The sequence below is a fragment of the Burkholderia sp. 9120 genome (genome assembly GCF_000745015.1).
Classification (GTDB): domain Bacteria; phylum Pseudomonadota; class Gammaproteobacteria; order Burkholderiales; family Burkholderiaceae; genus Paraburkholderia.
Genome location: NZ_JQNA01000002.1, coordinates 2,467,993 through 2,525,663 on the forward strand (window position 1 = coordinate 2,467,993; position 57,671 = coordinate 2,525,663).

At 62.4% G+C, this 57,671-nt stretch carries 49 protein-coding genes, 2 tRNA genes and 1 pseudogene (2 of these 52 only partly in view); 20 read left to right on the forward strand and 32 right to left on the reverse strand.

What is annotated here, in order from left to right:
* Together gatA and gatC are read right to left on the reverse strand one after the other, a co-directional pair.
* On the reverse strand, positions 1-595 hold the 5' portion of the coding sequence (gene gatA, locus FA94_RS19165) for an Asp-tRNA(Asn)/Glu-tRNA(Gln) amidotransferase subunit GatA (RefSeq protein WP_035554111.1). The gene continues 893 nt to the left of window position 1, outside the view; the window shows 595 of its 1,488 coding nt (coding positions 1-595); it begins with the start codon at positions 593-595; the stop codon falls past the left edge of the window.
* A gap of 72 nt (positions 596-667) precedes the next feature.
* Positions 668-967 carry an Asp-tRNA(Asn)/Glu-tRNA(Gln) amidotransferase subunit GatC gene (gene gatC, locus FA94_RS19170; RefSeq protein WP_035554113.1) on the reverse strand — a complete coding sequence of 100 codons (300 nt, stop codon included), beginning with the start codon at positions 965-967 and terminating at the stop codon, positions 668-670.
* A gap of 377 nt (positions 968-1,344) precedes the next feature.
* Here gatC and FA94_RS19175 point away from each other — a divergent pair, with 377 nt between their 5' ends.
* From FA94_RS19175 to rodA, 5 genes are all read left to right on the forward strand, one after another.
* Positions 1,345-2,388 carry a rod shape-determining protein gene (locus FA94_RS19175; RefSeq protein ID WP_004189550.1) on the forward strand — a complete coding sequence of 348 codons (1,044 nt, stop codon included), beginning with the start codon at positions 1,345-1,347 and terminating at the stop codon, positions 2,386-2,388.
* Between the two features lie 155 nt (positions 2,389-2,543).
* On the forward strand, positions 2,544-3,671 hold the full coding sequence (gene mreC, locus FA94_RS19180) for a rod shape-determining protein MreC (RefSeq protein WP_035554114.1): 1,128 nt from the start codon (positions 2,544-2,546) through the stop codon (positions 3,669-3,671).
* Positions 3,668-4,180, forward strand: a complete 513-nt coding sequence (mreD, locus tag FA94_RS19185) for a rod shape-determining protein MreD (RefSeq protein ID WP_035554115.1) — start codon at positions 3,668-3,670, stop codon at positions 4,178-4,180. The genes mreC and mreD overlap by 4 nt, the downstream gene beginning before the upstream one ends.
* Before the next feature lie 145 nt (positions 4,181-4,325).
* On the forward strand, positions 4,326-6,671 hold the full coding sequence (gene mrdA, locus FA94_RS19190; RefSeq protein WP_035554117.1) for a penicillin-binding protein 2: 2,346 nt from the start codon (positions 4,326-4,328) through the stop codon (positions 6,669-6,671).
* Positions 6,672-6,681: 10 nt separating this feature from the next.
* Positions 6,682-7,830 carry a rod shape-determining protein RodA gene (gene rodA / locus FA94_RS19195; protein ID WP_035554118.1) on the forward strand — a complete coding sequence of 383 codons (1,149 nt, stop codon included), beginning with the start codon at positions 6,682-6,684 and terminating at the stop codon, positions 7,828-7,830.
* 90 nt (positions 7,831-7,920) lie between these two features.
* Here rodA and FA94_RS19200 read toward each other — a convergent pair whose 3' ends face one another.
* From FA94_RS19200 to def, 14 genes are all read right to left on the reverse strand, one after another.
* On the reverse strand, positions 7,921-8,634 hold the full coding sequence (locus FA94_RS19200) for a tetratricopeptide repeat protein (RefSeq protein WP_035554119.1): 714 nt from the start codon (positions 8,632-8,634) through the stop codon (positions 7,921-7,923).
* Positions 8,631-9,413 (reverse strand): HpcH/HpaI aldolase family protein, encoded by a 783-nt coding sequence (locus FA94_RS19205; RefSeq protein WP_035554121.1) that lies wholly within the window; start codon positions 9,411-9,413, stop codon positions 8,631-8,633. The genes FA94_RS19200 and FA94_RS19205 overlap by 4 nt, the downstream gene beginning before the upstream one ends.
* A 254-nt stretch (positions 9,414-9,667) precedes the next feature.
* Positions 9,668-10,111: a 6-carboxytetrahydropterin synthase QueD gene (gene queD, locus FA94_RS19210; protein WP_105511731.1), complete on the reverse strand. Its 444-nt coding sequence runs from the start codon at positions 10,109-10,111 to the stop codon at positions 9,668-9,670.
* 9 nt (positions 10,112-10,120) lie between these two features.
* The gene (queE, locus tag FA94_RS19215; protein ID WP_035554123.1) at positions 10,121-10,753 is read right to left on the reverse strand and encodes a 7-carboxy-7-deazaguanine synthase; all 633 of its coding nucleotides are present in this window, start codon (positions 10,751-10,753) and stop codon (positions 10,121-10,123) included.
* A gap of 136 nt (positions 10,754-10,889) precedes the next feature.
* Complete coding sequence (queC, locus tag FA94_RS19220) at positions 10,890-11,624, reverse strand: 7-cyano-7-deazaguanine synthase QueC (protein WP_035554124.1); 735 nt, start codon at positions 11,622-11,624, stop codon at positions 10,890-10,892.
* Positions 11,625-12,017: 393 nt separating this feature from the next.
* Positions 12,018-12,093: transfer RNA gene (locus FA94_RS19225), tRNA-Phe, on the reverse strand.
* A 96-nt stretch (positions 12,094-12,189) separates the two neighbouring features.
* Positions 12,190-12,879, reverse strand: a complete 690-nt coding sequence (esaR, locus tag FA94_RS19230) for a response regulator transcription factor EsaR (protein ID WP_035554125.1) — start codon at positions 12,877-12,879, stop codon at positions 12,190-12,192.
* Positions 12,880-15,294 (reverse strand): sensor histidine kinase, encoded by a 2,415-nt coding sequence (locus FA94_RS19235; protein ID WP_035554127.1) that lies wholly within the window; start codon positions 15,292-15,294, stop codon positions 12,880-12,882.
* The gene (locus tag FA94_RS19240) at positions 15,284-15,883 is read right to left on the reverse strand and encodes a DUF4390 domain-containing protein (protein WP_035554128.1); all 600 of its coding nucleotides are present in this window, start codon (positions 15,881-15,883) and stop codon (positions 15,284-15,286) included. The genes FA94_RS19235 and FA94_RS19240 overlap by 11 nt, the downstream gene beginning before the upstream one ends.
* Complete coding sequence (gene rsmB, locus FA94_RS19245; protein ID WP_035554129.1) at positions 15,880-17,319, reverse strand: 16S rRNA (cytosine(967)-C(5))-methyltransferase RsmB; 1,440 nt, start codon at positions 17,317-17,319, stop codon at positions 15,880-15,882. Before rsmB ends, FA94_RS19240 begins: the two co-directional genes overlap by 4 nt.
* A 175-nt stretch (positions 17,320-17,494) precedes the next feature.
* Positions 17,495-18,352: a zinc metalloprotease HtpX gene (htpX, locus tag FA94_RS19250; RefSeq protein ID WP_035554131.1), complete on the reverse strand. Its 858-nt coding sequence runs from the start codon at positions 18,350-18,352 to the stop codon at positions 17,495-17,497.
* Between the two features lie 103 nt (positions 18,353-18,455).
* On the reverse strand, positions 18,456-19,097 hold the full coding sequence (locus FA94_RS19255) for a LysE family translocator (protein ID WP_035554132.1): 642 nt from the start codon (positions 19,095-19,097) through the stop codon (positions 18,456-18,458).
* Between the two features lie 113 nt (positions 19,098-19,210).
* Positions 19,211-20,206, reverse strand: a complete 996-nt coding sequence (fmt, locus tag FA94_RS19260; protein WP_035554134.1) for a methionyl-tRNA formyltransferase — start codon at positions 20,204-20,206, stop codon at positions 19,211-19,213.
* Positions 20,207-20,237: 31 nt separating this feature from the next.
* A complete protein-coding gene (gene def / locus FA94_RS19265; protein ID WP_035554135.1) occupies positions 20,238-20,741 on the reverse strand; it encodes a peptide deformylase in 504 nt (167 codons plus the stop codon).
* 243 nt (positions 20,742-20,984) lie between these two features.
* Between def and dprA the strand changes: the two genes are divergently transcribed.
* The 3 genes from dprA (at position 20,985) to FA94_RS19280 (ending at position 25,648) form a co-directional block, all read left to right on the forward strand.
* Positions 20,985-22,259 carry a DNA-processing protein DprA gene (gene dprA / locus FA94_RS19270; RefSeq protein ID WP_035554136.1) on the forward strand — a complete coding sequence of 425 codons (1,275 nt, stop codon included), beginning with the start codon at positions 20,985-20,987 and terminating at the stop codon, positions 22,257-22,259.
* Between the two features lie 67 nt (positions 22,260-22,326).
* On the forward strand, positions 22,327-22,704 hold the full coding sequence (locus tag FA94_RS19275; RefSeq protein ID WP_035554138.1) for a thioredoxin family protein: 378 nt from the start codon (positions 22,327-22,329) through the stop codon (positions 22,702-22,704).
* A 256-nt stretch (positions 22,705-22,960) separates the two neighbouring features.
* On the forward strand, positions 22,961-25,648 hold the full coding sequence (locus tag FA94_RS19280) for a DNA topoisomerase III (protein ID WP_035554140.1): 2,688 nt from the start codon (positions 22,961-22,963) through the stop codon (positions 25,646-25,648).
* 191 nt (positions 25,649-25,839) lie between these two features.
* Here FA94_RS19280 and FA94_RS19285 read toward each other — a convergent pair whose 3' ends face one another.
* Positions 25,840-26,943 (reverse strand): transcriptional regulator GvmR, encoded by a 1,104-nt coding sequence (locus FA94_RS19285; protein ID WP_035554141.1) that lies wholly within the window; start codon positions 26,941-26,943, stop codon positions 25,840-25,842.
* Between the two features lie 342 nt (positions 26,944-27,285).
* Positions 27,286-29,142 carry a phosphoenolpyruvate carboxykinase (GTP) gene (locus FA94_RS19290; RefSeq protein ID WP_035554142.1) on the reverse strand — a complete coding sequence of 619 codons (1,857 nt, stop codon included), beginning with the start codon at positions 29,140-29,142 and terminating at the stop codon, positions 27,286-27,288.
* A gap of 384 nt (positions 29,143-29,526) precedes the next feature.
* On the opposite strand from FA94_RS19290, the gene FA94_RS19295 reads away from it, so the two are divergent.
* Entirely contained in the window at positions 29,527-30,540 is a 1,014-nt protein-coding gene (locus tag FA94_RS19295) for a D-2-hydroxyacid dehydrogenase family protein (RefSeq protein WP_035562516.1), read from the forward strand.
* A 49-nt stretch (positions 30,541-30,589) separates the two neighbouring features.
* Here the strand turns inward: FA94_RS19295 and FA94_RS19300 are convergent, their stop codons facing one another.
* On the reverse strand, positions 30,590-31,465 hold the full coding sequence (locus FA94_RS19300) for a patatin-like phospholipase family protein (protein ID WP_035554144.1): 876 nt from the start codon (positions 31,463-31,465) through the stop codon (positions 30,590-30,592).
* 48 nt (positions 31,466-31,513) lie between these two features.
* Positions 31,514-31,918, reverse strand: coding sequence for a PaaI family thioesterase (locus tag FA94_RS19305; RefSeq protein ID WP_035554148.1), 405 nt, complete (start codon positions 31,916-31,918; stop codon positions 31,514-31,516).
* A gap of 202 nt (positions 31,919-32,120) precedes the next feature.
* On the opposite strand from FA94_RS19305, the gene FA94_RS19310 reads away from it, so the two are divergent.
* Both FA94_RS19310 and FA94_RS19315 read left to right on the forward strand, forming a co-directional pair.
* Positions 32,121-32,196: transfer RNA gene (locus FA94_RS19310), tRNA-Lys, on the forward strand.
* A 200-nt stretch (positions 32,197-32,396) separates the two neighbouring features.
* Positions 32,397-32,984 carry a LysE family translocator gene (locus tag FA94_RS19315; RefSeq protein ID WP_035554150.1) on the forward strand — a complete coding sequence of 196 codons (588 nt, stop codon included), beginning with the start codon at positions 32,397-32,399 and terminating at the stop codon, positions 32,982-32,984.
* 9 nt (positions 32,985-32,993) lie between these two features.
* Here the strand turns inward: FA94_RS19315 and FA94_RS19320 are convergent, their stop codons facing one another.
* The 6 genes from FA94_RS19320 to cadR all read right to left on the reverse strand — a co-directional run bounded on the left by FA94_RS19320 (position 32,994) and on the right by cadR (position 38,615).
* Positions 32,994-33,839 carry an AraC family transcriptional regulator gene (locus FA94_RS19320; RefSeq protein ID WP_035554152.1) on the reverse strand — a complete coding sequence of 282 codons (846 nt, stop codon included), beginning with the start codon at positions 33,837-33,839 and terminating at the stop codon, positions 32,994-32,996.
* 137 nt (positions 33,840-33,976) lie between these two features.
* On the reverse strand, positions 33,977-34,768 hold the full coding sequence (locus tag FA94_RS19325; protein ID WP_035554154.1) for an ABC transporter substrate-binding protein: 792 nt from the start codon (positions 34,766-34,768) through the stop codon (positions 33,977-33,979).
* Positions 34,769-34,900: 132 nt separating this feature from the next.
* Positions 34,901-36,055 carry a pyridoxal phosphate-dependent aminotransferase gene (locus tag FA94_RS19330; protein WP_035554156.1) on the reverse strand — a complete coding sequence of 385 codons (1,155 nt, stop codon included), beginning with the start codon at positions 36,053-36,055 and terminating at the stop codon, positions 34,901-34,903.
* Positions 36,056-36,427: 372 nt separating this feature from the next.
* Positions 36,428-37,831 (reverse strand): ATP-dependent RNA helicase DbpA, encoded by a 1,404-nt coding sequence (gene dbpA, locus FA94_RS19335; RefSeq protein ID WP_035554158.1) that lies wholly within the window; start codon positions 37,829-37,831, stop codon positions 36,428-36,430.
* A 33-nt stretch (positions 37,832-37,864) separates the two neighbouring features.
* Complete coding sequence (locus tag FA94_RS19340) at positions 37,865-38,065, reverse strand: hypothetical protein (protein ID WP_035562518.1); 201 nt, start codon at positions 38,063-38,065, stop codon at positions 37,865-37,867.
* 118 nt (positions 38,066-38,183) lie between these two features.
* Positions 38,184-38,615, reverse strand: coding sequence for a Cd(II)/Pb(II)-responsive transcriptional regulator (gene cadR / locus FA94_RS19345; protein ID WP_035554160.1), 432 nt, complete (start codon positions 38,613-38,615; stop codon positions 38,184-38,186).
* A gap of 79 nt (positions 38,616-38,694) precedes the next feature.
* Here cadR and FA94_RS19355 point away from each other — a divergent pair, with 79 nt between their 5' ends.
* The gene (locus tag FA94_RS19355) at positions 38,695-41,043 is read left to right on the forward strand and encodes a heavy metal translocating P-type ATPase (RefSeq protein WP_081936005.1); all 2,349 of its coding nucleotides are present in this window, start codon (positions 38,695-38,697) and stop codon (positions 41,041-41,043) included.
* A 29-nt stretch (positions 41,044-41,072) separates the two neighbouring features.
* Here FA94_RS19355 and FA94_RS19360 read toward each other — a convergent pair whose 3' ends face one another.
* Entirely contained in the window at positions 41,073-42,116 is a 1,044-nt protein-coding gene (locus FA94_RS19360; protein WP_035554164.1) for a helix-turn-helix domain-containing protein, read from the reverse strand.
* Positions 42,117-42,452: 336 nt separating this feature from the next.
* Here FA94_RS19360 and adh point away from each other — a divergent pair, with 336 nt between their 5' ends.
* Positions 42,453-43,973 (forward strand): aldehyde dehydrogenase, encoded by a 1,521-nt coding sequence (gene adh / locus FA94_RS19365; RefSeq protein WP_035554166.1) that lies wholly within the window; start codon positions 42,453-42,455, stop codon positions 43,971-43,973.
* Between the two features lie 64 nt (positions 43,974-44,037).
* Positions 44,038-44,433: a DUF779 domain-containing protein gene (locus FA94_RS19370; RefSeq protein ID WP_035554167.1), complete on the forward strand. Its 396-nt coding sequence runs from the start codon at positions 44,038-44,040 to the stop codon at positions 44,431-44,433.
* 5 nt (positions 44,434-44,438) lie between these two features.
* On the opposite strand, the gene eutC is transcribed toward FA94_RS19370, so the two are convergent.
* The 3 genes from eutC to eat are packed head-to-tail and all read right to left on the reverse strand — an operon-like array spanning position 44,439 to position 48,077.
* Positions 44,439-45,239 carry an ethanolamine ammonia-lyase subunit EutC gene (gene eutC / locus FA94_RS19375; protein WP_035554169.1) on the reverse strand — a complete coding sequence of 267 codons (801 nt, stop codon included), beginning with the start codon at positions 45,237-45,239 and terminating at the stop codon, positions 44,439-44,441.
* Complete coding sequence (locus FA94_RS19380; protein ID WP_035554171.1) at positions 45,236-46,630, reverse strand: ethanolamine ammonia-lyase subunit EutB; 1,395 nt, start codon at positions 46,628-46,630, stop codon at positions 45,236-45,238. The genes eutC and FA94_RS19380 overlap by 4 nt, the downstream gene beginning before the upstream one ends.
* A gap of 43 nt (positions 46,631-46,673) precedes the next feature.
* On the reverse strand, positions 46,674-48,077 hold the full coding sequence (eat, locus tag FA94_RS19385; RefSeq protein ID WP_035554173.1) for an ethanolamine permease: 1,404 nt from the start codon (positions 48,075-48,077) through the stop codon (positions 46,674-46,676).
* Between the two features lie 249 nt (positions 48,078-48,326).
* Between eat and FA94_RS19390 the strand changes: the two genes are divergently transcribed.
* The 4 genes from FA94_RS19390 to FA94_RS19405 all read left to right on the forward strand — a co-directional run bounded on the left by FA94_RS19390 (position 48,327) and on the right by FA94_RS19405 (position 52,490).
* Complete coding sequence (locus FA94_RS19390; RefSeq protein ID WP_035554174.1) at positions 48,327-49,193, forward strand: AraC family transcriptional regulator; 867 nt, start codon at positions 48,327-48,329, stop codon at positions 49,191-49,193.
* Positions 49,194-49,777: 584 nt separating this feature from the next.
* Complete coding sequence (locus tag FA94_RS19395) at positions 49,778-51,151, forward strand: reverse transcriptase family protein (RefSeq protein ID WP_035554177.1); 1,374 nt, start codon at positions 49,778-49,780, stop codon at positions 51,149-51,151.
* A 69-nt stretch (positions 51,152-51,220) separates the two neighbouring features.
* The gene (locus tag FA94_RS19400) at positions 51,221-51,781 is read left to right on the forward strand and encodes a YdcF family protein (protein WP_035554178.1); all 561 of its coding nucleotides are present in this window, start codon (positions 51,221-51,223) and stop codon (positions 51,779-51,781) included.
* A gap of 244 nt (positions 51,782-52,025) precedes the next feature.
* Positions 52,026-52,490 carry a DUF1311 domain-containing protein gene (locus FA94_RS19405; RefSeq protein WP_035554180.1) on the forward strand — a complete coding sequence of 155 codons (465 nt, stop codon included), beginning with the start codon at positions 52,026-52,028 and terminating at the stop codon, positions 52,488-52,490.
* Between the two features lie 95 nt (positions 52,491-52,585).
* Here FA94_RS19405 and FA94_RS19410 read toward each other — a convergent pair whose 3' ends face one another.
* Positions 52,586-53,746, reverse strand: coding sequence for a hypothetical protein (locus FA94_RS19410; RefSeq protein ID WP_156126674.1), 1,161 nt, complete (start codon positions 53,744-53,746; stop codon positions 52,586-52,588).
* 66 nt (positions 53,747-53,812) lie between these two features.
* Between FA94_RS19410 and istA the strand changes: the two genes are divergently transcribed.
* Entirely contained in the window at positions 53,813-55,330 is a 1,518-nt protein-coding gene (istA, locus tag FA94_RS19420; RefSeq protein ID WP_156126484.1) for an IS21 family transposase, read from the forward strand.
* Positions 55,320-56,096, forward strand: coding sequence for an IS21-like element helper ATPase IstB (istB, locus tag FA94_RS19425; RefSeq protein WP_035546074.1), 777 nt, complete (start codon positions 55,320-55,322; stop codon positions 56,094-56,096). Before istA ends, istB begins: the two co-directional genes overlap by 11 nt.
* 73 nt (positions 56,097-56,169) lie before the next feature.
* Here the strand turns inward: istB and FA94_RS19430 are convergent.
* A pseudogene (locus FA94_RS19430) lies at positions 56,170-57,671 on the reverse strand (type I restriction endonuclease subunit R); its annotated part runs 871 nt beyond the window's last position; the annotation flags it as partial.

Genomic DNA, 57,671 nt, shown 5'->3' on the forward strand with positions numbered 1-57,671 from the left:
TGCCGTAACGCGACACGCGGCCGTACGTCGGCTTGATGCCGGTAATGCCGGAGAACGACGCCGGCTGACGGATCGAGCCACCCGTGTCCGTGCCGGTTGCCGCGGGCGCGAGACGCGCGGCAACCGCCGCCGCCGAACCACCCGACGAACCGCCGGGCACGGCCTTAACATCCCACGGATTCTGCACGGGACCAAAGTACGAATTCTCGTTGGACGAGCCCATCGCGAACTCGTCCATATTGGTCTTGCCCACGCACACCATGCCGGCGTTCTGCAAACGCGCGACCACCGTTGCATCGAACGGGCTTTCGTAGTTCGACAGCATCTTCGAGCCGGCCGTGGAGCGCCAGCCCTTGGTCACGAACACGTCTTTATGCGCGATCGGCAGGCCGACCAGCGGGCCGGCGTGGCCGGTGTGCAGCAGCGCGTCGGCGGCTTTCGCCTGCGCGAGCGTCAGATCGGGATCGACCTGGATGAACGCGTTCAGGCTATTGGCCGCGTCGATCCGCTTCAGATACAACTGCGCCAGTTCGACTGCGGAGCATTCCTTGGCCGCCAGTGCGGCACGCAGTTCGGTCAGACTTTTTTCATGCATTGCGTTTTATCCTGAAGAGCGCGGCAGCGCAGTCGCGCTGCCGTGGAGGCATTCGAGCCCGCTGCGCGGGTCTTACTCGATCACCTTCGGCACGAGGTACAAGCCGTCTTGCACCGCCGGCGCCGGGCGCTGGAAAGCGTCGCGTTCGACCGTTTCGGTCACCGCGTCATTGCGCAGACGCAGCGCGACGTCTTCGATCTGCTCGATCGGATGGGCCAGCGGCGCGATGCCGGTGGTATCGACCGCCTGCATCTGCTCGACGAGGCCGAAAAAATCATTGAGCTGGACGAGCGTGTGCTCAGCGTCGGCATCAGCCAGTTCGAGCCGCGCAAGGTGCGCGATGCGTTTAACATCGGTCAGGGTCAGAGCCATGCAGTCACCGGAAAATGTGGTGGAACGCCGCCGCAAGGAAAAACAATGCTGCGACAGCGGGTTACGACGCTGGAGGAAGACCTCGAAAAAGGGGTCAGCGGCGGCAAAATGTGCCGTCCGTTTCCTTCAAAACATCCAAAATTATAAGGTATCATTACGCGTTCGACCCAAACCCGGACCGACTTACCAAGGCCTTTCGAACAATTCCCACAAGATCGTTCGGATTTCCAACCTGGCTTTGCAACGGCCTCCGGTAGACTCCCTCGCAGCTTCAAGTTCCTGTGGCGCCGCTTCCGCCCGGTTGAAGCTGTTATTTTTTCCGCTGCCGCCCTACGCATACGTTGCGAGGCCCGGCCCCAAGCGAGACAGGATTTTGAATGTTCGGTTTTCTGCGCAGCTACTTCTCCAACGATCTGGCGATTGACCTTGGCACTGCCAACACGCTCATCTACATGCGTGGCAAGGGTATCGTTCTCGACGAACCGTCGGTGGTTTCAATCCGCCAGGAAGGCGGTCCCAACGGTAAGAAAACTATTCAGGCAGTCGGTAAGGAAGCCAAGCAGATGCTTGGCAAGGTGCCGGGCAACATCGAGGCGATCCGCCCCATGAAAGACGGCGTGATCGCCGATTTCACGGTCACCGAGCAGATGATCAAGCAGTTCATCAAGACCGCTCACGAATCGCGTATGTTCTCGCCGTCGCCGCGCATCATCATCTGCGTGCCGTGCGGTTCGACCCAGGTCGAGCGTCGCGCGATTAAAGAAGCGGCGCACGGTGCAGGCGCTTCGCAGGTTTATCTGATCGAAGAACCCATGGCTGCCGCTATCGGCGCCGGCCTGCCGGTGTCGGAAGCGACCGGCTCGATGGTCGTCGACATTGGCGGCGGCACGACCGAAGTCGGCGTGATCTCGCTGGGCGGCATCGTGTACAAAGGCTCGGTGCGCGTTGGTGGCGACAAGTTCGACGAAGCTATCGTCAACTACATCCGCCGCAACTACGGCATGCTGATCGGCGAACAAACCGCTGAAGCGATCAAGAAGGAAATCGGCTCCGCCTTCCCGGGTTCCGAAGTCAAGGAAATGGAAGTAAAGGGCCGCAATCTGTCGGAAGGCATTCCGCGCAGCTTCACCATCTCCAGCAACGAAATTCTCGAAGCCCTCACCGATCCGCTGAACCAGATCGTGTCGTCGGTGAAGATCGCGCTCGAACAAACTCCGCCGGAACTGGGCGCGGACATCGCCGAACGCGGCATGATGCTCACGGGCGGTGGTGCACTGCTGCGCGACCTGGACCGCCTGCTCGCCGAAGAAACCGGCCTGCCGGTGCTCGTCGCCGAAGACCCGCTGACCTGCGTTGTGCGCGGCTCGGGCATGGCGCTCGAACGCATGGACAAGCTGGGCAGCATCTTCTCGTACGAGTAAGCGAGAGCCCGTCTCCATGTCAGTAGCGCGGATCTGGCACACGGCCCCTTGCGGGCCGGTTTGCCATTGGCTGGGTCACCCAGCCTCCGCGCGCTGAACGCGCGTTCCTCGCGCGCCGCCGTCTCACCCAACCGCTCACGCCCCCGGCGCCGACCATGGAATACAGTCCGCCGCCCCTGTTCAAGCAAGGCCCATCCGCCCTCGCCCGACTGGTGTTTTTCGTCGTGCTGGCGCTGGCCCTGCTGATCTCCGACGCACGCTTCAAAACGCTCGAAATCGTTCGCGGCGTGCTCGGCGCGGGTCTTTATCCGTTGCAACGCGCGGCGCTTGTGCCGCGTGACGTCTTCATGGGCGCCGCCGACCTGGCCGTGACCAGCGCCACACTGCGCAGCGAGAACGACAAGCTGCGCACCAAAGATCTGCAACTCTCGCAGCAAGCCAATACGGCCGCCGGACTGGCTGCCGAAAACGCCCATTTGCGCGCGCTGCTGCAACTGTCGCAGCGCTCGGCCACCGAATCGCTGCCCGCCGAAATCCAGTACGACACGCGCGACCCGTTCACGCAGAAAGTGGTGATCGGCCGTGGCGCGCAGCAAGGCATTCAGAACGGTTCACCGGTCGTCAACGAAGACGGCGTGATCGGTCAGGTCACCCGCGTGTTCCCGCTGCAAGCCGAAGTGACGCTGCTCACCGACAAGGATCAGGCCGTACCCGTGCAGATCGTGCGCACGGGTTTGCGTAGCGTGATCTACGGCACGCCGAAGGGCGACACGCTCGACCTGCGCTTCGTGCCGATCAGCGCCGACGTGCAAACCGGCGACGAACTCGTCACCAGCGGACTCGACGGCACGTATCCGCCGGGACTGCCGGTTGCCAAGGTGGTACGCGTCGACAAGCAGGCCGATACGGCGTTCGCGCGCGTGATCTGTCTGCCGATCGCACCGGTGCGCGGCGCGCGGCAACTGCTGGTGCTGCACTACCTGAACAATGTGCCGCCGCGTCCGGCTGAAGAACCCGATGCAGCCACCATCGCCAAAGACGCCAAGGCGAAGAAGGGCAGCAAACCGGCAGACGGCAAGACCGCAGCGGACAAATCGGCACCGGCCAAGTCGAGTGACAAACCCGCAGGCGAAAAAGCTGCGGCCGACAAACCGGCCGCTGCCAGGTCCGCTGAGAAAGCCCCGGCCAAATCCACCGCCGCGGAGAAAAAATCCGCCGCAGAAAAGAAGCCGGCGGCTGACAAGAACGCGAGGCCGCAAGCCACGCCGGGGGCGCAGCCATGAACCGTCCGCAATACATCCTGCAGCCGGTCAATCCGTACTTCATCTCCTTCAGCCTCGCCGCGGCGTTCCTGCTGAATCTGATGCCGTGGGGGCGCCTCATCGGCGTGCCGGATTTCGTCGCGCTCGTGCTGCTGTTCTGGAACGTGCACCAGCCGCGCAAGGTCGGCATGGGCATCGCGTTTTTCCTCGGTTTGCTGATGGACGTGCATAACGCCAGCCTGCTCGGCGAGCACGCGCTGGCGTATACGTTGTTGTCGTATGGGGCGATTACGATCCACCGCCGGGTGCTGTGGATGTCGCTCGGCGTGCAGACCTTCGCGGTCATGCCGTTGCTGGTGGTCGCGCAACTGGTGCCGTTCGTGATCCGTCTGCTGACGGGCGCGGCGTTTCCGGGTTGGGGTTATCTGATCGACGGTTTCGTCGAAGCCGCGCTGTGGCCCATCGCCAGCATGCTGCTGCTGATGCCGCAGCGTCGCCCGGCCGATCCGGACGACACCCGGCCGATTTGACCATGCTTCGAGCCTGCCGGCGGTTCCATTGGAATGGACCCCCACCGCCGGCCCGCTCGACGCGCATCGCTGTTCATGCCTCCCGGTTCCGGCCGGATCAGGCGCACACTCATGATGGCCGTCACCCGGCCTTTTGCAGAATCGCATGACCGAATTCAAGGACACTCAGCAACAGCTCTCGAAGTTCCGCCTGCGCGTCGCGGCGGCGGGCCTGTTCGTGTTCGTCTGCTTCGGGCTGATCGGCGTCCGCTTCCTGTACCTGCAGGTCTGGCACTACAGCAAATACTCGCTGCAGGCCGATGAAAACCGCATTTCCGTCGCGCCGATCGTGCCGAACCGCGGCATCATCACCGATCGTAACGGCGTGGTGCTGGCCAAGAACTACTCGGCCTACACGCTCGAACTGACGCCGTCGAAACTCAACGACTCGATCGAAAACGTGATCGACAACCTGGCTACGGTCGTTTCGATCGATGCCCGCGATCGCCGCCGCTTCAAGAAGCTGCAGGAAGACTCGAAGAACTTCGAGAGCCTGCCGATCCGCACCCGCCTGACCGACGACGAAGTCGCGCGCTTCACCGCGCAGCGTTTCCGCTTTCCAGGCGTGGAAGTGCGCGCGCGGCTGTTCCGCCAATATCCGCTCGGGCCGACCGCCGCGCACGTGATCGGCTACATCGGGCGGATTTCGCAGCGCGACCAGGATCGTATCGACGACGCCAGCGACCAGAACGACAGCGATCCGGACCACTACGATCCGCGTCTGGACGCGAACAACTACAAGGGCACCGACTACATCGGCAAGATCGGCGTCGAGCAGAGTTATGAAACCGAGCTGCACGGCCAGACCGGTTTCGAAGAAGTAGAAGTGACCGCCGGCGGCCGGCCGGTGCGCACCTTGTCGCGCACGCAGGCCACGCCCGGCAACAACCTCGAACTGTCGCTGGATATCGGCTTGCAGCAGGTCGCCGAGCAGGCGTTCGCGGGTCGCCGCGGCGCGCTGGTCGCGATCGAGCCGGCTACCGGCGACGTGCTCGCGTTCGTCTCGGCGCCGAGCTTCGATCCGAATTCGTTTGTCGACGGTATCGACCAGCAGACGTGGGACGACCTGAACAATTCGCCGGATCACCCGCTCCTGAACCGTCCGCTGCACGGTACTTATCCGCCGGGTTCGACGTATAAGCCGTTCATGGCGCTCGCCGCGCTGACGCTGCACAAGCGCACGACGGGCTGGGGCTTCCAGGATCCGGGTTCGTACACGTTCGGCGGCCATACGTTCCGCAACGACGTGCGCTCCGGTCAGGGCTGGGTCGACATGAACCGCGCGATCGTCGTGTCGAACGACACGTATTTCTACATGCTCGCGCACGACCTCGGCGTCAACAACATCGCCAACTTCATGAAGCCGTGGGGCTTCGGCCAGATCACCGGCATCGACATTTCCGGCGAAGCGCGCGGCATCCTGCCTTCAACGGACTGGAAGCGCAAGGCGTACCACAAGCCCGAGCAGCAGCGCTGGTACGAAGGCGAAACGATCAGTCTCGGCATCGGTCAGGGCTACAACTCGTTCACCATTCTGCAGCTCGCGCATGCCACGGCGACGCTCGCGAACAACGGCGTCGTGATGAAGCCACACCTCGTGCGCGACATCGAAAATCCGATCACCAAAGAGACTCGTGCCGTGGTGCGCGATCCGAGCGACAAGATCGCCGTCAAGCAGGCGGACATCGACTTCATCAAGCACGCCATGGCAGAAGTGGTCACCAACGGAACGGCGTCGAAACTGTTTATCGGCGCGCCGTATCAAGCAGCCGGCAAGACCGGCACGGCCCAGGTCTACTCGCTGCAAGGCGCGAACTACAAGGGGCACGCGATCGCCGAGCACCTGCGCGACCACGCGCTGTTCATCGCTTTCGCGCCGGTCGACAACCCCAAGATCGCGCTCGCGCTGATCGTCGAAAACGGTGGCTGGGGCGCGGAATCAGCCGGTCCGATCGCGCGCAAGGTGCTCGACTACTACCTCGTCGGCAAGAACAAGCCGGGCGCTCAGGCGGCGGCGATTGCCGCAGCGGCGTCGGCAACGCAGGATGCATCCGCGCCGGTCGTGGGTGGGGCACCGGCTTCCGAGGAACCCGCCGTGCAGCCGGTCAAGATCGCCGCGGGCTTTACGGCGTTGCCGATTCCCGGTGCGGCTTCGGCGGCGGCTGCTGCCTCGGCGGCTGAGGCGGCTTCCGCAGCGGCAGCGGCGTCGGCGCCTGCTGCTGGTGCTGGCGCTGGCGCTGGCGGTACAGCGACGGCCGCCAAGGGGGCTTCAGCTTCAGCCTCTACGTCCACCTCGACCGCCACAAAAAATCCGGCGCCGCGCAAGCCAAGCGCCCCGCATAAGCCCCGCCCCGCCAGCGAGCCGGCGCCGACCGCCGCCGCGCCGTCGCGGGATGACGGCATTGAAGCCACGTCGCCACGCCAGCCGGTTGCCGGCGGCATCGACGAGTAAGGAGAAAGGCATGCAATTCGACAAGCGCGCCTGGCTCGACCGCATCAAGCAGATGTTCGCGGGCTTCGACCGCCCGCTCGCGTTGATCGTGTTCCTGCTGCTGTGCGTCGGCATCGTGACGCTGTACAGCGCGAGCCTCGACGTCCCCGGTCGCGTGGAAGACCAGTTGCGCAACATCCTGCTGACGTTCGTGCTGATGTGGGGGCTCGCCAATGTGCCACCCACCACGCTGCTGCGCTTCGCGGTTCCGCTCTATACGTTCGGGATCGCGTTACTCGTTGCGGTCGCGATGTTCGGTCTCACGCGTAAAGGCGCGAAGCGCTGGATCAACGTCGGCGTAGTGATCCAGCCGTCGGAAATCCTCAAAATCGCGACACCGCTAATGCTCGCCTGGTACTACCAGCGCCGCGAAGGCGTGATGCGCTGGTACGACTACCTGGTCGGCTTCGTGATCCTCGCGGTGCCGGTCGGTCTGATCGCCAAGCAGCCCGACCTCGGCACCGCCGTGCTGGTGTTCGCGGCCGGTTTCTTCGTGATTTACTTCGCGGGCCTGAGTTTCAAGCTGATCGTGCCGGTGCTGGTGGCAGGGGTGATCGCGGTCGCCGCGATCGCGACGTTCCAGGACAAGATCTGTCAGCCCGAAGTGCAATGGCCGCTGATGCACGATTATCAGAAGCACCGCATCTGTACGCTGCTCGATCCGACTTCCGATCCGCTCGGCAAGGGCTTCCACACGATCCAGGCGGTGATTGCGATCGGCTCCGGCGGACCGCTCGGCAAAGGCTGGCTGAAGGGCACGCAGGCGCATCTGGAGTTCATCCCCGAGAAGCACACCGACTTTATCTTCGCGGTGTTTTCGGAGGAGTTCGGCCTGGCGGGCGGCGTCGTGCTGCTCACGCTTTACATGCTGCTGATAGCGCGCGGGCTGTATATCGCGGCCAATGGCGCGACGCTGTTCGGGCGATTACTCGCGGGCTCGCTGACCATGGCGTTCTTCACCTATGCGTTCGTCAATATCGGCATGGTCAGCGGTATCCTGCCGGTGGTCGGCGTGCCGTTGCCGTTCATGAGTTACGGCGGCACCGCACTGACCACGCTGGGGGTCGCGATCGGCCTCATCATGAGCATCGCGCGGCAGAAACGTTTGATGCAGAGTTAGCGGCGCTTTTTCAGGCGACGTCGATTGAGAAAACAGAAGGGGCGCAGTTCACATTGAACTGCGCCCCTTCTGTTTTTACCGCCTCAGTTGTTACTGCGGTTTCACTTCCTTCTGATCCCGCAACTGCGCGCTCAGCTGCTGATACTTGAGCCGCGCCGCCGGATCGCCTTGCGCCGCCGCCGCTGCGTAATACGCGCGCGCCACGTTCAGATTCTTCTCCACGCCATCGCCGCCGCGCTCATAGAACGAGCCGGCCACGTATTGCGCGGTCATGTCGCCCCCTTGCGCCGCCTTCTTGTACCAGACGAACGCCTGCTTGTTGTCGCGCTCGGTGCCGCGGCCATCGAGGAACTGGTTAGCCAGCGCCAGCTCCGCCTGCACGTGTCCCTGCTGCGCCGCTTTCAGGAACCAGCGGTGCGCTTCGACCGGATCGCGTCCGACGAACTCGCCATCGTCGTACATCTTGCCGTACACGTATTGCGCGTGCGACATGTTGGCGTCGGCGGCTTTGCGGAGCCATTTCTTGCCTTCATCGACATTGGCTGTGGTGCCTTCGCCGTTGAGCAGCATCATCGCGTAGTTGAATTCGGCGAGCCGGCTGCCGCGCTCCGCGGCCTTGCGGAACTCGGTCAGCGCCGCGCCGAGATTGCCGGCGTTGTAATCGGCCACCGCGGTCTGCGTCTCCGGATCGCTCGACTTCACGGCGCCGTCCGCCGCATAGGCCGTCACGCTCACCGCGCCACTCATGATCAACGCCGCGCTCACTGCCCATTTCACGACGACGCCTTGCACCTTCCCCTTCATGACCTCACCTCCTGCAGCGCCTGGCGAGTCGCGCGCAACATCCAGATGACGTCGGCGGCCAGAGCGATAAATCGAAAACCCGCATCGCGATGCTGCTTCGCACTCGCGACGTCCATAGAGAAAATACCGGTCGCAATGCCGGCTTTGTCCGCGGCGCTGACGATACGCGCCATCGCCGCTTGCACGTCGCCGTGCTTCGAATCGCCGAGATGACCGAGGCTCGCGGCCAGATCGGCCGGCCCGACGAACAGACAATCGACGCCCGGCGTCGCCGCGATCTTTTCCACTTCCTGCAAGCCGCGCGCCGACTCGATCTGCACGATGGTCGCGATCTGCGCGTTGGCCGTCTGCACGTAATCGCGACGCATGCCGTAGCCCGCCGCGCGCACCACGCCGGCGACGCCGCGCTGACCGTCGAGCGCATCGGCGGTCGGATATTGGGTGAGACGCACGGCGTGCGCGGCCTCGTCGGCGGATTCGATATTCGGGAACATGAGCGTGCGCGCGCCGGCATCCAGCACGCGTTTGACGAGCCATGCCTCGCTGGCGGGCACCCGCACCACCGGCTCGCTCGGCAGATGCGCGGCGGCGATCGCGCGCAATTGCGACGCGACGTCGCCGCTGTCGTTCGGCGAATGCTCCATGTCGATCAGCAACCAGTCGTAGCCGGCGTGCGCGAGCGCTTCGGCGGCGGCGTCGCTACCAAGCGACAGCCATAAGCCGAACAGCGGATCGGTTTCCTTCAGACGTTGCTTGAGGGGATTGGTGAAGGTGCTCATCGCCGTGCTCCATGGCGTCGACGGTGATCGGACACCTCGCCTGAAACGCGGGACGGCATGCTGGCCGTGTGGGCCAGAGAAAGACCGGGGCTTGCGTTCAGGCGCGGATGGCCTGCAAGCCTGTTGCGACGCAATGCGGTGACCGGCATGTCTCGCTCCGTGTGGTTATCGGAGCGATCATACCGTGACAATAACGGGAGGGTTGGGGCGTCCCTAATAGGGACTTCCTTCAGGACGAAGGCGCCCCGGCGCGATCAGTCGCGGACCACGTCGGCCCAGCAATTCGGCGTCTCGTACAGACGCAGCTTGTGCAGCCGCAGGTTCACGCCGTAGTGCGCGTCGTAGACGTTCGCAAGGATGTTAAACGCGACGGCGGCCAGATTTTCCACCGTGGGAATGCGGTCGAGCACCACGGTCTTATGACCGGCCATGGTTTCCAGAAAGCCGCGCACTTGCGTGTCGCCTTCGAAGACCAGGAACGCGTGGTCCCACTTGTCGACCAGATGCTCGTTGGCGAGCGACTTCACGTCGGCGAAGTCCATCACCATGCCGCGATCGGGCGCGCCTTCGGTGTCGACCAGATCGCCTTGCAGCGTGATTTCGAGCACATAGCGATGGCCGTGCAGATTACGGCACTGGCTGCGGTGGTCGGGGATGCGGTGACCCGCGTCGAATTCGAGTTTTCGTGTAATCGTCAGCACGGCAAATCAGGGAATGTTCAGATACTTGTGGGTCTGCATCGACAGGCGCCATTGCGGATGGCGTTTGCACCAGTCGATCGCGAGCTTCGTGTTGAGATCGCGCGACGGACCGTCCATCGGCTGGACGAGGAAATACTCGAAGTCGAGCTTCGCGTAGTCGGACAAGCGCTGGTTGTCCTGTGGAATCACGACCTTCAGTTCGTTGCCTTTGGTCACGACGAGCGGCGCGTCGGCCTTCGGGCTCACGCAGATCCAGTCGATCGTCTCGAGCACCGGCAGCGAGCCGTTGGTTTCAATGGCGATTTCGAAGCCGGCGGCATGCAGCGCATCGACCAGCGGCGGATCGATCTGCAGCATCGGCTCGCCGCCCGTGCACACCACGAAACGCTCGCCTTCACCTTCCGGCCATTGTGACGCGATCATCTGCACCAGCTCTTCAGGCGTGCGGTACTTGCCGCCGTTCTCGCCATCCGTGCCGACAAAATCCGTATCGCAGAAGCGGCACACCGCGTCAGCGCGATCTTCTTCGCGACCCGACCACAGATTGCAGCCGGCGAACCGGCAGAACACGGCCGGACGCCCGGCATTCGCGCCCTCGCCTTGCAATGTGTAGAAGATTTCCTTGACCGCGTACGTCATGCTGCTTTCTGCCTTTGTGTTCCTGAAAATGGTTGCCTGAATTGCGGTGCTGCGTCACTGCGATGCTGGGTGCTACCTTGGCGTTGGCGCGTCGTGCTGCCGACGCGCCGACCCTCAAGCCATCGACATCAACGTATCAAACCGGCGGCTCGGTGACCTTCTCGCCAGACAGATACGCTTCATACCCACGCTTGCGCAGACGGCACGCCGGGCACTCGCCACAGCCGAAACCCCACGCGTGCAATTCGGAGCGTTCGCCGACGTAGCAGGTATGCGTTTCGACGCGCACCAGCTCGACCAGTTCGTCACCGCCCAGCTCATGCGCGAGGCGCCATGTGTCGGCCTTGTCGAGCCACATCAACGGCGTTTCGAGCAGGAAACGCGTGTCCATACCGAGGTTCAACGCGACCTGCAACGCCTTCATCGTGTCGTCGCGGCAATCGGGATAGCCCGAGAAATCCGTCTCGCACATGCCGCCCACCAGCACTTGCAAACCGCGCCGATAAGCAATGGCCGCGGCGATGGTCATGAACATCAGATTGCGGCCCGGCACGAACGTGTTCGGCAAGCCGTTGGCCGTGGCTTCGATCTCGATCTCGCGCGTCATGGCGGTATCGCTGATCGAACCGAGCACCGACAGGTCGATCATGTGATCGTCGCCGAGGCGGTCGGCCCATGCCGGAAATGCGCGCATGACAGCGTCGCGAAATCCTTCCCGGCATTCGAGCTCGACGCGATGCCGCTGACCGTAATCGAAGCCGAGCGTCTCGACCGTGTCGTAGCGTTCGAGTGCCCAGGCGAGGCACGTGGCGGAATCCTGGCCGCCGGAAAACAGCACCAGAGCGCTACGTTTAGCGTCTTTGCGGATCACCGTGAAACTCCGTGAATGATGAGTGCCACGTCGCGCTGCGCGAGGTGCGCCATGCAAGCAACGCGGCGCGACGCGTGCCGGCACTGTTGCCGGCCCAAAGCAGTATAGGCGGCGCCTTCCGCATGCAGAGTCGCTGGGCGCTTATACCGTTAATCGTCGGGCGAAGGATTCGGCGGGTGTCGGCTTTGCGTTGGCGGCTCGGCCGCGCGGCAGTCAGGCCGCGATCCACGCGACGCACTGATCGTGCAAGTCCTTGAACTGGCGCGATTTTATCACGCGATGCCAAACCTCGCCGCGCGCCTGCCGGTGCATCGGAGCGGCAGGCCGAAGCAACGAGTGCCCGTCAGAAAAGGAAAAGCCCCAGGAATCTTGCGATTTCCTGGGGCTGAATCCTGGTGGCCTGGGACGGAATCGAACCATCGACACGCGGATTTTCAATCCGCTGCTCTACCAACTGAGCTACCGGGCCAACGAAGAACGAAATAATATCAAAGGGTCAGCAGCAGGGCAAGCCCCTTCTCGAAAAAATCTACACGGATCGCGTTTATCGCGCCGCGCGCGGGATTCATTCGCCTTTGTTCTTGCCGAGATCGACGCCGAGCTGCTTGAGCTTGCGATACAGGTGCGTACGCTCGAGCCCGGTCTTCTCCGCGACGCGCGTCATGCTGCCGTTCTCACGCGCGAGGTGATACTCGAAGTACGCGCGCTCGAACGCGTCGCGTGCGTCGCGCAGCGGAATGTCGAACGAGATCGAGGCGGTTTGCGCAGCCAGCGCGCCGCTGCCCATGCCGTCGGTGGAGAGCATCGGCAACGCGGCCGCCGAGGCCACCGCCGACGCACTGACCGGCAGCGCCGGTTTGGCCGCCGCACCGCCCGGCGCACCCGCTGCATTGCCGCGCGCGAGGCCCTGCTCGACCGCCTTCAGCAGCTTCTGCAACGCGATCGGCTTCTCGAGAAAATTGAGTGCGCCGATCTTGGTCGCTTCGACTGCGGTATCGATCGTGGCGTGACCGGACATCATGATCACCGGCATGGTCAACTGACCTTGCGCGGCCCATTCCTTGAGCAAGGTCACGCCGTCGGTGTCGGGCATCCAGATGTCGAGCAGCACCAGATCCGGCGCCTGACGCAAACGGAATTCGCGCGCTTCCTGCGCGTTTTCCGCGGCCTCCACGACATGCCCTTCGTCGCTCAGGATCTCCGAGAGCAATTCCCGGATGCCCATTTCATCATCTACCACCAGGATGGTTGCCATTTACGCTGCCCTTGTCTGCACTGTTGCTTTTGTCTTTCCCTGCGACGCACCACCGTGCGCCGGACGCGGCCCGGCTCCGGGCGCCGCGGCGTCGTCTGCCAACTGAAGGAAGAGGATCGATATCTGCGCGCCTTCGATCACGTCGCCCGCTTTCATGCGATTGCGAATGTCGATGCGCGCGCCGTGTTCGTCGACGATCTTCTTGACCATCGCAAGACCCAGACCCGTACCTTTGGCCTTGGTCGTCACGTAAGGTTCGAATGCCCGTGTGAGGATACGCGCGGGGAAGCCCGGTCCGTTATCCGACACGGTCAGACGCACCGCGACATGGACTTTGCCTTCCGCGTCGGGGTCTCCGTATTCTACTGTCCTCGTTTCGAGCAAGACACGTGGATGCTCGAGTTCGGCTACCGCATCCTGCGCGTTCTGCAGCAGGTTGTGAATCACCTGGCGCAATTGCGTCGCGTCGCCGCGGATCGCCGGCAAAGTTGCGAGCTCCACCTGGATCGCGCCCTTGCCTTCTTCGATACCGTACAGCGTCAGCACTTCGCTGACCAGTTCGTTCAACTGCAAATGCGCGAGCACCGCCGGCGGCGTGCGCGCGTAGTCGCGGAAATTGTCGACCATCTGCTTCATCGCGGCGACCTGGTTGACGATCGTGGTCGCGCCGCGCTTCAACACGTCTGCATCCGACGGCGACAGCTTGTCCGCGAGCTTCATCTGCAAACGCTCGGCGGAGAGCTGGATCGGCGTGAGCGGATTCTTGATCTCGTGCGCGAGGCGCCGCGCGACTTCGCCCCATGCGATCGATCGCTGGGCGGAGATCACGTCGGAGATATCGTCGAACACGACCACGTAGCCCGAGGTCTGCATGTCTTCGGCGTCGCGGTCGGTGGCGGAGACGAGACGCGCGCCGCGCACCAGCAAGGTCAACGGTTCGGTTTCGCCCGGCACCTGAATCGAGAACTGCTGCTGCCAATGACCGCGGTCGTCGTGACCGTCGCCGCTGGCCGCTTCGCGATCGGCGAACGCCTTGCGCACCATGCCGCCGAATTCGCTCAACACGCCGATCTGATCGAGCGCGGAACCCATGGTCGCCTGGAACGGCTGACGGAAAATCCGCTCGGCGCCGCGATTCGCGGTGGTAAGCCTGAATTGCCGGTCGAACACGAACACGCCAGCGGTCAGGTTCGCGAGAATGCTCTCCAGATACGCCTTGGAATGCTCTAGCGCGATCCGATTGTTCTCGACTGCTGCGCGCGCTTCCGACAACTGCCGCGTCATCGCGTTGAACGACTGCGTGAGAAAGCCCAGCTCGTCGCGCGACTTGATTTCGCGCTTCGGCGTGTAGTCGCCCTCGGTCACTTCCTTCGTGCCCTGCGCGAGCAGGAACAACGGCCGTGCCAACTGATTGCCGAGTGCCAACGCCAGCATCATCGCGATGAACGTGGCGAGGAACAGCGCGAGCGTCAGCGTGCCGATATACATCTTGCGCAGACCGGTGCGGCCGAGCGCCTTCTCCTGATACTCGCGATAGGCGCGCTGCACCGCATCCGCATTACGCGCGAGCGTGGGCGACACCGGCTGCGTGAGTTGCAGGAAACGTTCGGTGGGCTGCAGCAGCGCGGCACTCGAATCGGGAATGCGCTGCACGATGCGCAGCCGCAAAGCGCCCTTGCTGCCATGCTCGTTGGGATCGCCGTCGACTTCGCCTTCAATCGCCGCATAGCCGCGACCGCGCGCCTGATCGATCATCAACGGTGTGGGCAGATCGTTCGGCACCAGCGTCGCGTAATTGCTCGAGGCCTGCGCGACGACGTGCATGTCCGGCGTTGCGCCCGACATGCTGCGTGTAGGTTCGACGATCGTCGCGTCCTGCACGCCGAACTGATCGCGCAAGCGCAGCAGCGTGAGCGTGGTGCCGGCGGCATCCGCGCTGGCAATCTGCTCGGACATCAGGCGCCCCTTGGTCTGCAGATCGGACAGCGACGCGTCGAGCATGCCGCGCCCGAGATTCAGGCCTGATGTCAGCGCGGTTTCGACATTCACGTCGAACCACGATTCGATACTGCGCGACACGAACTGATACGAGACCACGTAAATGATCCCGCCCGGCACCACGCCGACCAGCGCCATGAAGAACGCGAGTTTGGCCAGTAGCCGGGTGCCGAACTTACCCTTTCTCAGCCGCGCGATGATGATGATGACGAGCGTCGCCACCACCAGCAGAAAGATCATCGCGACCACGAGGTTGGCCGCGTACAGCCACTGGTAATAGCGGTCGAAGAATTCGGTGTTCGCGCTGGCGGCGGCGAGCAGCACGAGCAACAGCACGGCCGTAACCGCGACCGTCGACACCAGCACGCGCACGACGATGCTGCTGACACTGGTGGTTTGGCGCACTTTATTTAGCACGTTCGGTCACCGTGAAGGTAAAACGCTTCCACTCGGATGAAAGGCTCCAGTCGCGGTTGTTCACCGCGTCGATCTGGAACGGCTTGGGCATCAGCGCGATGTCGAGTTGCATACGCACCGACGCGTTGTACGTCTCGCCGGCGTGCACGTCGTTGCGGTCGATCACATGCCACGACGTGATGTGCTTGATCACCGCGAGCGCATCTTTCAAGGTCTGGAAGCCGAGCTGCAAGCCGCCGGACGACACGCTCGATACACGGTATTCACGCGTGAGCGGCTGGAACGACAGGCGAATGCTTTGCGACACGCTGACCGGCTGCTCGTCGAACCAGTACCAGCGCGGCCGGCTTAATTCGAAGTCGGTCGTGAAGTAAAGCGGAATGCCTTTATTGACCGCGTCTTCGAGATTGCTGTTCAGGTCGAAGTCGAAACGCGCGTCGAGATTCCAGCCGGTGTTGTCCGATTGCAGCGACGCGCGCTGCACCGCGATCGGGTCGGCGTGCGCCGCGCCCGGTGCGGCAAGCCAGACGGCCAGCGCGATCCAGAGCACGGCAGCGAGCCGAAGCGGGAAGAAGCGTTTGATGGTCACCGTTTCTGAAAGCGCGCGTAGAAAAATCCGTCGTGGTCTGAGTTCGCGCCGGCGCGCTCTTCAACGAGTTGTCCGGCAAGGGAACCGGCCGAGGTGTCGGCGGGCGCGCGGGCGACTGAAGGGAGAAGTTGCCCCGGCGCGTCCAATCGTACCGCATCCTGGTACTTGTCTCCAAACCACTGCGCCTGCAACTCGCCTTCTTCGGGGAAGATCGAACACGTAACGTAAAGCAACTCGCCGCCAGTTTTCACGAGCGGCCACAGCGCGTCGAGAATACGGCGTTGTTCCGCGACCAGCGCGGGAATATCCGACGCGCGACGCAGCCAGCGAATGTCCGGATGACGCCGCACGATGCCCGACGCCGAGCACGGCACGTCGGCGAGAATGCGGTCGAACGGCTGGTCGAGGTCGTCATGCCACTGCGCGGGTGCGCCGGCGTCGCCGATACGCACTTCCGCTTCGAGCTTTAGCCGCTGCAAGTTTTCGCCGATACGCCGCGCGCGCGACGCATCGCTTTCGAGCGCGATGAGCTGGAGATTGGCGAGTTCGAGCAGATGACCGGTCTTGCCGCCAGGCGCCGCGCAGGCGTCGAGCACGCGCATGCCGTCGCGCACGCCGAGCAGCGGTGCGGCGAGTTGCGCGCCGGCGTCCTGCACCGAAACGATGCCCTCGCTAAAGCCGGGAATGCGGTCTACCGGCATCGGCGTGGCGAGCTTGACGGCATAGTCGCCGGCTTTGCTCGCGGAAATGTGATGGTTCTGCAGCACTTGCAGATAGGCGTCGACCGTCGAGTGACGGGCGTTCACGCGCAAGGTGAGCGGCCCTTGCGTGTTGCCGGCGGCGAGCACCGCCTGCCAGGCATCCGGCCAGGCGCGTTTCACCGCGTCGATCCACCACGACGGGTAGTTCCAGCGGGCCACTTCGTCGGCTTGCGCAGCGGCGAGCAGGGACTCGCGCTCACGCAGGAAACTGCGCAGCACCGCGTTGACGAGCCCCTTGGCAAATGCGAATTCACGCCGCGCGCTGATGGCGCCGACCGCCTGATCGACCACCGTGAACGGCGTGTACGCGGCGCTCGCTTCGTCGTCGACGAGTAGCGCGAGCGCGCAGGCAAGCACATGACCGACGTGCGGCGGCGGCGCTTTCTTCACCAGCTTCGCGATCAGCCACTCGGCGGTGGCGAGACGCCGCATCGTGCGGTACGCGATGTCCTGCACCGCGCCGCGCGCGGCGGCGGCAGTGCCTTCAGGCGCGGAGACGAAGACGGCTTGCAGCGCGGCCGGCAAAGCCGCGCCGAGACGCACGGCGCCGACCGCCTGGCCCGCGCAGTCGAGCGCGAACGCGAGCGATTCGGGCGCAAGGTGCAGCAGCGACAAACGGGATTCGCGCGGTCGCGTCGATGGGGAAGCAGAACGCGAAGAAGGCTTTGGGGTCATGAAGAAGGCAAAGACAGGCCGCACGGTACGCGCGACGCAAACAACACTCATTGTAGCGTGGCGAGGCGCGGCGCCCGGTGCTCGCAGCGCTCGCAGGCATTTGGCCGCGGCCTCGAATAAAAAAGGCGAGTCCGTGGACTCGCCTTTCATCGCAGCGCGTAAGCGCCGCGCGGTGTTATTCGAAGCGCCCGGTACGCGCCATTTCCATCAACCGCGCGACGCGTTCTTCGGTAGCCGGGTGTGTCGAAAACAGCTTGCCAATGCCACCACCCGACAGCGGATTCATGATCATCATCTGCGCGGTGGCCGGATGCTGCTCGGCGACCGGGAACGGAATCCCGCTTGCATAGCGATGAATCTTGTCGAGCGCCGAAGCGAGCGCTTGCGGATCGCCCGAAATCTGCGCGCCGCCACGGTCCGCTTCGAATTCGCGTGCGCGCGAAATCGCCATCTGAATCAGCGCGCCGGCGATCGGCGCCAGCAGCGCAACCGCGATACCCGCGATCGGATTCGTGGAACGGCCGTTTTCGTCGCGGCTACCGAAAAACATCGCGAAGTTCGCCAGCGCTGAAATCGCGCCCGCCATGGTGGCCGACACCGTCGAAATCAGAATGTCGCGGTGCTTCACGTGCGCCAGTTCGTGCGCCATCACGCCACGCATTTCGCGCTCGGACAGCACGCGCAGAATGCCGGTGGTGGCGGCAACCGCCGCGTGCTCCGGGTTGCGGCCCGTGGCGAAGGCGTTCGGTGCGTCTTCGTTGATCAGGTAGACGCGCGGCATGGGCAGGTTCGCGCGCGTGGCGAGCTCGCGCACCATGCGGTAAAACTGCGGCGCGCTGGTTTCGTCGACTTCCTGCGCGTTGTACATGCGCAGCACCATCTTGTCCGAGAACCAGTACGAGAAGAAATTCATTCCCAGCGCGATCACGAGCGCGATCATCATGCCGCGCGACCCACCGATCATTCCGCCGATCACGATGAAAAGGGCCGTGATCGCGGCCATCAACATCGCGGTTTTGACCCAATTGAACATGTCTGCTACTCCTTGCCCTAACGCGGGGTTCATATCTGCGCCGCATCATGCGACGCCTGATTGTAAGCTAATTGTTAGATATGGGCGCGCGTGGAAAATTCAATCATCTTGATGCGGTGGCCAGCTTGATGCCCAAGCCGACAAAGGCGCTGCCGACGCCGCGATCCAGCCATTTCTTCAGCGACTGCTTGCCGGAGAAACGCCGCGTCACGCTACCGGCGATCCAGGCGACGAAACTGTTCCAGAGCATGCTCATCACCACGAACACGGCGCCGAGCGTGAGGAACGCAAACGCTTTGTGGTCGCTGCCGGCCGTCACGAATTGCGGGAAGAACGACACGAAGAACAGCACCACCTTGGGGTTCAGCACATTGGTCCAGAAGCCTTGCAGGAACAACTGCCGCAATGACTTGGCGCCGCCAGCCGCACGCGCTTCGCCCGCGGCCTGGTCCGCTGCCGGTTTGGCCAGAAGCAGCCGCACACCGAGATACATCAGATAAACGGCGCCGACAAACTTGATGACGGTGAACGCGGTGGCCGAGGCGGCCAGCAGCGCGGTCAGGCCGAACGCGCAGGCGAGCGAATGAACGCAGCAGCCCGCCGAGATGCCGAGCGCGGACATCAATCCCGCACCGCGGCCCTGTGCGACGCTGCGGCCGACGATATAAGCGGTATCCGGTCCGGGCGTCACGTTCAACAGAAAGACCGCGACGATGAAAAATTCGAAATGGGTGATGCCGAACATGAAAATCCTCGAAACGTGGGCGACTGCATGGAGGATTCTAACGCGCGGCAGGGTCGCGGCGGAGGCCTTGACCATCGGCCGAACGGACGATGTTCAAGGCCCGTACCACCCTGTTATTTTGCTTCGGGGAGTTGGAAACGCTGTCCCACGGCCAGCGTCGAGCCGGCCAGAAATTCGCGCACCGGCAGGCGCTTGCCGCCGGGTTTCTGCAACTGCGTGAGACGCAGCGCACCTTCGCCACAGGCCACCAGCACGCCTTCGGCGAACACTTCGGTGATCGTGCCGGGTGCGTTGTCGCCCTCTGCGCTGGCGGAAATCGCGGGAACCGCCGCCCAGATTTTGATCGAGGTGCCGTCTTCCAGCGTGCCGAGCCCGCCGGGGAACGGGTCGAACGCACGGACCTGGCGCGCGAGGACCGTGGCCGGGCGGCGCCAGTCGAGCGCGGCTTCCTGCTTGCCGATCTTTTCCGCGTAGGTCACGCCGTCCGCCGGTTGCGGCATGGCGGCCAGCTTGCCGCTGCGCTCAAGCTCGATCAGCGCCTCGACGATCAGCTTCGCGCCGTCTTGCGCCAGACGGTCGTGCAACGTGGCCGTGGTGTCGTCGCCGGAAATAAAGGTGCGGGCCTCCGAGATCATCGCGCCGGTGTCGAGGCCAACGTCCATCTGCATCAGCGTAATGCCGGTTTCAGCGTCGCCTGCTTCGATCGCGCGGTGGATCGGCGCCGCGCCGCGCCAGCGCGGCAGCAACGAAGCGTGAATGTTGATGCAGCCCAACCGCGGAATATCGAGCACTTCCTGCGGCAGGATCAGACCGTAAGCGGCCACGACCATCACGTCATGCGGCGTGGCGCGCAGTTTTTCGATCGCGGCGGTCGCCTCTTCGGGATACTTGCCGGCGCGGCGCAACGAAGGCGGTTGCGCGACAGCCAGCCCGTGCTCCTCGGCGTAACGCTTGACCGGGCTCGCCTGCAATTTCATGCCGCGCCCGGCCGGACGGTCCGGCTGGGTCAGTACGAGCGGCACCGGAAAGCCGGCGCTATGGATCGCGGCCAGTGCGGCCGCGGCGAACTCCGGCGTACCGGCAAAGATGACGCGCAACGAATGACTCATGGACGGGGACAGGTGGCGAAGTGGACGCGCATTACATCGCGTGGGCGAGCTTTTTCATCTTGCTCTTGATGCGCGTTTGCTTCAGCGACGACAGGTACTCGACGAACACGCGGCCCATCAGGTGATCCATTTCGTGCTGGATGCACACCGCGAGCAGGCCTTCGCAATCCAGCTCGAAGGTTTCGCCCTTCTCGTTCAACGCCCGCACGCGCACTTGCTCGGCGCGCTCGACATTGTCGTAAATACCCGGCACCGACAGGCAACCCTCTTCCGACAGCTTTCTTTCGTCGCTCGACCAGATGATTTCCGGGTTGATGAACGCGAGCAGTTCGTTGTGATCGTCCGACACGTCGATCACGATCACGCGCTCGTGCACGTCGACCTGGGTCGCGGCAAGGCCGACACCGGGCGCGGCGTACATGGTTTCAGCCATGTCTTTGACGAGGCGGCGAATGCGGTCGTTGACCGCCGCGACCGGCTTCGCGATCTTGTGCAGCCGTTTGTCCGGGTAATTGAGGATGTTCAGTAAAGCCATGATCTTGAGTGTGTTTTTAGGCGCCGCTGACCGTTGTGAGGCCCGCGTTAGCCATTCGGCCAGGTTGTGGACGCGCCGCGTTACGCACAGGATAGATGGTGTCGAACCGGTTCGATTCAACGCGCCAGGTGCGCTAGACGACGAGCCCGCGCGGGTGGGCGCGGCGCTGCAGTTATTTCGGATGATGAAAATTTTAGCATGGCGCCCGCCTGCCCGCTGGCCCTGCAGGAGGATCGACTCGCAATGCACAGCTTGCCTGCAACCGATTTTGAAATCGCCGCCTGGCTGCGGCTTTCGCTCGCGCCCGGTCTGAAACCGGCGGCGCTGCGCCTGTTGTTGACCGCTTTTGGACTGCCGGAAGCGATTTTCGACCAAACACCGGCTGCGCTGGCAGCGGTCGCCGGCGAGGCCGCGGCGCGCGCGGCGCTGGCGCCAGCCGGTCCGGAATTCGACGCCCAGCTCGACGCCGTGCTCGCATGGCGCGAACTACCCGGCAACCAGGTCGTGATGCTCGACGACCCCGCCTACCCGCCCGCGCTGCTGACCATGCCCGATCCGCCACCGCTGCTATATATAAAGGGCCGGCTGGATCTGCTGCATACGCGGGCGGTAGCACTGGTGGGCAGCCGCAGCGCGACGCCGCAAGGCGTCGAAGACGCGGAGCGGTTTGCGCGGGCGTTGTCGGCAGCCGGCGTGACCATCGTGTCGGGGCTGGCGCTCGGCATCGACGGGGCCGCGCATCGGGGCGCCCTGGAAGGCGTCGGCGGGACGGTTGCCGTGATCGGCACCGGTGCGGACCTGGTGTACCCGTCGGCGCATCACGCGCTGGCGCGGCAGATCGCGGTGCAGGGCGTGATTCTCTCGGAATGGCCGCTCGGTACCCCCGCGCGCGCCGCCAACTTCCCGCAGCGCAATCGGCTGATCGCCGGATTGGTCAGCGGCGTGGTGATCGTCGAGGCGGCGATGCGCTCCGGCTCGCTGATTACCGCGCGGCTGGCCAACGAAATGGGACGCGACATCTTCGCGTTGCCGGGATCGATTCACGCGCCGCTGTCGCGCGGGTGTCATCGGATCATCAAGCAGGGGGCCAAGCTGGTGGAGACGCCGGACGAAATACTGGAAGAGCTCGGCTTCACGCAACGACCAGCCGCCAAGGGCGGTTCGGCGGCATCGCTACACGCGATTTTCGGCGACGGGGCTGAACAGCCGGGCGCGCTTCCTCGCGCCGGGGCGACCCTGGCGACGGAACACGCGGCCACTCGCGAGGACGCCGCCCACGCAGCCACACGAGCAACCGCGTCATCCGCCCGTCCGCCGAGCGCCGAGGCTCAGCAACTCCTCGCCGCGCTCGGCCATTCGCCCACCACGCTTGAAATTCTTGCCGCTCGCACCGAAATGGAGGACACCGCTTTACAGACCACCTTGCTGCAACTCGAACTCGCCGGCCAGGTGACGATGCTGCCCGGCGGCCGCTTCATGCGTGCAAGCCACGACCGACCTCGTCTTGACCAGGGTTGACCACTCTCGCGGATCGACCATGCTACATTCGCGCCAAAGCACTCGACAAAGTACGTAAGGAACCACCATGCCCGCGCTGAACCTCGACACCGACCAAGACCGGATCGCCGAGCGCGTCAACGAGCCCGACACGCTGTTCGTCGCCTGCCTGTGCGCGGAGTGGTGCGGAACCTGTCGCGACTATCGGGACGCCTTCGACAAGCTGGCCGATCGCCATCCGGATATGTGTTTCGCATGGATCGACATTGAAACCCATGCGGACCGTTTCGACGATCTGGATGTCGAGAATTTCCCGACCATCCTGATCGAAGACTCGGTCACGACACGATTTTTCGGCACGGTATTGCCACAGGCGGCGATTGTGGAACGGATGTTGTCGGATCTGACGGCCGTGCCCGGCGTCAGCGGCGCGCCTAAGTTGCGGCCGGCGCTTCAGGTGGCCTGATGAGGCAGCCTGAAAGCGCAACGCCCAAGCCTTGCGGCACGGGCGTTGCGAGCGGTGTACGGCGCGTTTTCCATAACTTGCCCGAGCGCGGAGCGCGCAATTAAGATGGCGCGCTTTTATGGCACTTGACACGTCGCCTTCGCGGCGTGTGCTATAAAGCGGTCGTTAATGGGTCGCAAAGGTCGCAAACGAGGGTCGCGCGAATAACCGCGCACTCAAGGCCATCAACCCGGATCTACCAACCTCACATCGAGTCATGTCCAAAGCACTGATCATCGCCGAAAAGCCTTCCGTCGCGAACGACATCGCGAAGGCTTTGGGCGGCTTTACCAAGCATGACGAATACTACGAAAGCGACGACTACGTCCTTTCCTCGGCAGTCGGCCACCTGCTGGAAATCGCCGCGCCCGAAGACTATGAAGTCAAGCGCGGCAAGTGGAGTTTCGCCAATCTGCCCGTCATTCCGCCGCATTTCGACCTCAATCCGATCGCTAAGAGCGAGTCGCGCCTGAAGGTGCTAACCAAGCTGCTCAAGCGTAAAGACGTCGACCGCCTGATCAACGCATGTGACGCGGGGCGCGAGGGCGAGCTGATTTTCCGCCTGATCGCGCAACACGCGAAAGCCAAACAGCCGGTGCAGCGCCTGTGGCTGCAATCCATGACGGCCGGCTCGATCCGCGATGGTTTCGCCCGCCTGCGTAGCGACGAAGAGATGCAGCCGCTGGCCGACGCCGCGCGTTGCCGCTCGGAAGCCGATTGGCTGGTCGGCATCAACGGCACGCGGGCCATGACCGCGTTCAACAGCAAGGGCGGCGGCTTCTTCCTGACCACGGTCGGGCGGGTGCAAACGCCGACGCTGTCGATCGTGGTGGAGCGCGAAGAAAAGATTCGCCGCTTCGTGGCGCGCGACTATTGGGAAGTGAAGGCGGAGTTCGTCTGCGCCGGCGGTTTCTACGAAGGCCGCTGGTACGATCCGAAATTCAAACGCGACGAGTTCGATCCGGAAAAGCGCGATTCGCGTCTGTGGGCGCTGCCCGCGGCCGAAACGATCGTTGCCGCCTGCCGCGGCCAGATCGGCAAGGTCAGCGAAGAATCGAAGCCGTCCACGCAACTCTCGCCGGCGCTGTTCGACCTGACCAGCCTGCAGCGCGAGGCTAACGGCCGCTTCGGCTTCTCCGCGAAAAACACGCTGGGCCTCGCCCAGGCGCTGTACGAAAAGCACAAGGTCCTGACCTATCCCCGTACCGACGCGCGCGCGCTGCCGGAAGACTATATGGATACGGTCAAAGACACGCTCGGCATGCTCAAGGAGAGCAACAACTATCTGCCGTTCGCCAAGCAGGTGTTGGACAAGGGCTGGGTGAAGCCGAACAAGCGCATCTTCGACAACTCGAAGATCAGCGATCACTTCGCAATCATCCCGACGGCGCAAGCGCCGAAGAACCTCTCCGAGCCGGAACAGAAGCTCTACGACCTGGTCGTGAAGCGGTTCCTGTCGGTGTTCTTCCCGGCCGCCGAATATCGCGTGACGACGCGGATCACCGAAGTGGTCGGCCATCACTTCAAGACGGAAGGCAAGGTACTGGTCGAGCCAGGCTGGCTGCAGGTCTACGGCCGCGAAATCAGCGGTGAAGACGCGAACCTCGTGCCGGTGCAGAAGGACGAGAAGGTCAAGACCGACAAGATCGCCGCCCAGCAACTGGTGACGAAGCCGCCCGCACGCTACAACGAAGCGACCTTGCTGTCGGCCATGGAAGGCGCAGGCAAGCTCGTCGAAGACGACGAACTGCGCGAAGCGATGGCGGCCAAGGGGCTCGGCACGCCGGCCACGCGCGCCGCGATTATCGAAGGTCTGCTCGGCGAAAAGTATCTGATCCGCGAAGGCCGCGATCTGATTCCGACCGCCAAGGCATTCCAGTTGATGACGCTGTTGCGCGGCCTCGGCGTCAAGGAACTGACCGCACCGGAACTGACCGGCGAGTGGGAATACAAGCTCTCGCAAATGGAACGCGGCAACCTGCCGCGCGACGCGTTCATGCAGGAAATCGCCCGCATGACGCAGACCATCGTCAAGCGCGCGAAGGAATACGATTCCGACACGATCCCGGGTGATTACGCGACGTTAGAGACGCCGTGTCCGAACTGCAGTGGTCAGGTGAAGGAAAACTACCGCCGCTTCGCCTGCTCGAAATGCGAGTTCTCGATTTCGAAGATTCCGGGCGGACGCCAGTTCGAAATTCCGGAAGTCGAAGAGCTGCTGCAGAACAAGACAATCGGGCCGCTGTCGGGTTTCCGCAGCAAGATGGGCCGTCCGTTCTCGGCGATCCTGAAGCTGTCGCTCGACGACGAGATCAAGAACTACAAGCTCGAGTTCGACTTCGGTCAGGATTCGGGCGGCGAAGACGGCGAACCGCCTGATTTCTCCGATCAGCAATCGGTGGGTGCGTGTCCGAAGTGCAAGGGTCGCGTGTTCGAACACGGCATGAGCTACGTCTGCGAGAACTCGGTCGCGAATCCGAAGACCTGCGACTTCCGTTCGGGCAAGGTGATCCTGCAGCAGGAAATCGCGCGCGAACAGATGGCGAAGCTGCTCGAAGAAGGCCGTACGGACCTGCTGACGAACTTCAAGTCGTCGCGCACCGGCCGTAACTTCAAGGCGTTCCTCGTCAAGCAGAACGACGGCAAGATCGGCTTCGAGTTCGAAAAGAAGGAACCGTCCGCCAAGACCGCGGCGAAAACTGCAGCGGCGAAAGCGGCGGCCAAGGCAGCGCCGGATTCGGAATCGGACGACGACGAAGGCTCTGTCGCGGTGAAGGCCGTGCCGGCTGCCAAGAAGGTCGCAGCGAAGAAAGCGCCGGCAGCCAAGAAGGCGGCCACGAAAACCGCAGCGGCGGCCAAGAAAGCGCCAGCGAAGAAAACCGTGGCGCGTAAAACCGGCTCCTGATAGATGCCAACACGGCTGGAGGCAGCGTTTGCTTCCAGCCAGCTTGCGTCATAGATTCGGATTCACGCGGTATCCGCCACGCTACGAAAAAAGGCGCAGTCACTTACGTGACTGCGCCTTTTTCTTTGTCCACCGGAACGCGGCTACCAAGCGCCGCGCCCGGCTTCCGGGCCTGATCGATCCACCCGCACTTACAGCGGCGACAAAACCGTCGGTCGCGTGCGCGTGGCCGTCTTGGCCAACGTGGTGGTCGGCATCGGCGATAACTCGCTGTCCAGCAGGCGAGACAGCGGCTCAGCGCCGTCGAACGCTTCCGGCGGCATGTGATCCGACGATTCGAACGCCGACGTCGTGTCGGGGCGTCCAAGGCCGTCCTTGATCCACTGTTCGCCGAGAAGGCTGTTCGGCGTCTGGCTGAAATGCTCGACCAGATGATCGATGAACGTGCGGACCTTTGCCGGCAAATGACGGCGGCTCGGATACGCAATGTTGATCTCGACCTGCGGCAAACGGTAATCGCCGAGCAGACGCACCAGCCGGCCACGCGTCATGTCGCGGCCAATCAGATAGCTCGGCAGAATCGCGATGCCCATGCCGAGCAACGCGAACTGCCGCAGCATTTCCGTGTTGTTCGCCACGATCACGTTCGACGGCCGCACGCGCACCTCGCCTTCCGGGCCCGTGAACACGCGCTCGTCGCCCCAATACTCGGACGGCAAGCTCAGGCACGGATGCTCCAGCAAATGCTCGGGACGCGTCGGCACGCCGTGCTTCTCGAGATAAGCCGGCGTGGCGCACACCGTCATGCAACCCGTGGTGAGACGCCGCGTGACGATGCTGGCGCTGCGCATCTGCCGCGCGATCACGACGCCCACGTCGAAACCTTCTTCGACCAGGTCGACCTGACGATCGACCAGCGTCACATCGGGAATCACTTTCGGGTAACGCTCCGCGTATGTTTGAAGCACGGGTGCGAGGTTGTGCAGCCCGAACACCACCGGCGCGACGATTCTCAGCGTGCCGACGGGTTCATGATTGCGCGCCACCACCATCTGCTCGACGTCTTCCAGTTCGTCGAGAATCTGGCGCGCGCGCTCGAGATAAACCTGACCCGACTCGGTCAGAGACAAGCTGCGGGTTGTGCGATTGAGCAGCCGCGTACCAAGACGCCCTTCGAGGTCGGCGACGTGACGGGTGGCAACTGCGTTGGAAATATCCATCGCGCTCGCAGCGCGGGCAAAACTGCCGAGATCCGCCACTCTGACGAAAACTCGCATCGACTGCAAATGATCCATAAGACAACTCCTGCCGTGTTACAGCTTCCTGACAATTAGTGAAAACCAGTGAAGCGAACTTGGAATTCTCCTACGACTCGCGAAATCGTGCAGAAGTTGCCCACGAAAGCGGAAATATTGTCGATTTCTGTGCGACTGTACTCACCAATGTGGGGCGCGACCACTCATTATTCCGAAAAAAGAAACAATCTGCTGCGCTGCAGCTTGCTCTGTCTTTTTTGTTCGAACAGACGTAATGATCGTCCCGGCGTTGCGGAATCGGAAAAAATCGCGGTGTAAGGGAGGTGGACAAAGAAAAACCGCCCGAAGGCGGCTCTCCATGCGAAGTGAATACTCACATGATCAGGCAATGAGCTTCTGCTCCAATGAGCGTTTAGCGTCCGTCAAAGCGGTCGGCAACCCTTGCTGCAGTGTGTCAAAAAGTTCGGCATGCAGCGCGAGTTCGTCGCGCCATGCTGCGTCGTCGACGGAAATCACCTGCTCGAATTGCTCGCGGCTGAAGTTCAGCCCGCTCCAGTCGATGTCGTCATAGTGCGGCGACACGCCGAACGCGTGTTCCTCGCCTTGGGCCGTGCCCTCGATACGGCCGACCATCCAGCCCAGCACGCGCATATTCTCGCCGAAGCCCGGCCAGACGAACTTGCCGTCGGTTCCCTTGCGGAACCAGTTGACGCAGAAAATCTTCGGCAGCTTCGCGTTCAGTTGAGCCAGACGTTCGCCAGTTTTCAGCCAGTGGCTGAAGTAATCGCTCATGTTGTAGCCGCAGAACGGCAGCATCGCGAACGGGTCGCGGCGCACCACGCCCTGTTGGCCGGCCGCGGCGGCGGTCGTCTCGGAGCCCATGGTCGCGGCCATGTAGACGCCTTCGACCCAGTTGCGCGCTTCAGTGACGAGCGGCACGGTCGTGGAACGGCGGCCGCCGAAGATAAACGCGTCGATCGCAACGCCCGCCGGGTTTTCCCAGTCGGCGTCGATCGACGGACATTGCGCGGCCGGCGCCGTGAAGCGCGCGTTCGGATGCGCCGCCTTGCGGCCGCTCTCCTTCGCGGAGGCCGGTGTCCAGTCCTTGCCCTGCCAGTCGATCAGGTGCGCGGGCGCTTCGTCGGTCATGCCTTCCCACCAGACGTCGCCGTCGTCGGTAAGCGCCACGTTCGTGAAGATCACGTTCTCTTTCAACGTGGCCATGGCGTTGAAGTTAGTCTTTTCGCTCGTGCCCGGCGCAACGCCGAAGTAGCCGGCTTCCGGATTGATCGCGTACAGGCGGCCGTCCTTGCCCGGTTTGATCCACGCGATATCGTCGCCGATCGTGGAAATCTTCCAGCCGTTCAAGCCGTCCGGCGGGATCAGCATCGCGAAGTTGGTCTTGCCGCACGCCGACGGAAACGCCGCCGCCACGTGATGCTTGCGCCCTTGCGGCGAAGTGACGCCGAGAATCAGCATGTGTTCGGCGAGCCAGCCTTCGGCGCGGCCCATGGTCGATGCAATGCGCAGCGCGAAGCACTTCTTGCCGAGCAGCGCGTTGCCGCCGTAGCCCGAGCCGTAGCTCCAGATTTCGCGCGACTCGGGAAAATGGACGATGTATTTGGTGTCGTTGCACGGCCACGGCACGTCTTTCGCGTCGGCCGCCAAAGGCGCGCCGACCGAATGCACACAGGGCACGAACTCGCCGTCTTCGCCGAGCACGTCGTACACCTGGCGGCCCATGCGCGTCATGATGCGCATGTTCGTCACCACGTACGGGCTGTCGCTCAATTCAACGCCGATGTGCGCGATCGGCGAACCCAGCGGGCCCATCGAGAACGGCACCACGTACATCGTGCGGCCGCGCATCGCGCCGTCGAACAGACCGTCGAGCGTGGAGCGCATTTCCGCCGGGGCGATCCAGTTATTGGTGGGGCCGGCGTCTTCGCGGCGCGGCGAGCAGATGAACGTGCGGTCTTCGACGCGCGCCACGTCGGACGGATCGGACCAGGCAAGGTAGGAATTGGGACGTTTCGCGGGATTGAGCTTTCTGAGGGTGCCCGCTTCGACCATTTGTGCACACAAGCGGTCGTATTCCTCCTGCGAGCCGTCGCACCAGACGACCTGGTCGGGCTTGGTCAACGCGGCGACGCGCTGGACCCAGTCGAGCAACTTTCGGTGTTTGACCCACGCGGGCGCCTCGATTACGGGCTGTCCTTCGAATGAGGGATGGTTCATCGACTTGTCTCCGTTTTGAAAGCGAATAGAAAAACGGTACAAGCCCAAGGGGACGCTGCATGCGAGAGGCGTTCAATTCTTCGCGCCGGGAGACTGCCTGAACCGGCGCGCAAATAATTGTGCAGGTCATCATGGGCCACACAGCTTGCTGCGTGGAGGCATCGACCGACGGTTGTCTGCAACCGTCTGTAAAGCGGCTTGCCTCAACACGCAACAAACTGTTAAAAACGATGTCAATCGGCCTTTCCGTGGCGCAGCCGTTCTACGCGGCAGCTTCTACGGTAAGGCATCCAGCCAGTCCGGCATGTGACCTAGGTCACATGGTGGGACAGTCAGCATAACACTCCGTTCCGCACCGTCATGGTGCGCCGCAAGACACATACCATGAAGATTGCCATCCTCGACGATTACCAGGACGCCGTTCGTAAGCTCGACTGCTTTCAATTGCTGGCCGACCACGAGGTCAAAGTTTTTAACAACACCGTCCGCGGTCTCGGTCAGTTGGCGAGCCGTCTTTCCGAAGTCGACGCACTGGTGCTGATTCGCGAACGTACCCGTATCAACTCGCAACTCCTCGACAAACTGCCGCGTTTGCGCATGATCAGCCAGACCGGCAAGGTCTCCAGCCATATCGATCTGGCGGCCTGTACCGAGCGCGGCATCGCCGTGCTGGAAGGCAGCGGTTCGCCGATCGCGCCGGCCGAGCTGACGTGGGCTCTCATCATGGCGGCGCAGCGGCGCATTCCGCAATACGTGGCAAACCTTAAGCAAGGGGCCTGGCAGCAGTCGGGTTTGAAGACGTCCGCGCTGCCGCCGAACTTCGGTTTGGGTCAGGTCTTGCGTGGTCAGACGCTGGGGATTTGGGGCTACGGCAAGATTGGCCGCCTGCTCGCCGGGTACGGCAAGGCGTTCGGCATGAACGTGCTGATCTGGGGCCGCGAGCATTCACGCGAGGCTGCGCGCGCCGACGGCTACGGCGTCGCCGAAAGCCGCGAAGCGTTGTTCGAGCAAAGCGATGTGCTGTCCTTGCACCTGCGTCTGCATGACGACACGCGCGGCATCGTCAAGCAGGAAGATTTGATGCGGATGAAGCCGACCGCCTTGCTCGTGAATACGAGCCGCGCCGAGTTGCTCGATGAAAACGCGCTGGTGAACGCGCTGTCGCACAACCGTCCGGGGATGGTCGCGATCGATGTGTATGAAAGCGAGCCGATCCTGCAGGGCTACAGCCTGCTGCGCATGGAGAACGTGATCTGCACGCCGCACATTGGCTATGTGGAGCGCGAGAGCTACGAGCTTTACTTCACTGCGGCGTTCCAGAACATTCTCGCGTTCGACGCCGGCGATACGGGCAGCGTGGCGAATCCGGAGGCGTTGCAGGGCGGGCGTCGGCGGTAAGTCGAGTCGCGAGGGGCGGTTGTTTGGCCCCTCGGCCCCTCGTTTCGTATCAGCGCGCTGCGTGCGCGCCGACCTCTAGCAGCGCGGGCATGCGCTCGAGGAAAGTCTCGCCGTCGCCGCGGCCGAGGTTGTACGCGTGCACCATCTGCGAAGGGCTGGTGTAATCCCAGCTCGAAATCGGCACCTTGCGCGACGGCTGTACATACAGCCGTTGCTGCACGCCATGCGGCACCACGAACATCTGCGGACGCGGGTAAAGACGCGTGACCATCACAAGCACGTTGCCGGGCGCATCGGCGTCGAGCGCGCCGACCGGCACGTTGTCGACCATGCCGCCATCCAGCACAGGACGCCCGTTGCGCCGCAAAACCGGCGTGAACGGCGGCGTACTCGACGATTGCAGGATCAGATCCGCCAGATCCTCGACGCTGGCGCAGTCCTGCGCACGCACGAATTCCGGATGAAAACCGAGCGTCTGACCGAGCGTTGGATGCAGCGTTTTGCGGACGTATTTCTCGATGTTGTACGCGATCAACCCGGCGGCGACCGCGCTGCGCGCGCCGAGCCAGCGCGGCAGATGCGACACGCCGATGCGGATTTCCGGCGCCCCGGCGAGCGTCGAAAACCTCTCGCCGTAGATGTCGAGCAGCGCCTGCCGGTAAATGCGGTAGTGCGGAAACACCGACTCGCCGCGCAGCAGGTTGCCCCAGTAGGCGTTGCGGGTGTTGTGGCGAAGCGCGTCTTCGTAATAGCGCATTACCCAGTCGGAGTCGCGCGTGTAGAGCATGCACGCGGTGGCGGCGCCGGCCGAAATGCCGGTGATGACGCGCGGGCGGATCTGCAATTCCGGCTGCACCACGTCCCAGAAACCCGCCTGCCACCAGCAGCGGTTGCCGCCGCCCGCGAATACGACCTGATCGAACATCCTGCTTTTTCCTTTTCTTTTGACTTTGATGCGGCTCACGCCGCGGTGCTAGTCGAGCAGCGCGTAGGTGGTGGTGGCGTGGACGGCCATGTTGCCGGACTCGTCGAACAATTCGACCTCGCCGAACACCAGATTGCGGCCCATGCGCAGCACGCGCGCGGTGATCAGCACGTCGCCATTGCGGACCGCGCGCATGAAATTGATGTTGAGCGAGACGGTGCTCATCGGCTTGAAGCCACCGAGCGCGGCGGAAATGGCGACGATCATCGCCGTGTCGGCCGCGGCCATGAAGACCTGGCCGCAAATCACGCCGCCCGAATGACGCAGACCCCCGGAAAACGGCAGACGCAGCGTGGCGCTTTCGTCGTCGACTTTAACGGGCGTCAGCGTGAGCGCACGGACCCAGGGAGCGAGGATGCGGTCGAGCAACGCGATAATCTCTTTCTCATCCATGGCAATCCTCGGTGGAGAGCCGCGCGACGCTTCGTGCGGCAAGGGTTCGCGACATAATACCGGGACGGGAAAGGCCGCGTGTTTTTGACGGCCGCGTGGCGATCGAGGAATGCTTCGAACCCGCTGAAGCCGCTATTTTTAAGAAATCTGCTAAAGAGGCTTGGCAAGTTCTGGAAATTACTGCATAATTTCGCTTCTGTTGGGGGCGTTAGCTCAGCTGGTAGAGCAGCGGACTCTTAATCCGTAGGTCGACAGTTCGAATCTGTCACGCCCCACCAAAGATTCAAAGCAAAAAGCCCGGTCCTCGTGACCGGGCTTTTTGCTTTGCGGCGCGCGTTTTCAGCGAACAATCGCCCCAAGCCAGAGCCCGACGAAATCCCACGCATTCCCCACAGCAATTTCCTTCAATACACCCCACCGCACCGCCCGCTACCGTTCAGCGTCGCCAATCCGGCGCACTCCTGTTTCGGGGCATCAGATGACCGCATTACTCTCCATGGCCGCATTCGCGCTGGCCAGCTCCATTTCTCCCGGTCCGGTGAATGTCGTGGCGCTCAGCGCCGGCGCGCAGCACGGACTCGCCGCGAGCATGCGGCATGTCACCGGCGCAACCATCGGCTTCACCGTGCTGCTTCTGCTCATTGGTCTCGGACTGCACGAGTTGCTCGCGCATTTCCCGAACCTGATCGCGGTAGTCAAATGGGCGGGCGTCGGCTTTCTGCTCTACATGGCCTACAAACTCGCCGTCGACGACGGCCGCCTCGGCGCGGATCAATCCGCCCGCGGCCCCTCGTACGCCAATGGCGCGGCGATGCAATGGCTCAACCCGAAAGCGTGGCTCGCGTCGCTGGCCGGCATGGGCGCCTATGCAGCCGATGGCGACGGCCAGCTCGTCTGGCAATTCGCCGTCGTCTATTTCGTGATCTGCTATGTGTCGATTGCGAGTTGGGCGTACGCCGGCACGTTCCTGCGCAAGTACTTGCAGGAACCGCAGCGCGTCAGGGTATTCAATCGCGTCATGGCCGCGTTGCTCGCGGCGAGTGCGCTGTATCTGCTGGTCGAGTGACGCACCGACTCAACTGCGATATTGACCCGGCGTCGCCGCAACCAGCCGCTTGAACGTACGTTGCAAATGCGCCTGATCGGCGAACCCGGCGTCGAGCGCGACGTCCGCGATCAAGCGGCCGCGTCGCAATTGCGCGCGGCTGTACTGAATGCGTCGATTGATCAGATACGCGTGAGGCGTCATGCCATAGCGCTGTTTGAACGCGCGAATCAGATGCGACGGCGAGAGTTCGGCCGCCTTGCACACGTCATCGAGTCTCAATGCACGGGTGCAGTTTTCCGCGATGAATTCCGCTGCGCGCGAGAGCTGCCGGCTGGCGTCGTGATCCGGCAAAGATGCCGGGTTCAGCTTTTGTTGTACTTCAGAGAAGAAGACGACTGCCGTGCTTTCTTTGTGAAGAATCTCGGCATCACTGTCCACGAGAATCGCATGCAAACGGTTCAGATCATCGAACAGTTTCAGGTCCGTCGTCATGGTCTGCGAGAACGCGCGAAACGCGTGGTTTTCGCTGAAACCCAGTTCGTGTTGCAGACTCGTGAACCACGTCACGTCTACATGCAGCATGCAGTACGACCAGCGCTCATCGGCGACGGGATTGCAGGCATGCACGTCGTCCGGATTCATCATGACGACCGCGCCTGCGCCGATCCATTCGCTCGCGTGGCGATTCACGTAGACGCTGCGCCCGCCGGTTACGGCGCCGATAGAAAACGTCTCATGCGAATGTTTGGCGTAGCAGACCTCGCGGCCATCGTCGATGGAACGCGCCTCGATGAACGGCAACGCGTCGCTGCGCCAGAACTTCGGCGCAGAAGCGCGTTTCGCGTGAATGGCCGCTTCCGTCGTCTCGCTCATCTACCGGCTCTACGATGTGTACGCAGACCTCGCACACCTGCAAGGCCTACGTATCGTAGCCGCCAAACGGATCGTCAACAAGACAACTCATGGAACGAAGACGCGAGGTGTTTCAGCGCGCCCGGTACACCGCAGCCTTACTTCGCCGAGATGTCGATATTGCCGAGATATTTAGCGGCCAGCGTCTTCACCGTGCCATCCGCCTGCACCTTGGCGATCGCCGCGTTCAATTGCTCACGCAGCGCCGTATCGCCTTTACGAATCCCGTACGCGATACCGCTGCCGAGAATCTTGTCGTCACGCACAGGTTGCCCGACGAACGCGTAGTCCTTGCCGTTCGGCTTCGACAGAAAACCCGCCTGACCCGCGGGCGCGAGCACGAGCGTCGCGTCGAGGCGACCCGAGAGGAGATCGGTATAAACCTGGTTCTGATCCTGATACGGCACGACCGTCACGCCGGCCGTTTCCCAATGCGTCTTCGCGAAGGTTTCCTGAATCGAAGCCTGCAATACGCCGACGCGTTTGCCCTTCAACGACGCGGGCGTCGGCAGCAAACCGCTATCGCGCTTCGCGATCAACTGCGTCGGCACGCGATACACCACGGTGGTGAAATCGATCGCCTGACGGCGTTGTTCGGTGGCGTTCATCGCCGAATTGATCGCGTCGAACTTGCGACCCTGCAGTGCGGGAATCAGGCCGTCGAACGAAGTCTCGACCCACTTGCACGTCATATGCGCGGCGACGCAAACGGCATTGCCGACATCGACGTCGAGTCCTTGCAACTCACCATTCGGCCCCTTCGACTCGAACGGCGGATACTGTGCTTCGAGTCCGAATCGCAGTGTCGTTTCAGCGGCACTGGCCGTTGAAAAAGCCGCGATCGATGTGAATGCGCAGGCCAATGCCCATAGTGGCTTGAGCGATTTCATAACAGGTCCCTTCCCTTCGATTCGGTGTCAACGCCTTCATGCAACACGCTGATGCATGAAGGCGTCACGATCATACTGCGGTCAAAAACCCGACCGTTGCGCGCGCAATCAAACAATCAAACAATCGGATCGTCAGATTTCGCACAGACGCCGCGCGCCTTCGAGCAACGTCGCATCGTCCTTCGAGAAGCTCAGGCGAATCAGGCCCGAATCGGTGCCGTCGGTGTAGAACGCCGACAGCGGAATCGTCGCGACCCGCGCATCGCGAATCAGGCGCAGCACGAAGTCGCTATCGCTTTCGTCAGAGAAACCGCGAAACCGCGCGAGCATGAAAAAGCTGCCTTCGCTCGGCAGCAATTCGAAGCGCGAATCGCGCAACGCATGCGCGAGCAGATCTCGCTTCTTCTGATAGAACGCGGACAAGCCGAGATAGCTTTCGCGATTCGCCAATGCATCGACGAACGCGTACTGCATCGGTGTATCGGCAGAAAACACCATGAATTGATGGACTTTGCGAATCTCGTCCATCAGCGCAGCGGGCGCGAGGCAATAGCCGACACGCCACCCAGTCACGTGATACGACTTGCCGAACGACGACACGATCACGCTGCGTTCCGCGAGTTCGGTATCGCACGCCATGCTCTGATGTTGGGCGCCGTCGAACACCACGTGCTCGTAGACTTCGTCGGCGAGAATCACGATATCGGTGTTGCGTGTAACGGCTTTTAAGCGCGCGAGGTCGTCCGCGCTGAACACGGTGGCGGTCGGATTGTGCGGCGTGTTGATGATGATCATGCGGGTCTTCGGCGTGATCGCGGCGGCGACCTCGTCCCAATCCACGCGGAAACCATCTAACGAGAGCTTGATCGCTACCGGCGTGGCGCCTTGCAGTCGGACGATCGGACCATAGCTGTCGAACGAAGGCTCGAAGTAGATCACTTCGTCGCCCGGATGCACGAGTGCGCTGATCGTCGAATACAGGCCTTCGCTGGCGCTGGCGATCACGGTCACTTCGCTTTGCGGGTCGTAGCGCACGCCATACAGCGTTTCGACCTTGTCGGCGAGCGCTTCGCGCAGTGCCGCGATGCCGGCCATCGGCGCGTACTGGTTGTGACCGGCGCGCATGGCTTGCGCGACACCGTCGATCAACTTTGCGTCCGGCGCGAAATTCGGTGCGCCTTGCGACAGGTTCAGCGCATCGTGTTGCGCGGCCAACTGACCGATCACGGTAAAAATCGTCGTGCCCACGTCAGGCAATTTCGAGCGGGCTTGCATGGCGCTCTGCATAAGGCTTCTCCCTTTCTTCATCCGGCAATGGATTCGCGGACGGCCAACGGCGTGGCGGTCCCATCCGGTTCGGTGATTAGGCATCAGCCAAAGAAGCGTCACAATCGAAACTTTGTCATGCGCGGCATGCGTTTACGTCATGGCCTGGACGAGCGCGCGTCACCACCGGCGAAGCCTGTGAGATCGGGATTGACAGGGAAAAGGCGGCACCGCGCGAAAAACGCGAAGACGGTGGAAAGCGCCAAGGGTATGAAGGAATGTGATGCGGCAGGGGCAGCGACGATCAGGGCGATCGCAGCTTGACGCGACCCGGAAAAACGCAGGGCGGCTGGCGAGGCAAGCATGAGCGCTCGCGCCGCCAGCCAACGCCGATCAGGCTTCGTCCATCATCCGGACTCTGACCTTCTTGCCCTTCACCTTGCCGGCGCTGAGCTTGCGCAGCGCCTCACGCGCAATGCTGCGTTCCACGGCCACGTAGGTGGACATTTCGGTCACGTTAATCTTGCCGATCTGCGAGCCGTCGAATCCCGCCTCGCCGGTCAGCGCGCCGAGCACGTCGCCGGGACGGATCTTTTCCTTGCGGCCGCCGAGAATCTGCAGCGTCTCCATGGGCGGCAACAGCCGCTCATTGCTCGCCGCCGTGAGTTCGGACAGCTTGTGCCATTCCACCTCGCGCTTTTGCGCCTGTTCGAGACCGGCGACGCGGCCCATCTCGTTCATGCTCGCGAGGCTCAGTGCCCAGCCCTCCTGATCGGCACGGCCCGTGCGGCCAATGCGGTGCACATGCACTTCCGGGTCCGGCGTCACGTCGACGTTGATCACCGCTTCCAGTTGCGCGATGTCGAGGCCGCGCGCGGCGACGTCGGTCGCGACCAGCACGGAGCAGCTACGGTTGGCGAACTGGATCAGCACCTGATCGCGTTCACGCTGATCGAGCTCGCCATGCAGCGCGAGCGCATGAAAACCTTGCGCGCGCAACACGTCGAGCAGATCGCGGCATTGCTGCTTGGTATTGCAGAACGCCAGCGTGCTGACCGGACGATAGTGGTTCAACAGCAAACCCACGGCATGCAGACGCCCGTCTTCGGCGACTTCATAGAACCGCTGACGGATCTTGCTGTTGTCATGCCGCTCGGCCAGTTTCACTTCCTTCGGGTTGCGCAGGAATTGCTGACTCAGCTTGACGATACCTTCGGGGTACGTCGCCGAAAACAGCAGCGTTTGCCGCTCTTTCGGACATTGCTTGACGACGGTGGCGATGTCGTCGAAGAAACCCATGTCGAGCATGCGGTCGGCTTCGTCGAGCACCAGCGTGTTGAGCGACTGCAACGGCAGGCTGCCGCGCTCGAGGTGATCCATGATGCGGCCCGGCGTGCCGACCACGATGTGCGCACCGTGTTCGAGACTGGCCGTTTGCGGACGCATCGGCGTGCCGCCGCACAGCGTCAGCACCTTGATGTTTTCTTCGGCGCGCGCGAGGCGGCGGATTTCCTGCGTGACCTGGTCGGCGAGTTCGCGCGTGGGGCACAGCACCATGGCCTGCACGGCGAAGTTGCGGACGTCGAGGCGGGCCAGCAGCGCCAGCGAAAACGCCGCAGTCTTGCCGCTGCCGGTTTTCGCCTGGGCGATCAGATCGTGGCCGGCGAGCGCGATCGGCAGGCTCGCGGCCTGAATCGGCGTCATCTCGACATAGCCGAGCTGCGTCAGATTCGCGAGCGCGGCGGGCGGGAGCGGCAACTGGCTAAACGGCGCGCCGGCGGGAGTGGGACTGTTCATAGGGTGAGCTCGCTGTCGGCTGGAAAAAAGGACTTAGTCGGCCATCGGGCCGTTAGCGGGACGGCCTTCGATCTGCTCGTACAGCACCGAACCGTCTTCGCCGTCGAAACGCTCGACGTAATTGCGCGCGCCGCACATCGGGCAGCGGAACAGCAGCCCTTGCCCTTCGTTCTTGATGACGACGTCCGATTGCTCCCACCGCGCGTTGCAGGGCTGGTTTCTACAAGTAAACACGTTGATTCTCCAACTGGATTCGATGATTGTTTGGACCGGCCACAGGTGAGGCGAGGCCTTCGCCATAAAGCTGCGCGCCGCCGCCGCGCGGCATTCGCGTTAGCGCGGCCGACACGCCTTAACCCAGATGCGTATGCCGCGCTCGCGGCGCGCTCACATCCATATCGGTCAGACCTTGCACGATGCCGCAGTCTTCAACGGCCTGTTCGCCGTGGCATTGCTCGCGCAACGTGGTGAGTTGCACTTTCAACTGCTTCAGCTCCTCAATGCGCGTATCGACATGCGCGATGTGCTCGTCGATCAGGGCATTGATGCCGCCGCAACCCTCGGCGGGCGCGTCGGTGAGACGCAGCAACGCGCGGATCTCGTCGTGAGTCATATCGAGCGCGCGGCAGTTGCGGATGAAGCGCAGCCGTTCGACGTGCTTGCCGGTATAGCTACGGTAATTGGCTTCGGTGCGGTCCGCTTCGGGCAACAGGCCCTCTTTTTCGTAGAAACGGATCGTTTCGGTCGTGCAATGGGCGATTTTCGCCAGTTCGCCTATTTTCATGGACCCTCCGGATCGCGGCCTTGACCTTGTAGTGGCTTCAAGGTGTTTAATAGACCACAAATCGAACCAGGAAGCCACCATGTCTCACGCCGACCACGCCGAAGCAGACCGTCCCGAACAGGCCAAAGCCTGTGCCCACGGGCACGCCGGGCATGACCACGCTGGTCACGACCACGCCGCACACGACCACGACCACGACCACGACCACAAAGGCCATGATCACAAAGGTCACGCCCACAACCACGCCGACGCAGGCTGCTGCGGCTCGACACCCAGCACTCTGGCCGCGCCGATCCGCTTGCCGCGATCCGAAGCCGTCGGCAACGACGTGCGTACCGCCATCCGCATCATGCAGATGGACTGCCCGACCGAAGAAGCGCTGATCCGCAAGAAATTCAGCCGCATGCCGTATGTGCGCAGCATGGACTTCAACCTGATGCAGCGTGTGCTGACGGTCGTGCACGCGCCGGACGCGCTCGAATCGATCCTCGCCGCGCTGCGTTCGCTCGACTTCACGCCCGAAATGGCGGACGCCGGCCCGAACGGCTCGCCGGCGACCGCTGCCGCCGCGCCGGCCAAGCCGTGGTGGCCGCTCGCCCTCGCCGGCGTCGCCGCGGTGGGCTCAGAGGCCGCTGGCTGGCTCGGCGCACCGACCTGGATGGCTGCGGGTCTGGCGCTCGTCGCGATCCTCTCCTGCGGCCTTACAACCTACAAGAAGGGCTGGCTCGCGATCCGCAACGGCAACCTGAACATCAACGCGTTGATGAGCATTGCCGTCACCGGCGCGCTGGTCCTGCGCCAGTGGCCGGAAGCCGCGATGGTGATGGTCCTCTTCACGATCGCCGAACTGATCGAGGCGAAGTCGCTCGACCGCGCCCGCAACGCGATCCAGGGATTGATGCAACTCACGCCCGAACAGGCGAGCGTCCAGCAGCCCGACGGCAGCTGGCAAGCCACGGATCTGAAAGCGATTGCGCTCGACGCGGTGGTTCGCGTGAAGCCGGGCGAGCGGATCGCGCTCGACGGCGAGATCGTCGCGGGCCGTTCGAGCGTGGATCAGGCGCCGATCACCGGCGAAAGCCTGCCGGTCGACAAGACCGTCGGCGACGCCGTGTTCGCCGGCACGATCAACCAGGCCGGTTCGTTCGACTATCGGGTCACGGCCGCGGCCAGCAACACGACGCTCGCGCGCATCATCCACGCGGTCGAGGAAGCGCAAGGCACCAAGGCGCCGACGCAACGTTTCGTCGATCAGTTCGCTCGCGTGTATACGCCGATCGTGTTCGCCGTCGCGCTGGCGGTGGCGATCGTGCCGCCGCTGCTGTTCGGCGGCGCATGGCACGAGTGGGTCTACAAGGCGTTGGTCATGCTGGTGATCGCCTGCCCGTGTGCGCTGGTGATCTCGACGCCGGTAACGATCGTCAGCGGGCTTGCAGCGGCCGCCCGCAAAGGCATTCTGATCAAGGGCGGCGCTTATCTGGAGCAAGGCCGCAAACTGCGCCGCCTCGCGCTCGACAAAACCGGCACGCTGACGCACGGCAAACCGGTGCAAACCGAACTGGCGATCCTCGCCGACGTCGACGACGCCCGTTGCCGCTCGCTCGCGGCGAGTCTCGCGGGACGCTCGGATCATCCGGTGTCGATGGCGATTGCGGCGGCGGCGAAGACCGACGGCGTCGCCAGCGTCACGGTCGACGCGTTCGAAGCCCTCGCCGGACGCGGCGTGCGCGGCGAGATCGACGGTTTGTCGTACTGGCTCGGCAATCATCGGCTGGTCGAGGAACTCGGGCGATGCTCGGCGTCGCTTGAAGCCCGGCTCGACGCGCTCGAGCGGCAAGGCAAAACCGTCGTGATGCTGGTCGACGCGGAGCGCGTGCTCGCGCTGTTCGCGGTCGCCGATACGGTGAAGGAGACGAGCCGCGCCGCCATCGCCGAATTGCAGCGCCTCGGCGTCGCCACAACCATGCTCACCGGCGACAACCCGCACACCGCCGCCGCGATCGCGCAGCAGGTCGGCATCGATGAAGCGCGCGGCGATCAGTTGCCGGAAGACAAGCTCAACGCGGTGGCGCAGTGGTCGGCGGAAGGCGCGACGGTCGGCATGGTCGGCGACGGCATCAACGACGCCCCGGCGCTGGCGCGCGCCGATATCGGCTTCGCGATGGGTGCGATGGGCACCGACACCGCGATCGAAACCGCCGACGTCGCGCTGATGGACGACGATCTGCGCAAGATCCCGTCGTTCATCCGGCTCTCGAAGGCGACGCATGCGGTGCTGGTGCAGAACATCGCGCTGGCGCTCGGCATCAAGAGCGTGTTTCTCGTGCTGACGGTGATGGGTCTCGGCACGATGTGGATGGCCGTGTTCGCGGACGTGGGCGCGAGCCTGCTGGTGGTGGCGAACGGGTTGCGGTTGTTGCGTAAGTAAAAACCGCCACCCGTCACCCTCAACCGCTGTCAATGCGCGAACGAACGCTGCCCCGTTACCGCCTGCGCCCCCACCGCGGCCTTCAACGTCTCAGAAGGCCGCATACCGAACAGCTTGCGATAGTCCGTCGCGAACTGGCTCAGATGCCAGAACCCCCACGCCGCCGCGACGTCCTGCACCGAACGTGATTCACGCGCGGCGCTGGAAAGATCGCGCCGCGCGCCGTTCAGGCGAATCGCGCGCAGATACGTGGCGGGCGCCATCCCCAGCACGTCCTGAAAGCAGTACTGCAGCGTGCGCCGGCTCACATGCAACCGCTCGCACAACTCCGGCACGCTGATCGCCCGGTCGCGATTGACCAGTACATACTCGCGCGCTTCCGACACGATCGACTGCCGGCGTGGCCGCGCCGGCATCGCCACCGGCTCCGACGCCGGCAACGCGCCGACATCGAACAGCGAAGCCAGCACCGACGCCTGCAAGTTGTTGCGCGCGAACGGCGACAGCGGCGTGCCGCGCGCCGCGCCGTCGTCGAGCAGTTGCCGCAGCGACGCGCACAAGTGCTCCTTGCGCGCCCGGTCGATCGGCACCACTTCCGTGTGCGGCACATGATCGGCCAGGCCGACGCGCTCGACATCCGCCGCGTAACGGCGCAGCACTTCGCCTTTGACCACCACGCCAAAAATCTCGTAACCGGCCGACGTCAGCAGTTCGAATTCGACGCCGCCGGGACGGAACGCCAGCGCGTCGCCCGAGATCACCTGCGCGTCGATACGGCCCGACCCCGCCGGGCAGGTCGGAATGCCGAACCAGTACGCGTCTTTCTGTACCTCGCAGGTTTGCCGCAATGTATGGCTGGTCGTTTCGACGAACACCTGCATGTGATCGAGGCACAACTCGGTCAGACCGCCGACAAAACTGCCCGCGGTCAACTGGTCGTAGGTCTGGTTCCAGCCGTGCAGGTTGCGCGCCTGTTCATCGGCGTCGTGAGCGACGCAGGTCTGCACGCGGAAGCTCGGCTGCGGCGTGAGCATGGCACTGGTCTGGCCGTCGGATGGAGTGTCGATCGTCATACCGGATCTGCGCAAACGGATATCGAAGCGGGACAGGAAGGCAATTCCCATGCCGAACGGTTTCGCGGCCCGCCCCGCTCCGCCTGAGCGGCGTGGCCTGCGCCACGTCGCTGTTCAATTCCTGAACAGACCGGCACAGGCTGATCAGAAACGGGACGTTACCGCATTGCCGCATGAACAGCCACACGCCGCAGGCCGTGCGCGAGTGCTTGCTGCGCGTGCACGGATCCCCAGCGCGGTGCATTGGCACACTTCTGGCTGTAGCCTCTCGCGGCCAAGCGAAATATCGCGCCGAATATAGCCCATTCAAACATTCACCATGTGAGGAGCACACAGATGAATCACGCAGAGATGCAATTTCTGACCACCGAATTCCCGTACAAAAAGCAGTATGCGAATTTTATCGGCGGCGAATGGGTCAAGCCTGCGGGCGGTGAGTACTTCGACAACGTGTCGCCGATCACCGGCGAGCCGTTCACGTCGATCCCGCGTTCGCGCGAAGCCGATATCGAACTCGCGCTCGACGCCGCGCATCGCGCGAAAACGGCATGGGGCAAAACCTCGACCACCGAACGCGCGAACATCCTGAACCGCATCGCCGACCGGATGGAAGCGAACCTGCAACGTCTCGCGATCGCCGAAACGATCGACAACGGCAAGCCGCTACGCGAAACCATGGCGGCCGACATTCCGCTCGCCATCGACCACTTCCGCTATTTCGCCGGCGCTGTGCGCGCGCAGGAAGGCTCGCTCTCCCAGATCGACGACGACACGGTCGCGTATCACTTTCATGAACCGCTCGGCGTGGTCGGCCAGATCATTCCGTGGAACTTCCCGATTCTGATGGCGGTGTGGAAGCTCGCGCCCGCACTCGCCGCCGGTAATTGCGTGGTACTCAAGCCGGCCGAGCAAACGCCCGCGTCGATTCTCGTACTGGCCGAACTGATTCACGACCTGCTGCCCGCCGGCGTGCTGAACATAGTTAACGGCTTCGGCCTCGAAGCCGGCAAGCCGCTCGCGTCGAGCAAGCGGATCGCCAAGATCGCGTTTACCGGCGAGACCACCACCGGCCGCCTGATCATGCAGTACGCGAGCCAGAACATCATTCCGGTCACGCTCGAACTGGGCGGCAAGAGCCCGAACATTTTCTTCGCCGACGTGATGAGCGCCGACGACAGCTATTTCGACAAGGCGCTCGAAGGCTTCACGATGTTCGCGCTGAATCAGGGCGAAGTGTGCACGTGCCCGTCGCGCGTGCTGATCGACGAAAAGATCTACGATCGTTTCATGGAACGTGCGTTGAAGCGCGTCGCGGCCATCACGCAAGGACATCCGCTCGACAGCAAGACGATGATCGGCGCACAGGCTTCGCAGGAACAACTGGAAAAGATCCTGTCGTACGTCGACCTCGGCAAGCAGGAAGGCGCCGAATGTTTGATCGGCGGTGAGCGCAATCAGCTCGACGGCGAATTGAGCAAGGGCTATTACGTGAAGCCGACCGTCTTCCGCGGCCACAACAAGATGCGCATCTTCCAGGAAGAAATCTTCGGACCGGTGGTATCGGTCACGACGTTCAAGACCGAAGAAGAAGCGCTCGAGATCGCCAACGACACGCTGTACGGTCTCGGCGCCGGCGTGTGGACGCGCGACGGCACGCGCGCCTACCGCTTTGGCCGGCAAATCCAGGCGGGCCGCGTGTGGACCAACTGCTATCACGCGTATCCGGCGCATGCGGCATTTGGCGGTTACAAGCAATCGGGCATCGGCCGTGAAAATCACAAGATGATGCTCGACCACTATCAGCAGACCAAGAACCTGCTGGTCAGCTATAGCGACAAGCCGCTCGGCTTCTTCTAAGCATCACGATCCTGTTCGCACGAGCCGCCTTGCGCGGCTCGCGCTTTTTTCAGCGAGGCATGGGATGGTTGACGAGAAAGAAGTGGCCCGCGTGGTCGCGACACCGGCCGCGGTCGAGTTGATCGACAAGCTACGCGCCGAACATGGCGACGTGTTGTTCCATCAATCGGGGGGTTGCTGCGACGGCAGTGCGCCGATGATGTTTCCGCAAGGCGAATTCATGGTCGGCTCGTCCGACGTGAAACTCGGCACGATTGCGAGTGTGCCGTTCTACATGAGCGAATCGCAATTCGAATACTGGCAGCACACGCAGCTGATCATCGACGCGGTGCCGGGCAATGGCGGCATGTTTTCTTTGGAGCGTCCGAGCGGCTTGCGGTTTTTAACGCGCTCGCGGCTCTTTGAAGACGGCGAGAACGCGTGGCTGGAGACGCATCCGGTGGAACGCGTCGTTGCGTGATGCGTTTACGCCGTGCCGGGTGGCGTCGGGTTGTCGCTAACGGCGGGCGTTGCCGGGGCACTTTCCAGCAGCGCATCGCTATCGTCTTTCAGGCCGACGCCCGTGAGACCCAAACGTCTTGCGTGCGTCAGCAGGTAGTGCAACTTGTGCGCGGCGTGCGGATAGTCGAGCCCTTCGGGACGCACGTTGGAAATGCAGTTGCGCTGCGCGTCGCTGCAGCCGACTTTCGGCGCGTAGGTAAGGTAGATGCCGAGACTGTCCGGTGAACTCAGCCCGGGTCTTTCGCCGATCAACATCACCACCAGCTTGCTATTGAGTAACTCGCCGATCTCGTCGCCGAGCGCGACACGCGCCTGCCGCGCGATCACGACCGGCCCGATTTTCCAGTCGATGAGTTTCGCGCACACCGCCTGCAGCAGCGGAATGGATTGCTTCGCTGCGGCGAATGCGGATAGGCCATCTGCAATGACAAAAACCACTTCCGGCGCATCGTTCTGCGCCTGCCCGAGCGCTGCGCGGCTCTCTTCCGATAAGCGCCGCCCAAGATCGGGACGCCGCAAATAATGCTCACGATCCGGCGCGGCGCTATGCGCATCCAGCGTCGTGAAATTCAGCGCGCGCAACTGTTCGTGCAGCACCTCCGCGTCGAGCGGATGATGCACGGCGTCGCGCGCTTGCGCATGCGACAGGTTGAACGCGAGTAGCGGAGCCGTCGGCAAACTATTGCCCGCGCGGCCCAGCGCAATGCGCGCGTTGGTGAACTGGCGCAACGCGTTCCACGGATTCTTTTCGAGGAATTCGCTCATGCGATTCCCATCCAGTCGTTCGCCCCTTCCAGCAGCGGTTGTTGCGGCGATGCGCTCAGCAATGCACCGCGCGCGTCGGTGATCTGCATCGACTCTAGCCATTCCTCGAATTCCGGCGCGCGGCGCAGGCCGAGCACGTCGCGTACGTACAGTGCGTCGTGGAACGAGGTGCTTTGATAGTTGAGCATCACGTCGTCCGCGCCCGGAATGCCCATGATGAAATTGATGCCCGCCACGCCGAGCAGCGTGAGCAGATTGTCCATGTCGTCCTGATCCGCTTCGGCGTGGTTCGTGTAGCAGATGTCGCAACCCATCGGCACGCCGAGTAGCTTGCCGCAGAAATGATCTTCCAGTCCGGCGCGCGTGATCTGTTTACCGTCGTACAGGTACTCCGGTCCGATAAAACCCACTACCGTGTTGACCAGGAATGGATTGAATTTGCGCGCCACGGCATAAGCGCGCACTTCGCAAGTCTGTTGATCGACGCCGAAATGCGCGTCCGCCGACAATGCGCTGCCTTGCCCCGTTTCGAAATACATCAGGTTGTTGCCGACGGTGCCGCGCTTCAGCGACAACCCCGCTTCATACGCCTCCTGCAGCAACGCGAGCGAAATGCCGAAGCCCGCGTTCGCCTTCTCGGTGCCCGCAATCGATTGGAACACCAGATCGACCGGCGCGCCTTTTTCGATTGCGGCAATCGTGTTGGTGACGTGCGTCAGCACGCACGATTGCGTTGGCACCTGGTAGCGCAGGCGGAAGTCGTCGATCATCAGCAGCAGCTTCGTGATCGCGGCGAGATTGTCGCTGGCCGGATTGATGCCGATCATCGCGTCGCCGCAACCGTACATCAGGCCGTCGAGCATCGAGGCGGCGATGCCTTTGACGTCGTCGGTCGGATGATTCGGTTGCAGACGCACCGACATGCGGCCCGGTAAACCCACCGTATTGCGAAAGCGCGTAATCACCGGACGTTTGCGCGCCGCCGCGATCAGATCCTGATTGCGCATCAGCTTCGAGACCGCCGCGACCATCTCGGGCGTGAGGCCCGCCGTGATACGCGTGAGCGCGTCCGCGTCGGTCGTGCTGCTCAGCAGCCAGTTACGAAAGTCGCCCACCGTGAGATGCGAGATCTCTGAGAAGGCTTGCGGCGAGTGATCGTCGATCACGAGACGCGTGACCTCGTCGCTCTCGTACGGAATCAGCGCTTCGTTGAGAAACGTGCGCAACGGCACCTGCGCGAGCGCCATCTTGGCCGCAACGCGCTCTTCCTCGCTCGCCGCCGCGACGCCCGCGAGCTGGTCGCCGGAGCGTTGCGGACTGGCCTTCGCCATCAAAGTCTTCAGGTCGGCAAAGCGATAGGTGCGACTGCCGATCGTTTCGGTGTAGCTCATCGTTACGACTCCATCGCCGCTGCTTGCGCAGCGGCCCGATCCGTCATTCTTCGAGCAGGGCGTCTGACGGCGCCGCTTCGCGTTGATGGCGCGTCAGCAAAAAGTAGACGTAGCCCAGCGCGAGGAAAATGGCGAACACAATCGCCACCAGAAAATTGAAGTAAACCATCGTGGCCAGACAGATGACCGCGGCGACCAGTGCAAACGCCGGAAAGAACGGAAACAGCGGCGCGCGGAACGGGCGCTCCATGTCCGGATCGCTGCGGCGCAGCTTGAACAGCGACAGCATGCTGATGATATACATCACGATAGCGCCAAATACCGACATCGTCACGATGTTCGCGGTCAGCGTCTGGCCGCCGAACTGGATCAGCTCATCGCTGTAGATCGCCGCGATGCCGACCACGCCGCCCGCAAGAATCGCGCGATGCGGCGTCTTGAACCGCGGATGCACCTTGGAAAGCCATTCCGGCAGATAGCCGGCGCGAGCCAGCGCGAAAATTTGCCGCGAATAACCGAGGATAATGCCGTGAAACGACGCGACCAGTCCAAACAGCCCGAGCCACACGAGCATATGCATCCAGCCGCTGTGTTCGCCGACGATGAACTTCATCGCTTGCGGTAACGGGTCGTTGATATTCGACAGCTTGGTCCAGTCACCGGCCGCGCCGGCAAACACCATCACGCCGATGGCGAGCACGACCAGTGTCAGAATGCCAGCCACATAGGCGATCGGAATGGAGCGCTTCGGGTTTTTGGCTTCTTCGGCGGCCATCGCGACGCCTTCGATCGCGAGGAAAAACCAGATCGCGAACGGAATCGCCGCGAACATGCCGTGGAACGAACCCATGCTGAAGGTATCCGCGCCGGACCAGCCGCCCTTCGTGAAGTTGGACCATTCAAACCCGGGCGACACCACGCCCATGAAAACCAGCAGTTCGAAGATTGCGAGCACCGTCACGCACAACTCGAACGCCGCAGCGATCTGCACGCCGACGATATTCAACGCCATGAAGACGAGGTATGCGCCCATTGCCGCATGTTTCGGCTCGAGTCCGGGAAACTGCACGTGCAGATAAGCGCCGATCGCCAGCGCAATCGCCGGCGGCGCAAACACGAATTCCACCAGCGTGGCGGCGCCCGCCAGATAACCGCCGGTCGGGCCGAACGCGTGACGCGCGTAGGCGAACGGGCCGCCGGCGTGCGGAATCGACGTGGTGAGTTCGGTGAAACTGAAAATGAAGGTCGTATACATCGCGGCAATGAAAACCGCCGTGATAACGAAACCGAGCGTACCGGCGCTTGCCCAGCCGTAACTCCAGCCGAAGTATTCGCCGGAAATCACGAGCCCGACCGCAATGCCCCACAGTTGCCACGTGCCGAGCGTCTGCTTCAACTCGTGATGGGTGACTTTACCGACGTGCTGACTTTTGGATTCTGATTTCATCGGAGCTCCCTGATATGGCCGCTTGCTCGACGCCGCAAGGCTTTGCGGTGCAGGGGCGGACAGCGTTCAACCGATGGTAGTGAGCCATTAATCGAGGTGTTATCGAAATTCGGCAAAGTTCGGGGTGGTCGTGGCAACGCGCTCTTTTTGCGGGAGACCGTTGAAGTCCGCAGGATTTGGTAAATGGGCTCGTGGTACTTTCGTTCGCAGTGAACTCGCCCATTTCAATTTTTTGGCATCGGCATGGTTATGAACGAATCAGCCCATCGGGCACGCTACGAAACCCGGCTCGGCCGCGTGCTCGATCATATTTACGATCACCTCGACGAACCGCTCGATATCGATCGACTCGCGGAAATCGCGTGTTTGTCGCCGTATCACTGGCATCGGATTTATCAGGCCATGTATGGCGAAACGGTCGCGACGACGGTGCGACGTTTGCGCTTGCATCGCGCGGCCGGTTATCTCGCGAACGATTCAATGCCGATCGCCGAGATTGCCGAGCGCGCGGGCTATAGCAGTTTGCAGTCTTTCTCGCGCACGTTTCGCGCGGCGTTCGGCGTGCCGCCGGCGCAGTATCGCAAGCAGGGCACGCATAGCCGGTTTCGTCCGGCACTTTCAGGAGACGATCAAATGACCTTGCGCGAAGTCACGATTCGACATGTGGAGCCGATGGATGTGTTGTCGGTCGATCATGTAGGACCGTATATGCAGATCGGTAAAGCGTTCGATGCTTTATTCGGCTGGCTCGCGAAACACAACTTGCTGGCCGCGGAGATGCGCATGATCGGGATTTACTACGACGATCCTGGCGTGATCGAAGAAAACGCGTTGCGTTCGAAGGCCGGCGTGTTGTTGCCGCATCCGGTTCAGGCTTCGGTGACGGTGAGTTCACCAGCTTCGGTCGCGCATGTGAAGGGCGGTGAGTACGCGGTGCTGCGGCACAAAGGTCCGTATAGCGATATGCGTGCTGCGTATGAATGGTTGTACGGAACGTGGCTCGTGCAGTCAGGGCGCGAAGCAGCGGATGCGCCGGTGTTCGAGGAGTATCTGAACAGCCCGAAGGACACCGCGCCTACGGATCTGATCACCGAGATCTGTTTACCGTTGGTTTGAGGCTTGGAGGTTTGGCGATTGCCCAACGGTTGCCATTGCTTTGCCTGCTTCGTGCCCGCTTGTGCAGCGCGTTTCGCGGAGGCCTCTCTGTTTTTTATAGTCTTTGTATACGTATACGTAGTAATAGTTAACAAGCCTCGCATCCCGTTGTGGATAACTGGAAACTTCGTTTACGGATCAACGCGCTGCGGAATCCATAACCCTGCGCAGCGTGTGCGGACAGCGAGGCGGAGCCTGGGAGAACTTTCGCGCGGCGAACCGTCGCGGCATCGTTATCAAGGTTTCGCCCACAACGAGTCAGACGGCTTTTACAAATGTTGTCCAGAGGGGGCTGTGGATAAGTTCGACGGTTTTTGGACGAGGCCTCGACGTTGACAAGGCGCGGCTCGCTCGCTTATCGTCGGCACGCGGGACGGCTGGTCAAGCACGCCTGTGATCGGGCAGCATACGTTCCGGGCACTACGGGGCTACCCCGTGGATCAGCATGACCTCCGCAGTTCGTCGCATGAGCGTCACTTGCGCTTTGCGCAACACAGCTCACGCAGCACAAGACGCGTTGACTGGCCGGCCCGCCCCTCTTCCCTATGCCCTCCTCTTACCTGCAGTACGTTGCCAATGCGATTGCCGACGCCATGCTCGCCGGTCCCGCCCAGCCTGCGTCGATCGTCGAGCGGATGGTGTTCGCGTTGGGCGCGCCGGCCGACTGGATGAGCGGATTGGCGCGCCGCGTTTCCCGGCGATTCGGCAAGCGGTGGGACAGCGTCGGGCGTCATGAACTGTCGAAGATCATTGCCGACCATGCGGCGTTTGTCTCGGCGTGGCAGAGCGACAACCGTCCGCGCGTGGTGCGTCTGCTGACGCGGCCGCCGGTTCAGCGGCAGGCGCCGCCCTGGTTGCACGGCGTCACGTTGCCGCAGTTGCCCACGCTGGCGGATCTGGCCGACTGGCTCGAAGTCGAGCCAACGGAACTGGACTGGTTCGCCGATCGCTGGCGCGCACCGGCGCACGCCGCCGCAACGCCGCTGCATCACTATTCGTACAAGGCGATCGAGAAGCGCGACGGTCGCTGCCGAATCATCGAAATTCCTAAATCGCGCTTGCGGACCGTGCAGCGGAAAGTGCTGCATGGTTTGCTCGATCAGATTCCCCTGCACGATGCGGCGCATGGGTTTCGGCGCGGCAGAAATACGCTGAGCTTCGCCACGCCTCATGCGGCGAAAGCGGTGGTGATTCGCTTCGATCTGACGGATTTTTTTGCATCGGTTCATGCTGGGCGCGTTTACTCAGCGTTTCGTGATTTTGGCTATCCATTGGCGGTTGCTCGCTCGCTGACCGCGCTGTGTACCAATCGCGTGCCGAGTGGCCGCCTGCTGGAAGCGGATGTGCGGGAGCGGATCGATTGGCTGGAACGGCAGCGCTATCGGAACCGGCATTTGCCGCAAGGCGCGCCGACCTCGCCTGCGTTGGCGAATCTGTGTGCTTACCGGCTCGACCTTCGGCTTGCGGGGCTCGCGCGCGCTGTGGGCGCAACGTACACACGCTATGCCGACGATCTCGCCTTTTCAGGCGATGAAGACCTTGCGCGAATAGCCGAGCGCTTGTCGATTCGCGTCGCGGCGATTGCGATCGAAGAAGGCTTTGCACTCAACTTCAGGAAGACGCGCGTGATGCGTCGTGGGGCGCGGCAACATCTGGCCGGCGTGGTGGTGAATAGCCATCCGAATCTCGCGCGGCCAACGTTCGATACGCTGAAGGCGATCCTCACCAATTGCGTGAGGCATGGGCCGCATTCGCAGAACCGTGACGCGCATCCGGATTTTCGGGCGCATCTCGCGGGACGTGTCGCGCATCTGGCGATGCTGAATGCGGGCAGAGGCGCGAAATTGAAGGCGATATTTGAGCGGATTGTTTGGGAGCGGGATGAAGGTGGAGCGGTGGTGCGTGAATCGAATGCCTGAAATCAGTGATCGCAAGCTCCTAATCCCGCCGGCCGCGCGCGTACTTCCCGACTTCTCCTACCTCTCCTTATGTTGACTACGATAATTAAATGGGTCGCTGGCTTCTGGCTGCTCGCAACGCTGATCATTGTTTCCGCAGGCTTGCTGTCGAGACCTCAGCAAGCTGATCTCGCGATCGTCTACGGTAACAAGGTTCACGTGGACGGTAGCCCGTCGTCACGGCTAGCGGCGCGGCTCGACAAGGCGCGTCTGTGCTACGAGAAAGGGTTGTGCCGCGAGATCATGGTGAGCGGCGGCATCGACAAACACGGCACCGATGAAGCACTCGCCATGAAGCGTGATCTCGTCAACCAAGGTGTTCCCGAGAATCGCATCGTGATGGACAACCTGGGCCGTGACACGTGGGATACCGCGAGAAACGCTAGCGTGTATATGAAGGCGCACGGTCTGCACAGCGCGATTGTCGTTTCCCAGTACTTTCATGTGCCTCGCGCGATGATTGCGTTGAAACGGTTTGGTGTGAGTCGGGTTAGTGGCGCTTACCCTGTGTTCTTTGAAGCTCGCGATGTCTATTCTTCGCTGAGAGAAGTGCCGGGGGCGTTGTGGTATTGCGTGAGGCGTGATTTCTGAATGAAATGTCCCGTGCTCGCCGAATCACGGGCAGGGCACTAACTAAACGGCAATCGATGCTCCAATCCAAAGCAATCTGATCAGGCGATAAAACATAGGTTGATTCGCGCAGTCGAATCGAAGAAGCTATTGCGAGGGCGACATCGGTTTATATGCGTCACGCATTTTCTCTGCGGACGATCGTCGGTCCACCCGAACAGAAAAATCGTGCGGTCAGTTCAATCACTTCGAGGGGTACGCTTGCATGACAAGAACGACACTGCGTCTCGCCAGACTCGCGATCTTGAGTGGCTTCGCGTTTTTCACGCTCGGCGCTCATGCCAGAACGGATTGCGACGCGTCCAATCTCAATCGGGATCAGCAACTCGCTTGCGCGCAACAGCAAACCGCCGTTAAGACGGCTCAGGCCGACAAGCTCTATCAGGCTTTGCGGCGAGACGTGCCGGAAGCGCAGCGCGACACGCTGCAGAAAAACCTGCTGGTGTGGACTTATAAGGTGGACACGGACTGCGCTCTTCAGCGCGATGCGTTTAACGACTGGGGCAAGAATCCGGCGCCGGATGCGGACTTCCAGTTCGAAGGCTGCAAGTCCGCGGTCCGGGATGAGCAGGTGTCGTTTTACGAAAGTCTCATTTGCCCGGATTCGCTCGAGACTGGCGACAAAGCGAGTTGCGGGAAGTTGTCGGCGATTTTGAGGTCGTCGAATTGAATGGATTCTGCTGCGTCGCGAACGGCCGGTCAGCGTGATCTCGCTGACCGGCAATCGATCTTTCCATCGTCCTACTCGCCGCGCTTCGCTTTGCGCTATTGAGCGGTGCGCCTGAAGACCAGTTGATCTCCTTTGGTTTTCACCACACCAACCCATCCTTGGCCGTCAAACTGCGGTGCTGAGATTTCGCCATTCAGTTGACTCACAACCGCAGCGGTTTTGCCGACGAGGTCAATCGCCACGATCACGGACGTCGACTTTCCCGTACAGGATTTGCCGATCGCTTTTAGCGCATGGCCGTCCAGTGCCAGCGCTTTGATTTCGCACAGTGGCTTTTTGACAGCGAAGCTGTTCACGTTCTTGCCCGTGCGATCGACTTCCGACACGGCCAGGTCGGGCCCTGTCAGCCCGGCGACGTAGGTACTGCCGTCCGGTCCGAACACCGATGTCACGCTCTGGGCATCCAGCGGGAACAGATACTTTGACCACGTGTACCTGCTGCTGCCAGCATCGATCTTCGATACCGCATACGCTTCCTGCCCGGCAGATGAGCCCTTGTTCGGCATGAATTGCCCCGACACGAGCAAGTGATCGCCGTCGAGCTTCGCGTTCGACCCAAGCCAGAAGGCACCGTTTTCGAGCGTGGTGGTTCTGGTTCGCGTGAGGTTGGAATCGAACTGCCACAGGAAATTGCCGAATTTACCACCGTGGTCAAGTGTCGCGCTCGTGCCGCCGCCGATGGTGATCGCGCTCGGTCCCACATCGAAGAAGTAGGACCATTCGTCCAATCCCGCTTCGATCTTTTGTTGTCGCAGCAACTTGCCTTGCGCCGAAACTTTGTTGATCACGACACGCTCCTGACTGACCGCCGGCGAGTTGTCGGAGTTTTCTTCCGAGAGGATGTAGTAGGCGTTGCCGTCGCTCAGGCAGCGATCTACGCTGCTGCCGACGAAGTTGCGATCCAGTGGGATGGGCAGGCGCCAGAGGACCTGATGCGTGGTGGCGTCGACGAGCAGTGCGTAGGCTGTCATCGTTGGGACGGAGTCGTCGTAGACGGCGCCGCTGATGCAGTAGCGGCCGTTGCCGGCTGAGTCGATGGTTGAGGCGGTGAAGCCTTCAGGGGTGCCGAGGGGGATGTCGGGGGAGGTGGTGGAGGCGGCGTTGGTGGTGGTTGCGGTGAAGGAAAGTAACAGGCTGAATAAGGCTGCGTGTTGATTTGCACTGAATTCTGACCCACCTGACACGGTGATTTGCATCGAATATTGACCCACGTGGAACACACTGGCCCGCTGTGCAGCTAGCGGGAGAACGGAGTGATCGACATGGCAATATTGAGCATCATCCGACGCTGGCATTATCGCGATCATGTCTCGCTACGCGAGATCGCCAAACGGCTTGGCGTTTCAAGAAACACCGTCAGGCGCTATATACGTGCCGGCACCGTAGTGCCCACCTATCCGGAACGGCAGAGCCCGAGCAAGCTCGACGGATTTGCGGCCAAGCTCGCCGGCTGGTTAAAGACGGAAGCAAACCGGCCGCGCAAACAGCGCAGAACCCTCAAGCAGATTTACGCTGACCTCACCGTGTTGGGATTCACAGGGTCCTACGACCGGGTCGCCGCCTTTGCGCGCCGCTGGCGACAGGAGCAGCAGGAGCAGGCAAGGAGCGCAGCACGTGGCACCTTTGTGCCGCTGACCTTTGCACCCGGAGAAGCATTCCAGTTCGACTGGAGCGAGGACTGGGCCGTGATCAACGGCGAGCGCACCAAGTTGCAGGTTGCGCAGTTCAAGCTCAGTCACAGCCGGGCGTTCTTCCTGAGGGCCTATCTGCTGCAAACCCACGAGATGCTGTTCGACGCTCACTACCACGCGTTCGTGGCGTGGGGCGGCATTCCGCGCCGTGGCATATATGACAACATGAAGACCGCTGTCGACAAGGTTCGTCGTGGCAAGCTGCGGGACGTCAACGCGCGCTTCAGCGCCATGGTCAGTCACTATCTGTTTGACGCCGAATTCTGCAATCCGGCCTCAGGCTGGGAGAAGGGGCAGATCGAGAAGAACGTTCAGGACAGCCGTCACCGGCTGTGGCAACGCGTGCCGGCGTTCGGTTCGCTCTCTGCATTAAACGACTGGCTGGCCGACCAGTGTGTCCTGCTCTGGCAGCAGACGCAGCACCCTGAGCAGGACACAACGATCTGGGACGCGTGGTCGGTCGAGCGACCCCATCTGATGCCGGTCGGCCAGGCATTCGACGGCTTTGTCGAGCACACCAAACTCGTCTCGCCCACGTGTCTGGTGAGTTTCGACCGCAACCGGTATAGCGTGCCGGCGGCATTTGCGAACCGGCCCATCAGCCTGCACGTCTACGCGGCCCAGCTCGTCTTCGTCGCCGAAGGGCAGGTCATCGCGGAGCACGTCCGGCGTATCAACCGCAGCCATGATCGCGGAGAAACCATCTACGACTGGCGTCATTACCTCGCAGTCCTGCAGCGCAAGCCTGGAGCATTGCGCAACGGCGCGCCGTTCGCAGAGTTTCCTGCCGCCTTCAAGCGGCTGCAGACAATCCTGCTGAAGCACGCCGGTGGCGACCGGGAGATGGTCGAGATACTGGCGCTGGTGCTGCTGCACGACGAACAGGCCGTACTCACCGCCGTCGAGCTGGCACTTGAGGCCGGTGCGCCCTCAAAGCAAACGGTGATGAACGTCCTGAGCCGGCTGCTTGACGGGGCTCCCGTGCCTCCGCTGCAGACGCCCCAGGCCTTCGCCCTGCGCGTCGAGCCGCAAGCCAACGTCGGCCGTTATGACGACCTGAGAGGCCGGGAGGATCATCATGCAGCCTGACGCCATGATGGAAATGCTCAAGTCACTGAAGCTGCACGGCATGGCCCAGGCGCTTGGCGAGCTGGCCGCGCAGGATTCCCCCGCGTACAAGTCGGCATCGCTAGTTCTGGCAGGTCTGCTCAAGGCGGAGATGGCGGCCCGTGAGGTACGTTCACTGGCCTATCAGATGAAGGTCGCCCGCTTCCCGGCGTATCGGGATCTCAACGGCTTTGACTTCGGTTGCAGCGATGTCAACGAAGCAACCGTGCGTCAGTTGCATCGGTGTGAGTTCATGACATCGGCACACAACGTCGTGCTGGTCGGCGGACCGGGCACGGGCAAAACGCATCTGGCGACGGCGATTGGCGTGCAGGCGATCGAACATGATCGAAGCCGCGTGCGTTTCTTCTCCACCATTGAACTCGTCAATGCGCTTGAGCAGGAGAAGCTGACTGGAAAGCCTGGGCAACTGGCTGTGCGTCTAATGTACGCCGACCTCGTCATCCTCGACGAACTGGGTTATCTGCCGTTCAGCCAGACCGGGGGCGCCTTGCTCTTCCATCTACTGAGCAAACTCTACGAGCGCACGAGCGTCGTCATCACAACCAATCTGAGCTTCTCTGAGTGGGCCAACGTCTTCGGCGACGCGAAGATGACCACGGCGCTGCTCGACCGGCTCACACACCACTGCCACATTGTAGAAACCGGCAACGATAGCTATCGTTTCAGGAACAGCACGACACAGCCTGAAAAGGAGAGAAAACGAACCCCGAAACACCCAACCTGAACCCCAAAACTGGATCAAAGGGTGGGTCAGTATTCGATGCAAATCCTGGGTCCGGATTCAGTGCAAATCAACAGGCTACTTCCTCGCGCACGTCCTTGGCCTCGTCGAGCGTGCAGCACAGCGTAAAGGCCTTACTCATGGCAAGCGCCGTGTCGGCAAAGCGCTTCTTGCCGTCTTTCGCGCCCAATACATGGTTGGCCGCACCAGCGAGGCACTTATGTCCGCCGGTTAGAAAGCCGCTATAGTCGTAACCGTGGAGCATGCCGCGCAGGATGTCGAGCTTTTCTGCGAGCACGGAATACGCCTCGGCCGCGTCGACCGTCGGACGGCCACGTCCATTGCTGGCGGTGTATTCCTTCAGCGCGCTCTTCAGTTCGTTGGCGATGCCAATATAGTCAACTACGAGGCCGCCCTGCTTATCCTTGAAGACGCGGTTAACCCGGGCAATTGCCTGCATCAGGTTGTGACCTTTCATGGGCTTGTCCACGTACAACGTATGCACGCAAGGCGCATCGAAACCAGTCAGCCACATGTCGCGCACGATGACGATGCGCAGTGGGTCAGCCGGGTCCTTGAAACGCTTTTCCAGCCGCTTCTTGACCTGGCCGCTGTAAATATGTGGCCGCAGCAGCGCTTTATCACTCGCTGAGCCCGTCATGACAATTTTGATGGCGCCTTTCTCAGGGTCCGGGTCGTGCCAGTCGGGGCGCTGTTTGATGATTTCGTCGTAGAGGTGGACGCAAATCTCTCGGCTCATCGCCACCACCATGGCCTTGCCGTTCTGAGCCTTGTTGCGTTCGTCTAAATGCGCGACGAGGTCGGTAGCCACAGCGGCCACGCGGGGTTCCGCGCCGACGACCTTTTCCAGCGCCGCCCAGCGGCTTTTGAGTTTGGCCTGCTGGCTTTCCTCTTCGTCTTCGGCCAGTTCGTCAACTTCCGCGTCGATGTGTGGCAGGTCCCCGGCCTTGAGCGACAGCTTGGCCAAGCGCGATTCGAAGTAGATGGCGACCGTGGCGCCATCTTCTTTGGCCTGTTGCATGTCGTAGACGTGGATATACTCCCCGAAAACGGCGCGCGTGTCACGGTCCTCGCTCGACACCGGCGTGCCGGTAAAGGCCACGAAGGTGGCATTGGGGAGTGCGTCGCGCAGGTGCTGCGCGTAGCCCACCTGGTACTTTTCCTGGCCCGGTTTGCCCTTCAGTTGTGCCTCGAATCCATACTGGGTGCGGTGCGCTTCGTCAGCGATGACCACGATGTTAGTTCGGTCTGAAAGCACAGGGAACGTGTCTTCATCCTCGCCAGGCATGAACTTCTGGATGGTGGCGAACACGATGCCGCCTGAGGGTCGGTTGGCGAGCTTTGCACGCAAATCATGGCGGGTGCCGGCCTGTACAGGCTGCTCACGCAACAGGTCCTGTGCCAGCGAGAACACGCCGAAAAGTTGCCCGTCGAGGTCGTTTCGGTCGGTGATGACGACTATGGTCGGGTTATCCATCGTCGCTTCCTGCATAACGCGGGCTGCGAAGCAGGTCATGGTGATGCTCTTGCCGCTGCCCTGCGTGTGCCAGACCACCC

Coding starts and splice junctions, on each gene's coding strand:
- def (WP_035554135.1), bottom strand. CDS start 20,741: ATGGCTTTACTGAACATCCTCAATTACCCGGACAAACGGCTGCACAAG.
- rodA (WP_035554118.1), top strand. CDS start 6,682: ATGCAATTCGACAAGCGCGCCTGGCTCGACCGCATCAAGCAGATGTTC.
- mreD (WP_035554115.1), top strand. CDS start 3,668: ATGAACCGTCCGCAATACATCCTGCAGCCGGTCAATCCGTACTTCATC.
- istA (WP_156126484.1), top strand. CDS start 53,813: ATGGCAATATTGAGCATCATCCGACGCTGGCATTATCGCGATCATGTC.
- FA94_RS19305 (WP_035554148.1), bottom strand. CDS start 31,918: ATGGATGAGAAAGAGATTATCGCGTTGCTCGACCGCATCCTCGCTCCC.
- FA94_RS19395 (WP_035554177.1), top strand. CDS start 49,778: ATGCCCTCCTCTTACCTGCAGTACGTTGCCAATGCGATTGCCGACGCC.
- adh (WP_035554166.1), top strand. CDS start 42,453: ATGAATCACGCAGAGATGCAATTTCTGACCACCGAATTCCCGTACAAA.
- FA94_RS19295 (WP_035562516.1), top strand. CDS start 29,527: ATGAAGATTGCCATCCTCGACGATTACCAGGACGCCGTTCGTAAGCTC.
- istB (WP_035546074.1), top strand. CDS start 55,320: ATGCAGCCTGACGCCATGATGGAAATGCTCAAGTCACTGAAGCTGCAC.
- FA94_RS19290 (WP_035554142.1), bottom strand. CDS start 29,142: ATGAACCATCCCTCATTCGAAGGACAGCCCGTAATCGAGGCGCCCGCG.
- mreC (WP_035554114.1), top strand. CDS start 2,544: ATGGAATACAGTCCGCCGCCCCTGTTCAAGCAAGGCCCATCCGCCCTC.
- FA94_RS19300 (WP_035554144.1), bottom strand. CDS start 31,465: ATGTTCGATCAGGTCGTATTCGCGGGCGGCGGCAACCGCTGCTGGTGG.
- FA94_RS19390 (WP_035554174.1), top strand. CDS start 48,327: ATGAACGAATCAGCCCATCGGGCACGCTACGAAACCCGGCTCGGCCGC.
- eat (WP_035554173.1), bottom strand. CDS start 48,077: ATGAAATCAGAATCCAAAAGTCAGCACGTCGGTAAAGTCACCCATCAC.
- FA94_RS19360 (WP_035554164.1), bottom strand. CDS start 42,116: ATGACGATCGACACTCCATCCGACGGCCAGACCAGTGCCATGCTCACG.
- FA94_RS19380 (WP_035554171.1), bottom strand. CDS start 46,630: ATGAGCTACACCGAAACGATCGGCAGTCGCACCTATCGCTTTGCCGAC.
- eutC (WP_035554169.1), bottom strand. CDS start 45,239: ATGAGCGAATTCCTCGAAAAGAATCCGTGGAACGCGTTGCGCCAGTTC.
- FA94_RS19325 (WP_035554154.1), bottom strand. CDS start 34,768: ATGAAATCGCTCAAGCCACTATGGGCATTGGCCTGCGCATTCACATCG.
- FA94_RS19280 (WP_035554140.1), top strand. CDS start 22,961: ATGTCCAAAGCACTGATCATCGCCGAAAAGCCTTCCGTCGCGAACGAC.
- htpX (WP_035554131.1), bottom strand. CDS start 18,352: ATGTTCAATTGGGTCAAAACCGCGATGTTGATGGCCGCGATCACGGCC.
- FA94_RS19205 (WP_035554121.1), bottom strand. CDS start 9,413: ATGAGCACCTTCACCAATCCCCTCAAGCAACGTCTGAAGGAAACCGAT.
- FA94_RS19330 (WP_035554156.1), bottom strand. CDS start 36,055: ATGCAGAGCGCCATGCAAGCCCGCTCGAAATTGCCTGACGTGGGCACG.
- FA94_RS19355 (WP_081936005.1), top strand. CDS start 38,695: ATGTCTCACGCCGACCACGCCGAAGCAGACCGTCCCGAACAGGCCAAA.
- dbpA (WP_035554158.1), bottom strand. CDS start 37,831: ATGAACAGTCCCACTCCCGCCGGCGCGCCGTTTAGCCAGTTGCCGCTC.
- FA94_RS19275 (WP_035554138.1), top strand. CDS start 22,327: ATGCCCGCGCTGAACCTCGACACCGACCAAGACCGGATCGCCGAGCGC.
- fmt (WP_035554134.1), bottom strand. CDS start 20,206: ATGAGTCATTCGTTGCGCGTCATCTTTGCCGGTACGCCGGAGTTCGCC.
- FA94_RS19410 (WP_156126674.1), bottom strand. CDS start 53,746: ATGCAAATCACCGTGTCAGGTGGGTCAGAATTCAGTGCAAATCAACAC.
- FA94_RS19315 (WP_035554150.1), top strand. CDS start 32,397: ATGACCGCATTACTCTCCATGGCCGCATTCGCGCTGGCCAGCTCCATT.
- mrdA (WP_035554117.1), top strand. CDS start 4,326: ATGACCGAATTCAAGGACACTCAGCAACAGCTCTCGAAGTTCCGCCTG.
- FA94_RS19405 (WP_035554180.1), top strand. CDS start 52,026: ATGACAAGAACGACACTGCGTCTCGCCAGACTCGCGATCTTGAGTGGC.
- cadR (WP_035554160.1), bottom strand. CDS start 38,615: ATGAAAATAGGCGAACTGGCGAAAATCGCCCATTGCACGACCGAAACG.
- FA94_RS19285 (WP_035554141.1), bottom strand. CDS start 26,943: ATGGATCATTTGCAGTCGATGCGAGTTTTCGTCAGAGTGGCGGATCTC.
- FA94_RS19200 (WP_035554119.1), bottom strand. CDS start 8,634: ATGAAGGGGAAGGTGCAAGGCGTCGTCGTGAAATGGGCAGTGAGCGCG.
- FA94_RS19255 (WP_035554132.1), bottom strand. CDS start 19,097: ATGTTCGGCATCACCCATTTCGAATTTTTCATCGTCGCGGTCTTTCTG.
- FA94_RS19175 (WP_004189550.1), top strand. CDS start 1,345: ATGTTCGGTTTTCTGCGCAGCTACTTCTCCAACGATCTGGCGATTGAC.
- gatC (WP_035554113.1), bottom strand. CDS start 967: ATGGCTCTGACCCTGACCGATGTTAAACGCATCGCGCACCTTGCGCGG.
- FA94_RS19400 (WP_035554178.1), top strand. CDS start 51,221: ATGTTGACTACGATAATTAAATGGGTCGCTGGCTTCTGGCTGCTCGCA.
- rsmB (WP_035554129.1), bottom strand. CDS start 17,319: ATGACCCCAAAGCCTTCTTCGCGTTCTGCTTCCCCATCGACGCGACCG.
- queE (WP_035554123.1), bottom strand. CDS start 10,753: ATGACGTACGCGGTCAAGGAAATCTTCTACACATTGCAAGGCGAGGGC.
- esaR (WP_035554125.1), bottom strand. CDS start 12,879: ATGGCAACCATCCTGGTGGTAGATGATGAAATGGGCATCCGGGAATTG.
- FA94_RS19370 (WP_035554167.1), top strand. CDS start 44,038: ATGGTTGACGAGAAAGAAGTGGCCCGCGTGGTCGCGACACCGGCCGCG.
- dprA (WP_035554136.1), top strand. CDS start 20,985: ATGCACAGCTTGCCTGCAACCGATTTTGAAATCGCCGCCTGGCTGCGG.
- FA94_RS19320 (WP_035554152.1), bottom strand. CDS start 33,839: ATGAGCGAGACGACGGAAGCGGCCATTCACGCGAAACGCGCTTCTGCG.